Raw genomic sequence first — 57,671 nt, forward strand, 5'->3', positions numbered from 1 at the left:
TAAGCCATAACTTAAAATGTCAAAAATCTCAATCATACTTCGTTTAACCTTTTGATTAAATTTGCCAGTAGCATTAATCCCGCATTACCCACACTCAGAATGATAACAGCAACTACTCCAATTGACCAATCATCTCGCAAAACCGATACCACCAACATCATAATTGAGGTTTTAGTGGCAATACTAGCAAAGGCGAGTATTTTCTGCCAAACATTATCATCCTGCCAAGATTCATAAATGGGTATGAGCAAAGCTAAAATCATAGCAATCAAAATATAGTTCATTTGTTTTTCATCCGTTGCACTAAGTGTACTTCATACCAACCTTGTTCATGGTATTTCAAGACAATGCTTTTAGGGGTAAAAGTAATTACAAATATATCCAGAAATATCAATCCAGGGTTCTTCGAGGTTTAATTTTTTCGCAAACCACAACTTCATCATTATGGGGACGAAGCATAATTTCTATTGCTTCTATATAAGCTTGGGGAATGGCGACAATTATTTCCCACAATACTCGCAGCCAATCTTTTAATGCTCCTATGGATTTTTGCTACGAGGTAATAGCAAAGCAATACTAACACCAATAATAATATTTGCCACACTCAAATCAGCGGTAAGTAAAAACCATATTGTCAGTCGTAATATTATATTGAAAAATCCGATTGTGTCCATACTATCCAGAAATTAAAAAGTAATCAGTTATAACTATGTTTATATTTATGCTTCAACAAGTTTAGCAGTAATAGGTTTTATACTAAGTCATTTCAGGAAGAAAAGCCAAATTTATTAGGCTATAAGTGTTGGCAATACCCCCAAAGGCGGGAATTTTAAACTTGCAATCGATGTTTGTACATTTCTTCATAAAGTGGCATACACTTATTAATACATGGTACTAATATATCTGGAATATTAATTTCTTTAGATTCCTGAAAAAAACTACTAGAATTAATAACGTCTTCACGAAATTTTTCAAAAATAGTATTTTTTCCATGATACAATATTAGTTTATTCTGGTCTCCAAAAAGCATTTTTTCAGAAAAATTAATCCCTAATTGGGAGCATAAAGCTTTTAAATAACCACTAGGATATTTGACTAAGTCTCCTGAGTCAATTATAATAGACTTTTCTCCTGTTAAATTTTCAATTTCTTTGAATAGTCGATAATGTTCTTCCCAACCTACAAAAGATTCCGAATCTTCCCAGCTAAAACCAGCAGATTTTCTAGCTTTCCAATATGAAATAATTGTTTCTCGTGGGTCTCTAATTAGGAAGCAGTTTTTACTTTAGATATCCAACTTTTATCAAATCCTGGAAGCAGATGAAATGACATATGTTTTGGAATGAAAAAGTTTTTCCTTCTGGAAGATCGCCAATTAGTTTTTCAATAATATTTGAATAACTATTGTTATAATATTTGGATAAATAGTCTGATGGAAAATCAATAATATCATGGTAATTAATCTGATCAACAAAGGAAAGATGATGTAAAGGTTCATCATAGACCATACAATCATCAATCTGCTCAAATGCTCTTGTTATTGCACTTGAACGAGTTCTCGGACAAGCCCACATAGCAATATGTTTAGTTCTCATTATATACTGTTATCGTTCTCAAGCTGTTTATTACCGAAATATTGTGGGTATGCGCCTCCCCTTTTAAGGCAGGGCTAATTCATTGTCGCCAGAGAAAAATATTGAGGAGTACAAGTTTGGCCATATTGTCAAGTATTTCATAGTCTTTTCCCCTAAATTATCATACTTATACAGGAAAAATTTATGTCACAGACTCAGTCGCGATCGCTAATATCAGTCGCGATCGCCAATACCAGAACTATTGAAATCGAAAACTAGGGGGGAGTGAGGTTCTGTGTATGGGCCAATTTCAATTCTCAATGACTACAGTTCTAGATTTATAATCATCAGAAAAATCTGCTCCAAATCGTGAGCAATGGTACGAATCGCAGTAGTGAGGGAAGAATAACCATGAAGGCGACAGATAGCGATCGCCAACTGACGAATCACAGAAAAATTAGCAGCAGCTTGAGAGTGCCGAATTAGACTTGTGTCCTCTCGAAACACTACATCTTTAACCCAATGTAGTCGATTCTCAATTCCCCAATGTCCCTGAATTCCTACTGCAAATTCTGCTGCACTTAATTTCAGACTGCTAATGTAGTAAGCTGTTTGATAATAGTCAACACTTGCTCGTGTACCCTGACGCTCAACTCTAATCACAGACTTAATTCCTTCCCACTCAGAGCTAATTCCCAACAGATTATTAAACACAGACACTGTTCTACAAACCACACGATTTCTAGATCTATCTTCTGATATATCAACACTACTTGGTTGTGTTTGTTCAGTTGTTAGTTGTACTTGCTGGTACAGTTTTTTTTTGATTACCCTTGACTGCTATTGTGTAATGGTTACCTCTGTCAATGATTAACTTGACGGTTTTTTTTTGACAATGTAAAGCATCGCAACTAAAAACTACTCCTTCAAGGTTTAAACTAGCCAATATGGCTTGGACAACAGCAATTTCACTACTTTCTTCCCACGTGAAATTGTTCTATGGCTACAGGTACTCCTTGACAATTACTGAACACAGAAACAACATTGACAAAGTCTTGGTAAGAACCATAACAGTCACTGACAGTAGACCTAATACTCTTACCGTCCACTGCTAACCATTCGGCCTCTTGAATTGTTATTTGGTGTTGAGCCCATTGATTGAATACTTGAGCTAATTGAGCAAAATCAATTCTGGTCATAATTCGCCGAAATGTAGACTTCAGTTGGAAAACTCAAAGGCGATAGCTCTAGTTGTTGCTGTAATGCCAGATGATGACGACGAGCAAAATCTTCTAGGGCACAATAGGAGAAACAACCGCTCATTGTACCCATAATTACTAACAGTAATACTAACCATAATGGATAACGTCTCCCTCTAGCAGCTCGAAAATCTGGTAATTGGGCCAATATTTGTAATAAGTTCATTTCTATCTAAGCCCTAATATTGAGAATAGTTAGCTTAACTCAATACTTGACAACAATCATTGTACTCCTCAATATTTTTCTCTGGCGACAATGAATTAGCCCTGCCTTTTAAGGGGATAATAAATAAAAATTTTCCTGTTTGTCAATCCTATCCGTTTTCAAGGAGAGGTAATTCTAAATTCTAAATTCTTAATTCTAAATTCTTGAATTAGTTTAGTTGCCGATTCGATTGGATAGCCGATCTATAAAGGCTTTTACACTCCACATTTAATGATAAAGGAAGCATCATTACATCATCAAACCCATGATTTTCTGCCACTGACTTTGGATAAAAACGTTGGATATCAATGAATCCAGCATCAGTTAATATTGCTTTTAAAGATTCCTCGGTAAATACAGCATGATGTCTGAAAGGAATATTATTTGCATCGTCTCTAAATGGGTAATATGAGCCGTAAAGAGTAACGAATAATAACCGCTCATGGTCTTTCCAAAAGCTCAAATATTTCATCGGTTCTTTTTTAAATTCACTTAGAGCATAGTCAAAATCAGGAACGCCAACTATAAGACTTCCTCCAGGTTTTAAGGCAACGTGCCAAGTTCTCAGAATTGATAAAATTTCGCATGGAGGAAAATGTTCTAATAAATGTGAAGCACGAATAGCTTCAGGTATATCTTCACCAACGAACCAAAGATAACGGCTATCACCAATTAGATCGACACCTTTACCTGGAGTTATATCTAAATTAAACCAGCTTTCGCTTTTGGTTGAATTACTACCTAGATTTACTTTCATTAATCATGGTCCTTATTATGTATATGTACATACTTTATTGAAAGTCTAATTTAGTTGCCTTAACTAGCTTTGCATTAGTAAATGTTTCTTTTGTTTCCTTATATCTGTCTAGTTTAAAGCAAAATTGTAATTTACAATTTGAATTATTTTTGTCATTTTTTTGCCCAATAAACAGATAATAAGGTACTTTGACCCCTGGTAAAAAAGGAATAGTTGACATCCTTTCAATAAATTGAATACTTTCAAAACGGTAATGAAGATAAGGAGCGTGTTCAGCAGATAAAAAAACATTATCCCTGCCAAACCAAGCAGGCCAAAAATGACGAGATAACCAGGAGTGGGAAGACCAATTTTTTACAGGATATTTACGAGAAACATAAAAATCCACGACCCCAATAATTCCACCAGATTTTAGTAAACTGTAGGCTCTATCTATAGCTGCAAACCAATCTGGAATCATTGTTAATGAGTAGGAGAATGTTACAATATCAACAACCTGTTCTGGTGGGGTAAATTTAGTAACATCAGCTTCCACAGTCTCAACGTTAGACCATCCATTGGTAATAATTCGCTCCTGTGCTATTTCCAATAAAGAAGGGCATAGATCGACAATGTAGAACTTCTGAAATTTGCTTAATTTATCGCCTATTGACTCAAGATTAGCACCCGTACCACCTCCTAGATCGAGCCAGATATCTCCAGGATATTGAATCAGGGATTGATACAGTTCCTCTCTCCCTTGTAGCAGACGTTTGCGAAATTTGTCATAACCCTGAGCTTGACCCTGATAAAAGCTCTCTAGTCTTTCTTGATGATTACTACCCTGAATAGGTTTAACTAGATGGTATAATACATTTAAGTCTTGAGCAAGACCGCTAAAAAATGACACTTTTACCTCCTTAAGCTATGATTAGATCGGCAATATAAAAACTACCATAAGTACGAACCCGGTCTTTTTGATGGAGTTGCTTTGCTAAATCATTTTGGTATTGCAGCAGTTCACCTAAACTATACTCCTGACCTTGGATAGACACACAAATAGGATCGACATATTCTACTTCAAAACCACCACTCCGAAATAAAATGCGCGACTTTTTCTCAGAGCGATCGACAATAGCTTGCCATTCTCGTTTTAGTTCTGCATATTCATAATTACTAAGCCAGTCCATATGATCTAGTAAAACAAAATGTGAAATATGAATATTATGATTACGCTCTAAAAATTGAGCTACTGTATCTGTATGAATTGAGATGCGATCGACTAATCCAGCTTTGAGTAATTGAAAATTTTCTGGCTTCAAATATTCTGGGCAACAACTTGGTGTATATTTGCCTTCAATAAAAACCCGCCAGAAGTAATTATCCACGATCGGAATTTCGCTAAAAACTTGCCGACAACAATCTTCTACAAAGTCTGCCACTCCATTTTTCAGGTAGCGCTCCATTTGTTGTCGTTGTTGAGGAGGAACACCTAGCATCCACAGCGTCAAGTTACTATCCATAATCTGACGGATAAATTTTTTCCAAAACCTATTGTTAATCTGTTCATCATAATATATCTGACGTTGCTTCTCAATAGTTTGAGCTTTGAGCAGAGCATTAAATTCATCTCGAAGTTGGACAACACGATCAATATAAAAATTAATCAATTGAGCAAAGATTCCTGTTGTACCATGAAAGAAAAAAGAACGTTTACCTGCAAAAAATCTCGTTCCATTACTATCCCAATATTGTTGAGCAAAAGGGGATAGTTCAACACGAAGTTGTTGTTGATACACCTCTTTAAAGTTAGATAAATGACCTTCCCCAAAAAGTTTAAAAAAGCTAGAATAATCAAGTTTCCTAATTCCAGCTATTTTTAGTTCTAGTAGAGCATTTTGACGAGGGTTAACATCAACTGCATAAATATGCTCTGGTTCATCAAGTGCATATTCAAGAGCATTACATCCTGCTGAAGTCAAGACTAAAATCTTATCATCTTTGGTCAAATTCATTGCTACTCTATCTAGTCTTGGATCTTCCCAACAAGTTACATAAACTAGATTATTTCGATGTACAGAATGAAACCCTAAATCTAACCAATTGTTTATTTTTGGCATCAAATTCATGTTTTTATCTAACTCAACTCAATAACAATGATTGACATACTCCCGACGCTCCCCTACGGGAAAGCGCGGGATTCTTCAGTCAAAGAAGCCTTGACCGCAGTTTTTACAGAGGTGATGTCCTCCCCCTGTGTTGATAGTAATCCTATTTTTTGGATCAGAAGTGCTGAGTTATAATCTCTGTCTAACTCCTGTCCACACTTAGGACATGAATGCCTTTCATGTCGCGGAGCGAAACGCTCAGACCAGCTTTTGGGGACTTTATTCAAACATTCCCAACAATGCTGAGATGTGCCTTTTGGATCTACTTTGATAATTTTCTTACCTAGCTTCCAGGCAACATACTCTAAGACTTGAATAAATTGGCCAAATGCTGCATCTTGCAAAGACTTATTTAATCCTGATTTAGCTGATTGACCATTAGGTAAAAACTGACCATTTTCTCCTAGTTTAGCTTGACAACGCCGGACTAAAGAAGCTATCTGTAGGTCTTCGAGGAATATCACACTTGTGTCTGAAAACAGATGATAAGCAAGTTTAAATTGCCAATCCAACCGCTGTCTAGCTATTAGTTGATGAAGTCCAGCTATTTTATCCTTGAGTATTTTCCAAGCCTGAGAATACTTAGACTTTTTAGCCAGTCTCACTTGCAACTTGGATAAGCGATTTTCAGATTTCCTGAAAAACTTTGGAGTTTCTATAAACTCTCCATCGCTGGTAACAGCATAATACAGTAATCCTAAATCAATACCTTTTGAGTTCTCTAAAGTGGGTTGAATTTCTGCATGCCTCAAAGGTACAGTCCTATTTTCTATTGTGAAACTGATATAATACCCATCTGCAGCGCGTATTACGGTACCTGTCTTAACTTTGAATCCTTCTGGTATTGAGCGATTGTATACTAAAGGGACTAAACCTATCTTGGGTAAATTAACACAGTAACGACCGTTAGCATTCTTGAGGATATTGGCATTTGATAACTGAGGATAACTGAAAGAATTATAGTAATGTTTTCCCTTGAATTTAGGTCTACCACTGGTTTTACCATTCTTGTCAGGTTTGATAAAGTTATCCATTGTTGTCTGCACACGGTGGATAATATCTTGCAATACCTGAGAGTGTATAGATTTATATTCAGGGAACAATTTTTTAGTTTTCCCTAGGTCTGCTAACTGCACTGTTTCCCAAGCTACATAACCATTTATTATATTGGAATGCTTATCCCCTTTCTTTGTTATCGGATTACCGTTACCATCTTTCTTTCTACCATCTCGTGTTTGTGTTCTAAACTCAGGAATGTTTTGATAAATCCGCTCTACTGGTACTACTGAAACATTAAGTGGACAAGCATTAACTGGGGTGCGTGTTGCTTCAAACCAACTAAATCTTTCAGCTAAACGGTAATTATATTGTTTTCTGGCTAATTCTAACCAATTAGCAATAATCACCGCTTGACTTTTATGAGGTTTTAGCTTGTACTTATATTTCAGTAGCATTGTAGAGTCTGCCTGGATATCTCACATGGTTATAGTAATGGCTGTATATGTAGTTGTCAATAGTTAGCGTAAAATAACTACAGGAAAACCGCAAATTCTGGCCCGGCTTTCCCATACGACGCTCCCCTCCGGGAGAGCGCGGGACTTCCCGCCGGGAGAGTTAAATTTATTCATGGCAAAATTAATGTTGGTTCTTGAAAGCATTGAATACTCATCAAATCTCCAGGTGTCTGTGTGGCTGGGTTAAGTTTGAGGTCAATTATCCCAGCTACTTGTAAAGCTTTGGTAACAAGTTCAGAACAAAACAAACTTGCCGAAGTTTTAGATAACTTGATATTGGTTTGCGCATCAAAATATTTATTCTGTGCTAACCAAGCACCTACACTCTTACAAACAGCAAAAGGAGTATGACCATTCTCAAGATGCAACAACCATGATTGCATTTGAGCAATTCTATCATAAGACAACTTTTGTTGTAGTGGAAACCACCATACTTGTCCACAAGTTTTATAGTTATTGAGCCAATCACTCAACAAATGAACTTGAAATCCTTTTAAGGGTTTCTTTCCTTTGAAATCTGGTAATGTTGTATAAGTTGTGGATTCTGCAATGAGAACATCCTCACGCTGTTTATTTTGATATTCAGTCTCTAATACAATAGCAACATGACTATAGGGACTTCCGGTAAACCATCGAATAATTTTGGCATCTAGTCCATTACCTGAAAAAGCAATGACATCACCTGGACTTATGTGGGAAAATATTGCATTCATTTTGTTACTCATACTTACCTTAAGGGTTTGCGCTCAAAAGTCTTATGGGTGAGGGTAGGAGACAACCCACCCCTAATATCAAATCCGGTTGAATACTTATTATATGAGATGGGGAGATGGGGGATGGGGAGATGGGGGGATGGGGAGATGGGGGGATGGGGAGATGGGGGGATGGGGAGATGGGGGGATAGGGAGATTTAAGGCGAGAAAGTGTGGATAGAATTATAAACATATACTGTATAACCGGATTCTATATAACCCCTCCCAGGAGGGGAAGACAGGAGACAGGAGAGAGGAGAAACGGGGAATGAGCGAGGAGGTAGGAGTAAGAATTGTCCCAAGATTTTTCTGCCCAACTATGAGCCTAAAATACCCTCCATGCATGAGCATGAAGAGCTGAAACAGGCGCACTGCAATTCGACCCTAAAAAGGCCAATACCAATATCAGTCAATGCTTTATATCATGTCCGGATAATTAGTGATAAAAAAACTTTCTCCTTCTTCTCCAGTTCTTGTTCTTCCTTCTTTCTTCTTCCAACTTCAGTCTTCCCTCCTGACTTCCCCTCCCCTCCACCGGAGGGGTTAGGGGTGGGTTGGGAGGGGTTAGGGGTGGGTTGAGTTCTGAGTTCTGACTCCTCGGTCGTTATTTATAACTGTTCAACCGGACATGATATTATTCCCTATTCCCTAGCGCGTAGCGACATATTATATTGAAAAATCAGATTGTGTCCATACCATCCAGAAAAGTAAAATTAACACGAAGCTCATAAACCCAATCAGGTGGTCAAATTCTTCGACCACACGGGGGAATTTAATTGCCAACTTCTGAAAAATAAGTAGATATGCCACCCAACCAATAGCTATACTTACCAGTGGCTTGATTATATTATCTAGGGTGTAAGCTTCATAATAAAAAGCATTTGCCACAACTAATCCGCCGAGTAAGACCACTATTGCCCACCAAAAACCCAGTTTGACTTTGATTTTTTTTTCATTTTTCTGGTGAGGAAGAAAGATGAATTTAGCAAAAGAAATGGCTGTTCCCACTGCAGCAATGTTCATCCCAATAACCTGCCAGGGTAATAGATTTTTAGAGGTTAACACTTTTGCCCCAAAACCAGATAATAGTGGGAAACCAGAGATAGAAAAACTAGCAATAACTAAAGCTACCCAAATCTGACGATCGATGGGTTTATAATGTAATTCTTTAAAACTACGGCTTGGTAAAACCCCTGCAATTAAAAACAGAGCAGATTTAACTAAACCGTGGGTCAAAGCATAGAAACCAGCTACTACTGGTGCAGCAAGCACAAAACCTAACTGAGAAATGGTATGAAATGCCAGCATTCGTTTAGTATCTTTTTCAAATACAGCATAACCCACTCCTAGAAGTGCTGTACTCACACCAAAAAATCTCACGATCGGATCGATTTCCTCTAACAGTAGGGCACAACGCACTAAAGGAAAAACACCAGCTTTGACCACAACTCCTGACAACATTGCTGATACAGGACTCTGTGATTCGGAGTGAGTAAAAGGCAACCATAACCCTGAGACAAAGATACCTCCCTTGGACAATAATCCCAAAAATATGAGGGCGATCGCTTCAGGAGACGAGTTATGCAAACCCATAAAACTAAAGGAATGATTTGCCTTATATACGATTACTGCTCCCACCAGATAAAACAGCATTGCCGTATTACTGACAAACAGATAGCGCAACCCTACCCAAATCGATCTATCTGTACGCGGATAAGCTACCAGGAGAAACGCAGCAATACCAATCACCTCTAGTGCTACATACACGCTCATAAAATCTGCACAGATAAAAGTAGCATTAACACTACCATGCAGAATCACTATTTGCATATAGAAAAAAGCAGTTTTTTCGCTACTCCAACAGTAAAAAATAACTGCGAGGGTTACTATAGCATTAGTTATGATAAAAAAGGCACTCAGTTGGTCGATGATTAATGTTACACCGAAACTATCTAGTAACTGTATGTTCAAAGGAGACGGAGCTACAAATATCGCCAAGGCATAGTTAGTGGAAACTAATGCTATCCCCAGTGCGAGAAAGCGGTCTAGTTTGGGTAATAGATAGATAACGAAACCAGTAAAAAAGGGTAATGCCATCCAGAGGATAGTAATATTGGTCATATCTGCACCATCCAGAAAACTAGAATCAACATTAGACTCATTACCCCAATCAAATGATCGAATTTCTCTACCCCACGAGGGAATTTCAGAATGAATTTCCTAAAAATAAAAAGATATGCCAACCAGCCAATACTAATAGTTATTAGGGGTTTCAATATATTATTTAAGGTATAAGCTTGGTAATAAACAGCATTTGCTATAATTAATCCGCCGAGTAAAATTACCATTGCCCACCAAAACCCAGATGTTGCTTTTCCTTTTTCTTCGCTCTTTTGATGGGGGAGAAAGATAAATTTGGCAAATACAATTGTTGTTCCTACTGTCGCAACATTCATTGACACAACCTGCCAAGGTAATAAATTTTTGGAGGTCAATATCTTAGCCCCAAAACCAGACAATAAGGGAAAACCAGAAATTGAAAAACTAGCGATCGCTAAAGCTATCCAGATTGAGTTATTGAGCGGTCGGTCTTGCAATTCCTTAAAATTACGACTGGGCAAAATACCTGATATGAGAAAAAGTGCTGATTTCACCAATCCGTGAGTCAAGGCATAAAAGCCTCCTACCTCTGGCGCTGCCATGATAAAACCCAATTGAGAAATGGTGCTAAATGCTAGGGTACGCTTGGTATCTTTTTCCACAATGGCATAACCTACTCCTAACAAAGCTGTAGCCACACCAAAAATTCTCACAATTGGATCTATCTCCTCTAAAAATAGGGCACAACGCACTAAGGGAAACACTCCAGATTTGACCACCACTCCTGACAACATTGCTGATACTTGACTCTGTGATTCGGAGTGGGTTAGAGGTAACCAAAATCCTGATACAAAGATACCACCCTTGGACAATAATCCCAAAAATATCAGGGCGATCGCTTCGGGAGGCGAACCAAGCAAACCCATAAAACTAAAAGAATTATTTGCCTTATATACCAGTACTGCTCCTACCAGATAAAACAGCATGGCCGTATTACTGACAAATAGATAGCGCAACCCTACCCAAATCGATCTATCTGTACGCGGATAGGTAACGAGAAGAAAGGCAGCAATACTGATTACCTCCAGTGCTACATACAAACTAATAAAATCTGCACAGATAAAAGCAGAATTCACGCTACCATGCAGAATCACTACTTGCATATAGAAAAAAGCAGTTTTTTCGCTATTCCAAGTGTAAATAATAACTGCGGTGGTTACTATAGCGTTAGTGATGATAAAAAAGGCACTTAGTTGGTCGATGGTTAAAGTTACACCAAAATTATCTAGTAACTGTATATTTAACAGTGATTGGGTTGAAAATATCGCCAAGGCATAGTTAGCTGAAACTAATGCTACTCCCAGTGCGAGAAAGCGGTCTAGTTTGGGTAGTAAATAAATAACAAACCCAAGAAAAAATGGTAATGCCATCCAGGCGATCGTAATATTAGTCATTTTAGTTATCAGTTATCAGTTATCAGTTAGCCTCCTACCGGAGGAGCTACGCTATCAGTACCGACCGCTGTTTGCGCAGCATGACCTAGGAAAGCCAGAAACAAGAAAATACTGAAGTTTACTTTCTCTTGGTCGATTGTATATGGCCAGGTTTCCTCGCCATCCTACCCTACGGGAAGCTCCGAAGATAGAACTCCGTTCCGCTGTCGCGTTTCGCGTCAGCGTTGCGTTGCGCCAGCTTTGCGTTGCGCCAGCTTTGCGAAGCAAAAGCAAAAGCAAACGACTGCTCTCTTGGTCGATTGGATATGGCCAGGTTTCCTGCTCTTGACAGAGCCGCTCCGAATTGCGCCATCTCACCCTACGGGAAGCTGGGCTTTTTCCGTTTGTCATGCTGCGCTTGACCTGTCGGCGACAGCTGTTAACGTAGTTATGCGAAGCGCAAAACGACCGCTTTTCATCCCCTTAAAAGGGAGGCTTGAGACCTGATTTTTTGGTCATGATGGTGTATTATTTTCTTCGATTGCGCTAGTTTCCAAAGTGGGATTATCTTTTGCCAACTTCATCACACCTACCAACATCAAAGCTTGAATTGAAAATCCAATTACAATTGCTGTTAAGATAACGGCCTGGGGAACGGGGTCGGAATAAGCAACATCTTTAGTTTGGTCTGCAATTGGTGTAAACAAACCATCTACCGATGCTACTAGCACATAATAGGCAATAACTCCCGTACTCATAATATCCATTGAGATGATTTTCATCACCAGATTTTTCTTAAAGATGATGCCGAAAAATCCAAATAATATGGTTGAAAATATACAAGCTTCTAACATAGAAATTAGCTAATTAATTGTTATTTTTTGGTAGAAAATTAATGTTTAAATTACAAAAATCAAGGATTCAATCTCTATGATTAGGGTCATATAAGAATGAATTTTACAAATAATCAAAGACTTATGCCAGTTTAAATCAACTGACTAAATTAACTTATATTAGTATATTTTACAGTTGCATAAATGCATAAAATAGATGAGAAAATCTGAGATTAAAGTCGTCTCTTCTTTGGTCAATACATAAATTCATTTCTGTTTCCCTGGCTAACTACTCTTTTTTATTTTCAAGTTATCTACAATTTATAGCAGTTTGGACTTAATGAAGTACAGAGTTCTTAGATGTTCAGCCAATTGCTTAACTGATTAAGATTAAGCTGTACTATATTAGCTACCAATATGCCATACATTATTAAACATGAAATTGGGTCAAAAGAGAAGAGACGTTGAATATGAGTTCTGATAATTGGTTGGATTAAGTATTAATTATGGTTTGGGTGCTTAAAAAAATAACTATAATTTTTTTGTGCTTGGTTAAAAGTGGCCAAACTATAAAAGTTTGATCGATCTTTGCTACAAATATTTAGGTTACTGCTGAGGAGTCAGGAGACAGGAGGACCGAGTCGTATGGGAATAGGTTTGATACCATTTCTTATGTAGTAATTTATCTTTTTCGTCCCATAGATATTTCCTACAAATTATTTTAATATTGCTTATTATTTATAACATTCTTTTTCACCCTTGGTATTATACCATTTATCGAAAACTTTTCTACATTTTCGCATTGCAGGGTAGTGGGGGAGAATTCAATAATGGATAATTGATAATGGATAATTGATAATTACCTCTTCCTTTTAGGGAGAGGATTGAATAAAAGGAAAATATTTTCTCTTTTGGTCGATTGGATATGGCGAGGAAACCCGCTCTTGACAGAGCCGCTCCGAATTGCGCCATCCCACCCTACGGGAAGCTGCGCTACGACCGCTTGTTTCTCCACAGCGAGTGAGAGAATTTTTACCTTAATTATTCGGTAAACATAAGAATAATTAACATTAACTTAGTTAAAATCAGGAAAAAGTCATTCTGATTTTTTTAATTACTTAATAATTGAAGTGTTACCTAAGTATAGTATTACTTTTGAGAATTGGTATTAGTATTAATCAATTCAATAAATTATAAATTTTCCCAGCTAGCTTCTACAACTTGACACATTGAGAAAAAAGTTTCTTTTACTGGTTGGCCATAACTTTCCTATTCTGATTAGAATTAGTTCTGATATATAATACCAATTTGAAAGTACAGAACCGCGATCGCTCAATTTAGTCACCACTGCGGGATTAATATCAAAGCAAACCATCTTCTAAGTCCCAATAACTGTCATTCCTTCTGCAAAGCTACCAGAAATAAAGCTGGAGTCAAAATCTGAGTACCATGGTAGTATTTTAATGATAGCAAATCGTTATCAACTGACACCAAATAATCTGCTTTAGCCTCATAAGCTGCTGCTAAAAACTTATTATCATCCGAGTCAATTTCATCAAGGCGAGTAGCTTGATACGCACCCGGGATGTGGAGGGCGATCGCTGTAATATCCACAAGTAAATCTTCGATATCTGCCACAGCAACTCCCTGTCTTATCAACCTGCTGGTTAGTTCTTGAAGCAAAGGTGGAGCCATGACTAAACTAAAACGCCCCTCGCTCCACAATTTTAAAATTTGGCGCGGACTACTCTTGCTTGTTGGACGAAGGAGAGCGGTAATAAATACAGAAGTATCAATGACAACTTTAAGCATCAACACCCATGCTATTTGTAGAGGAATTTGAATTTTCAAGTTGAGGGGCAATGCGATCTACACTCGCTTCAAAACTTTCCCAAATTTCTGTCGCCGGAGTGGCATTGCTTCAGCACGAGCGATAGCCCGTTTAACGATCGCCTCTGCTTGAGCGACTTCTAAAGAGGTAAGGGGAGTCTTTTCCTCTAAGTCGAGAAACAGCAAATCATTGGGAGTGCATTGAAAAAAGGCGCAGATTCTTTTTGACATCCCATGGCATCAATTGTGACCAAACAACCAGAAATAGATAAAACTTTGAGAAGTTTGGGTATTGCAGTAATTTCGTTTGATTTATTATCTACTTTTACTTGACCTAAAACTAGGCGATTTCCTGTAGCCCAAGCACTGACCATGTGAATGGGTTTTTGAGATTTTTTCTGGTCATAAGAACCTCTCAGAGTTTTACCATCAATTGCTATTATTTCTCCTTGAGTTATTTGACTTACTGACTGAATCCATGACAAAAAACATTTTTGTAATTGTTCCGGGTCTAGACGTGCAAAAACTCGGGCAAATGTATCGTGAGATGGAATTCCATTAGGCAGTTTAAAAAACTTTTTAACCATTCATATTTAGACTCACCATAAGCTTCTATATCCACCCATGTATCCGCACCACAAATTACAGCACAAATAGTAATTGTAATAATATCAATTAATTGATGACGTTTAGTTCTATCTACCCTCGGGTCTTCTAGTTCACTAAAATAATCATAAATACTCTTTTTGGGCTGGAGTTTCATTGTTGAAAATTTCTATTATTACTAGGATAATTATTCTCAAGGAAACTCTAATATTCGGTTTTAATTAGTTTTTTTAAGTATTAATTATGAAATTTATTTGATAGTTTTGACGGTTGAAAGTTTGGGTATTTTTGGATGTTGATATGAGAAGCGATAGACTTCCAGTCCGCTTTCCTACGGAATGCTACGCAAACGCGTTGGCGGAGCCTAGCGGCAGCTATATCGCATAGTCTCCATTTGAAATTATCTTCTTGGTCATTTGTCAAAAAAATTAGATGCGTTGACCCTGCCACACCTCCCACACTCCCCACATTCCCCTCCTGGGAGGGGTTAGGGGTGGGTTCCCACACTGCCCACACCTCCCACACCTCCCACACCTCCCACACTCCCGACACTCTCCCTATATTTTTAAATAGATCCACTCAGGGGTTCTATATTTTGGCTCTGCGGAGATAAGAAAGGGGTTGGAGGCTAACATTGTTCACCAATAATGTTAGCCTAAACGCCCTACTAAAAATAGCTTTATTTCCTAACTCCTAAACTTACACTTTTGCCACAGAATAAGGACTTGTCAACTGCTCCAACTGGGCAACCAATAAACTGAGGAACAAACCAACATCAGTCACAACTCCCACTGACTCAACAGATCCGCGATCGCTCAATTTAGTCACCACCGCTGGATTAATATCAACGCAAACCATCTTCACTCCAGCAGGTGTCATATTCCCCACCCCAATAGAATGCAACATAGTTGACAACATCAAAACCATATCAGCACCTTTCAACAACTCTGTATACTCTTCCTGTGCCTTAATCAAATCCATCTGAGTATCAGGTAGAGGTCCGTCATCACGAATCGAACCTGCTAAACAGAAAGGTACATTATTTTGAATACATTCATACATCACACCCTTGGTCAAAGTACCATTCTCAACTGCTTGAGCAATGCTACCACAACGCCGAATAGTATTAACAGTTTTCAGATGATGTCGATGCCCACCATGAACAGCAACTCCCTGTTTCATATCCACACCAAGGGAAGTTCCCATCAGTGATTGTTCAATATCGTGAACTGCTATAGCATTACCACCCAACAACGCTTGCACATATCCTTGACGAATCAAATGTGCTAAATGTTCGCTACCACCAGTGTGAATCACAACTGGACCTGCTGTAACTACTATTTTGCCTCCACGATCGCGAACTTGCCGTAATTCCCAAGCGACTTGTTCGACAACCAATTCTACTCTACGTTCGCTAGAAACGCCAGCAGACATAAAGCTGAACTCTTCTTTATTTCGTTTTTCACGGGATTCTGTTTTGCGGATAGAACGAAGACCGATGACATCTACCACCACTTTTTCGCCAATTCTTACATCCCGTATCACTTTACATTTTGCTTGAATCTTACCGTCAGTTTCAGTAATGGCGATCGCTGCATCCATCCTTTGATTTTGTACTCGTATCCACTGACCTTTGACTCTAACTTCAGTAGGATAAATAGTAGATACATAAAAATCATCAGGAGCAACACCATCTTGTTCCACTGGATCCAACTTAGCATCTTGTAAATCTTCAGTTGGTACTACTGCACCAATGTCAATGAGTTGACTCATTATTTCTTCCATGACTTCATGGGAAGGTGCAGAAACTTTCACTTCGGCGAGGGAAGTGCTTTGACGTTGTTCTCCAAGATTAAAGTTGAGAACTTTGAAGCTACCCCCACCTTCAACTATTAAATCTAAAGCTTGGTTGATCAAGCCAGAGTCTAGTAGATGTCCTTCCATACGAATGGTACGACTTTCTACTTGAACAACGGCATGGCGATCTGGTATAATTGGCTCTGTAACTCTCAGAGTGAGGCATTTCGCTGCACCACCTGCTTTGAGAAATTCACCTAGAGGTGTTTCAATGACGCTGAAACCTACTTCGGTAAGGAGTGATTTCAAGCTTTCACTCACCTTGTTCATAATGATGGTTTGGTTGATGTTAACTGCATTACAGGCAAAGTTAACTGCATCTGCTTCTGCTACAGTTATTCGTTTTTCTGGTGGCACTCGCATTTCAATTAGGCGGTTGGAGTAAGAGTCGAATGCCGGAGGATAGTAAAGTAAGTAACCTCCTGTTAGAGGACAGAAGCAGGTATCGAGATGATAAAAGCGCTCGTCTGTAAGTCTCAGTGATAGCACTTCAATGTCGAGCCATTTTGCCAGAAGTGGGTGGGAGTCTAATTCTGAACGAAAGCCATATCCGGCCCAGAGGTAACGACCTTCTCTGTCTAGTAGTGCATCTCCTGCTCCTTCAAAGGGGAGGTCTTTGGGGAGTTCGTGAACGATAAAACCCTGGTTTAAGAACCATTCTTTGAAATGGGGTTCTTCTCCTTGACGTTCCTTGTGGTAAAAACGACTGAGAACAACAGTATTTCCCAGAATCAGACCTGCATTGGCAGTGAATACCATGTCAGGCCATCCTTTTTGAGGTGTTACTAGGTCTAAGACCGCGTTTTCTTTAATAATGTCGTGGAGTTTATACCATTGTTCGACGGAGCGATCGCGTGAGGATTTATGAATATTTCCTTCCATCCAAGGATTAATTACATAGTCTACATCATAGTGGTCGGGGGCACACATTAGAAAGCGAATTGAATCATTCATAATTATTACTTGGCAAATGCTATCTGTAAGTCTACTGAGTTTATTTGATAACCAGCCAAAAACCCACTCCTAAAATTATTCAGGAGCTTAATTTTAGCCTAAAAAGGTTAACATTTTATAGTATCACTTTCCTTTCATATACAATATTTTGTTTGAATAATTTTAAGGATTAAGATAAGAAATAGGCAAAAAACATTTGCTCATTCCATATAAAGCTGATATGATTTGCCAAAAAATAAATCAAATAAATCAAATACATCAATCCCAGAAGGCAAAATGGACAACTTTTTACCAGAGAACGACCCAATCCCCCTGGTAGAGCCAAATTCTATCTTCCCGGAAGTTGACTATTGGCCAGGGAGTACCCTAAATCCGGAAACTACAGACGCCCTGATACAAGCTGCTTGGGGCGAGGTTCGCGACGATTTGGCCGATTTTCTCTTGGCCCCGGATTTCGCTACGGATATGCAGACTGCTTTTGGCTCAGGGGTGAATCTGGATTTGTCGAGAGATTATATAGAAGATATTTTGACTGGGGAAAGGTTGCCTAAGATTCGAGTTTTGCCCGCAGGGGATATGAATACGGCGCTTGGTGGTTTTGATGGTTTGAGTGATACGGTTTATTTGGCTGATTCTTTATTTGCCCCCCTAACCCCATTTGCCCCCTAGCCCCCCAATTCTGGGGGGACAAGACTCTGAAGATATTGCGCCCCTAACGCCCCAATTCTGGGGGGAACAAGACTCGGAAGATATTGCGCCCCTAACGCCCGAATCCTGGGGGGAACAAGACTCTGAAGATATTGCCCCCCTAACCCCCCAATCCTGGGGGGAACAAGACTCTGAAGATATTGCCCCCCTAACCCCCCAATTCTGGGGGGAACAAGACTCTGAAAGTTCTCTACATTACGGAATTTTGGTGGATGTGATGTTGGAGGAGGTTGGGCATTTTTTGGATGGGTTGTTGCATGAGGAGGATACTCCTGGAGATGAGGGTGAGATATTTGAACGGTTGGTGAGTGGTGAGTTGTTGAGGGAGTCGGAGGTTTTTCGGCTTCGGGATGAGGATGATTTGGTGGAGATTTGGGATAGGAGTTTGTTGTTTCAGGTTGAGGCGAGTCAGGAGGTTGATTTTGAGCTAGCTGGTAGTCTTGTGGCAGGAAACGCACCTTGGTCTGTAGCAGTAGAAGATTTTAATGGAGATGGTGTTGCTGACTTGGCTGTGGCAAACGATGGTTCACACAATGTATCAGTTTTATCAGGGATCGGAAAAAGTTACGGTAGTTTTGGCGCAGCTACTAATTTTGCTGTAAGAGCCAGACCTAGGTCAGTAGTAGCAGAAGACTTTAATAGAGATGGTGTTGCTGACTTGGCAGTGGCAAACGCACTTTCAGATAATGTATCAGTTTTAACCGGAGTAGGTGACGGTAGTTTTAGTCCAGCTACTAATTTTGCTGTGGGAGACGGGCCTAGGTCAGTAATAGCAGAAGATGTTAATAGAGATGGCATTGTCGATTTGGTTGCGGCAAACGTAAATTCAGATAATGTATCAGTTTTAACCGGAGTAGGTGACGGTAGTTTTAGTCCAGCTACTAATTTTGCTGTGGTAGACCAACCTTACTCAGTAGCAGCAGAAGATTTTAATGGAGATAATATTGTTGATTTGGCTGTGGCGAACTGGCAAGCAAAAAACATATCAGTTTTAACCGGAGTAGGTGATGGTAGTTTTAGTCAACCTGCTAATTTTGCTGTGGCAAACGTACCTTGGTTCGTAGTAGCAGAAGACTTAAATAGAGATAACATTGTTGATTTGGTTGTGGTGGAGGATAGAGTATCAGTCCTATTAGGAAAAGGTAACGGTACTTTTAATGAAGCAACTAATTTTGGTGCGGGAATCGGACCTCGGTCAGTAGCAGTAGAAGACTTAAATGGAGACGATATTCCTGATTTGGCAGTAGCCAACCAATATTCAGGTAGTGTATCAGTGTTAACAGGAAAGGGTGATGGTACTTTTAATCAAGCGAGTAATTTTGATGTTGTGGGAACCTGGCCTGGGCCAGTAGCAGTAGGAGACTTTAATGCAGATGGTGTTCCCGATCTGGCTGTGGGCAGCACAACGTCAGACGACGTATCCATCCTCATCAACACAACTCTCGAAACTCCTCCCAATATCACCATCTCCCCTTGGAGCGTTGCCAGTCTAGAAGCAGGTCAAAGCTATACCATAACCTGGAGCGACAACATAACCGAAAACGTACAAATAGAATTGTACAAAGCAGGTACTCTCCACACAACCATTGACACTTCCACCGAAAGCGACGGTAACTACCTGTGGACAGTACCCGCAACCATAACCGGTGGCAACGACTATCAAATAAAAATAACCAGCATCAACGACACCAACATTTCTGACCTCAGTGACAGTAACTTTACCATTGAACCAGCAGACTTCATCACAGTAACATCTCCCAACGGGGGCAATATCTTAGAATCAGGCCAAAGCTATAACATAACCTGGAGCGACAACATAACCGAAAACGTAAAAATAGAATTGTACCAGGGCGGTACTCTCGACACCATCATTAACAGTTCCACCGAAAGCGACGGTAGTTACCAGTGGATAGTACCCACAACCATAACCAGTGGCAGTGACTATCAGATAAAAGTAACCAGCGTTAACGATACCAACCTTTCCGACTTCAGCGATATTAACTTTACCATTCAACCACAAGACATCATTGTTGAACCGCAAGATTTCATCACAGTCACCTCTCCCAACGGAAGAAATATATTTCAGTCAGGAGAAAGCTACAACATATCTTGGGATGACAATATTGCCGAAAACGTAAAAATAGATTTGTACAAAGCAGGTATTTTCAACAGAACTATCGCAAGTTCCACCGAAAGTGACGGGAATTACATTTGGACAGTACCCACATCTATAACCAGTGGTGGCAACTATCAGGTAAAAATCACCAGCATTAACAATACTACCGTTACTGACTTAAGTGATATTAACTTTACCATTGAAAATTTGCCTACCGAACCAGAAGAGTTACCCAAAATCTCCGTTGGAAATACCAGAATTACCGAAGGCAACAAAAACAAAACCGCAAAATTCCAAGTCACCCTAGACAACCCCAGTGATGAAATAGTCGAAGTCAACTACACCACAGCTAACCAAACCGCAAAAGTCAACCAAGACTACAGACGGAAAACAGGAACTCTCACTTTCCAACCGGGAGAAACCACTAAAACTATTGATGTAACTATTATTGGAGACACCAAAACCGAACCCAACGAAAAATTCAAACTGCAACTCAGTAAACCCCAAAACGCCGAACTTGATGATCAAGTCGGTGTCGCTACCATTATCAACGACGACAAACGTCAACCAAATATTTCTGTGAGCGATGCCAAAATAGTCGAAGGCAACCGAGGTCGCAAAAACCTCAAATTCCAAGTCACTCTAGATACCAAACCAGAAGAAACGGTTCGGGTTAACTATGCTACTAGCAACCAAACCGCTAAAGCAAACCAAGACTACAAAACTACCGAAGGGATTCTCACTTTTAGACCCGGTCAAACTAGCAAAACAATAACTATTCCTGTCTTGGGCGACGGAAAAATAGAAGGCGACGAAACTTTTCAACTGAACCTCAGTAAACCCAGAAACGGCAAAATAAAAGATAAACGAGGCATTGGTACTATCCGCGATAACGATTTCCCTACCGTTTCGATTAAAGATGCGGAAATAACTGAAGGGGATGATGGGCAAAAACAACTAAAATTCGATGTCACCCTCGATACTAAGGTTGACAAAAGGGTGGAGGTGAGTTACGCTACCGCCGACGGAGCTGCGAAAAAAGGTTCTGACTACGAAGAAACTCAAGGTAAACTTGTTTTCAAACCGAACCAGAAGAAAAAGACGGTAACGGTTCCTATTTTGGGCGACTTCTCTGAGGAAGACAGCGAGAATTTTACTGTCAGTCTCCGTCAACCTAAAAATGCTAAATTGGGAGATAAACGCGCCATTGGTACGATTAAGGATAACGACGACGGGAAAAATGACGGTAGTTTCCAGACAGCGATTAACTTAGGTATACTAACAAAAGAGGTTGTGAGTGACGAAATTGGTTTTACCGAGGGAGGCGATCGCGACACTAATGATTTCTACCGCTTCCGAGTCAATAAGGAAGGCAATTTTGCCTTATTCCTGGACGAGATGTTACTAAATGCTAACGTTGATTTATATGGCAGTAGTGAAGAATTGATTAATCAATCCAAAAACAAAGGCGCTGAACGGGAAAAAATTGTCACAGTATTAGAACCAGGTACTTACTATGTCCGAGTTTATCCTCAAGGTGGCGATCGTACTCCTTATCGTTTGAGTTTGAATTTGATTTAATGGTGTGAGTTACAGCGGTTTTCATTTCAGTAGACTGTAGGGACGAATGGCATTCGCCCTTATAGAACCCCTAAACGGATCTATTTAAAAATAGAGGAGGAGTAGGGGAGTAGGGGAGTAGGGGAGTAGGGGAGTAGGGAGCAAATTTCAACCTGCTTGGTGCGCTACCAAGTGCGACTAACCGTCGCGGGGTCCTATCCGCTGGCCTTCCCTATTCTAGTTTCTGAATTTCCACAACTTGCTCAGACTGAGGACTACAGTCAAAAGTACATACCGCGTGCAAAGATACGATCGGGGGTTCTATACAAAAACAACTTCTGACTTCTGACTTGTGACTTCTGACTTCGTTAAACCTCTTCTGCTGCACGCTGTATCAACTTTCGAGCCACACTTTGAGTACCTGTATGTTGAAAGTAATTTGTGGTTTTATCTAGAAATGCAGCTACAACATCTAAAGCGTCATCGGAAAAGTCGATAAAGCCACCAATTTTGTCAAAAATACTTTCTGGCGTTAAACCCACTGACCCGACCAAGTTATCCATCCACCCCTGAACCGCTCCGAAGGTCTCACTAATAAAGCCAAATTTGTCATCTCCAGGAATGGTGTCACTAATTGCTCCAAAAACTGCATTATCCGCAAAAGCACTTTCACCTTCTCCATCAAGGGTATCTTGTACTTTTTGTAGGAAGTCTGGACCTAGAGGTATCAAACCATCAAGACAAACTAAGGCAGCCATTCGCATTAGAGATGGACCACTATACTCCTCAGTCAGGTTTGTGACAAATTCTCCTGGATTAAGAATGGGCAGACCATTGAGTTTACTATAAGCTATCAATTCTGCTACAATTTTTAGGCACAGGTCAACAGATTGAGTTGTATCAGCTTTGGGAGTTAAGTTTCCTAAAAAGCTTAAAAAGGGGATTTTTTCACTGACTATTTCGGCCATAGCTGCTGCGGCAAGAGCGCCGTCTACATTATCAACGAGGTTGTAATACCATATAGCTCCCTGGTATCCATTATCCGCGTCATTGTATAGCTCGATCGCTTTATTGCGGATATCCATAATTCTGTCTGCATCTGTCTCACCTGTAATTACTTCAATAGTTTTATCAAAACCTACTACATTTTCCCACTCGCCAGGTACTACGAAATCTAGAGCATTGAGTGTTTTTACTGTTAGATTATCACTAGGTAGTTCATCTAGTAAATCAATGATTGAATCGCTCATTTTGACTCCTTTTGCTTTGTTATTTGTTTGCTTTGTCGTTATTTGTTCTTGATTCTATATTTGTATTGCGCTCGCAGTTTCGTTGAAAAAAACCGGAAATAGTATTACATTTTTTGATAATTTGACAATAATGGTGGGCGTTGCTGATTCTGGGTATGATGCAAGCCCCCCTAGCCCCCCAATGCGTGGGGGGAATAAAACTCTAAAAGTTCCCCTTTATTAATCCCCCTCCCGTCCCCCGAAGATCGGGGGAAGCCAGAGGATGCTTCGCTTTTGAACGATGGGAAGCCAGAGGATGCTGCGCTTTTTGTTGAATGGGGGATGCGCGGGGGCGAAGGCGAGAACCAAACAATCGCACATTCATACTTCAATTCATCAACGCCTAATGGTGCAGTTGAGAAATAAGACCGCGGTAACTCTTAGTCATCCGCGATCGCTCCTAGCAAAATTTATTTTATGAGGTTTAACAATGTTTCAAATAACGAGCATATACATAACCATAACAAGGATATGAAATTTTTGCCCAAGCACCATCGTAACCAATAACACGAACACGAGTACCTCGATGTAATCTGTTTATAATTTTACCCCAAGGATATGTCCTCACCCGCAAGTTGCGATGACGAGTTGCCACTCGACGACAACTACCGTAATGCTTACTACCATGACCATAACTATGAGCTAGTTGCTCTTCACCTTCAGTGGGGATTGTAGTGATAGACTGCTCTACACTTTTAGTATTCTGAGGCGATCCTACTGCTATCGAAGTAAGACTCATACTACCAATAGCAGCAATTGATAATAAAGTACTCACTGCTACAGATTTTGTCCAATTCATCATCTGTTTCATTCCTTGACCTTATTTGAAGAAATTCCGATGCCTTCTTATCCTCTCAGAAAAGAGACCCTCGGACAAGACATTGAACATTAATTTTGTTTAATCTAATCTAATTTTGTTATCTGTCTATAACAATCTTTTAAGATTATAGACAGCTTCAATCTTGATAGAAATATTGACATTAAACTTCTACTATGATATGCACATAAAAGAGTAATTAGTAATAACAATTCACTTTAAGGATGTCACAAATGGTTTCGCTCCTGATAAATGTCAAATAATTGCCTGAAAGTATTGTCTTGTATCTTGTCAAAGTTTTTGGCCGATCAAATATAACTTTTGACTTTTAACTTTTGACTTTTGACTTCCATGAAACGGTATAACGATCGCTCATCACTCTATTTTTAGTTTCTATAATCAAGAATTTTTATGTCATCTAATCAAAAGCTTTACGAAGGTAAAGCGAAAATTCTATACACTACTGACGACCCAGAAATATTACTTACTTCTTTTAAAGATGATGCCACAGCATTTAATGCTCAAAAAAGAGGCACAATAACTGGGAAAGGTAGAATTAATTGTACTATTTCTAGTCATATATTTAAACTACTGGAAGCTAATGGTATACCTACTCATTTTATTGACTGTCCTGCACCAGATAAAATGAGAGTCCGAAAGGTGAAAATTTTGCTTATTGAAGTTATTGTGAGAAATATTGCTGCGGGTAGTCTTTGCAAACAAACTGGATTAGCAGAAGGAACAGTGTTGAAGTTTCCCTTAGTAGAATATTGCTATAAAAATGATAGTCTTCAAGACCCACTTTTGACACGCGATCGCCTCTTAATTATGGAACTAGCTACCCCAGAACAATTAGAGCAAATACGGACTTTTGCCCTAAAAATTAATGATATTCTCAAAAATTTCTTTAACCAATGTCAAATTACTCTGGTGGACTTCAAGCTGGAATTTGGCCTAGATTGGCAAAATAATTTGATTCTTGCGGACGAAATAAGTCCAGATAGCTGCCGACTGTGGGACCAATCTCAAACTGATTCAAATTTGAGAGTAATGGACAAAGACCGCTTTCGTCGGGACCTAGGTAATGTAGAAACGGCATATCAACAAGTCTTAGAAAGGATTTTGTCTCAGACGGGTTGAGAACCCTGTCTATGGTGTACAATTTTACAGTTTGTATGGAAAATTTAACTGGTGTGTGGATTGTAGGGGATAGAATAATATGCGCTTGTCTCCGTTTTTAGTGGTAATTTTTGCTGCTTCAACAACTTTTGGAATCTCAAAATCTGCTAATGCTCAAATATCGGAAAGTAATACTGATATAGATAGTAATTTTATTTCTATATCTATTAATTCAAGAAAACAATTTAACAAATTTTCTTCTACTAAATCTTTTTTAGAGTTAGGGTCTTATTTTCCTTCAGAAAAATTATTTGGTAGTATTAATAATTTATCTGATATATCTTGGTCTAAAGAAGCAGTAAAACTAGATTTTTATCCTTTATTTAAGGTTGGAGAAATTACAAAATCTGTAATTTTTAGTAAAAGTATACATAGTAAATATAGTTCTATTTATAATCAGGAATTTGTAGAAATTTTCGCTTTAGACAATTTTGAAGATAAACATATTCCTCAAATAGCTCTAATAAGTAAAAAGGTAGAAATTAAATTAGAGCCAGTCACGAATAAACAGTTTGATTCTGAGAGTTCTACTTCAGAAATTGTGGAAACTCCGAGGGAAGACTCTGAGGATTTTCAGTTGGCAAAGGGTGGAGAAACAAAATTAGAGCCAGTTACGAATAAACAGTTTGATTCTGAGAGTTCTACTTCAGAAATTGTGGAAACTCCGAAGGAAAATTCTGAGGATTTTCAGTTGGCAAAGGGTGGAGAAACAAAATTAGATCCAGTTACGAATAAACAGTTTGATTCTGAGAGTTATACTTCAGAAATTGTGGAAACTCCGAGGGAAAATTCTCAAAAATTTGAGTTGGCAAAGGCTGTAGAAACAAAATTAGAGCCAACCATAAATAAACAGTTTAATTCTGAGATTTCTACTTCAGAAATTATCGAAACTCCGAGGGAAGAATCTGAGGATTTTATGTTGGCAAAGGGTGGAGAAACAAAATTAGATCCAGTTACGAATAAACAGTTTGATTCTGAGAGTTATACTTCAGAAATTGTGGAAACTGCGAGGGAAAATTCTGAGGATTTTCAGTTGGCAAAGGGTGTCGGAACAAAATTAGAGCCAACCATAAATAAACAGTTTACTCCTGAAATTTCTACTTCAGAAATTGTGGAAAATTCGAGGGAAAATTCTGAGGATTTCCAGTTGGCAAAGGGTGGAGAAAGTAAATTAGAGCGAACCATAAATAAACAGTTTACTCCTGAGATTTCTACTTCAGAAATTGTGGAAAATTCGAGGGAAAATTCTGAGGATTTCCAGTTGGCAAAGGGTGGAGAAAGTAAATTAGAGCCAACCACAAATAAACAGTTTGATTCTGAGATTTCTACTTCAGAAATTGTGGAAACTGCGAGGGAAAATTCAGAGAATTTCCAGTTGGCAAAAAGTGTCGGAACTAAATTAGAACCAACCATAAATAAACAGTTTGATTCTGAAATTTCTACTTCAGAAATTGTTGAAATTTCCAGGGAAGACTCTGAGGATTTTCAGTTGGCAAAGGGTGGAGAAACAAAATTAGAGCCAACCATAAATAAACAGTTTAATTCTGAAATTTCTACTTCAGAAATTGTGGAAACTCCGAGAGAAAATTCTGAGGATTTCCAGTTGGCAAAAAGTGTCGGAACTAAATTAGAACCAACCATAAATAAACAGTTTGCTCCTGAGATTTCTACTTCAGAAATTGTCGAAAATCAAAGAGAAAATCCTCAAAATTTCGAGTTAGCAAAGGGTGGAGAAACAAAATTAGAGCCAACCATAAATAAACAGTTTGATTCTGAAATTTCTACTTCAGAAATTGTGGAAACTTCGAGGGAAGACTCTGAGGATTTTCAGTTGGCAAAGGGTGGAGAAACTAAATTAGAACCAACCATCAATAAACAGTTTGATTCTGAGATTTCTACTTCAGAAATTGTCGAAAATCAAAGGGAAAATCCTCAAAATTTCCAGTTAGCCAAGGGTGGAGAAACTAAATTAGAACCAACCATAAATAAACAGTTTGATTCTGAGATTCCTACTTCAGAAATTGTCGAAAATCAAAGGGAAAATTCTCAGGATTTTGAATTGGCAAAGGGTGGAGAAACTAAATTAGAACCAACCATAAATAAACAGTTTGATTCTGAGATTCCTACTTCAGAAATTGTCGAAAATCAAAGGGAAAATTCTCAGGATTTTGAATTGGCAAAGGGTGGAGAAACTAAATCAGAACCAACCATCAATAAACAATTTGCTCCTGAGATTTCTACTTCAGGAATTGTTGAAAATCAAAGGGAAAATCCTCAAAAAATAGAGTTAGCAAAGGGTGTAGAAACTAAATTAGAACCAACCATCAATAAACAATTTGCTCCTGAAATTTCTACTTCAGAAATTGTGGAAAATCAGAGTGAAAATTCTGAGGATTTCCAATTGGCAAAGGGTGTAGAAACCAAATTAGAACCAACCATAAATAAACAGTTTAATTCTGAGATTTCTACTTCAGAAATTGTTGAAAATCAAAGGGAAAATCCTCAAAATTTCCAGTTAGCAAAGGGTGTAGAAACTAAATTAGAACCAACCATAAATAAACAATTTGATTCTGAAATTTCTCAAAAATAAATTTATCTAATAGTGAAATTACTCAAAATAAACAGAAATTAACATCAACATCATCAACATTAGACCCATCAGATAAATTGGCCCAAATGCCATCCCCAGAAGAAGAAGTCCCCGAAGAACCAGATAGCGATACCCCACCCTCCGCAATAGAATCAGAAGAATTTACTCTTTCTCAATCACAACAAACAGAACCCTCTACAGGAGAAGCAGAACCCTTAGTGCTAGTCGCTGAAGTTGTAGTTAGTGGAGTAGACGGAGAACTAGAAGACCAAGTTTACCAAGTCATTACTACTCAAGCTGGACGTACCACAACTCGCTCTCAACTACAGAGAGACATTAACGCCATATTTGCCACTGGTTTCTTCCGAAACGTGAAAGCATTACCTGAAGATACCCCCCTTGGTGTACGAGTAACTTTTGAAGTTGAACCCAACCCTGTATTGACCTCTGTAACCATAGAAGGTTCTCAAGTATTGCCTGAAAGTGAAGTAGACAGAATATTCAGCGAGCAATATGGTGAAACTCTGAACCTGAAAATTTTTGAAGGAGGTGTCGAACAAGTCAACCAATGGTATCAAGATAACGGTTACGTTCTCGGACAAGTTATTGGCGCTCCCCAAGTTAGTGACGATGGTGCAGTTACTCTGGAAGTTGCAGAAGGAGAAGTTAAAGATATTCAAGTGCGCTTTGTGAGTGCAGAAGGAGAAACAACAGATGAAGAAGGTAATTTAATTGAGGGTCGTACTCGTGAATATATTATCACCAGAGAAATTCAGCTTCAACCAGGCGATATCTTTCAACGAGAAACAGCAGAAAAAGATATTAGGAGAGTGTTTGGTTTAGGAATTTTTGAAGATGTTACGTTGGGTTTGGAACCAGCACCAGACGATCCTAACAAGGCAAATGTGATTGTGAATATTGTAGAAAAAAGCACAGGTTCTCTAGCATTTGGCGGTGGGGTTAGTTCTGCAAGTGGATTATTTGGTACAGTCAGTTATCAACAACAAAACATTGGTGGTAATAATCAGAAATTAGGTGGCGAGTTTCAAGTAGGTGAACGATTATTACTCGCCGATGTTAGCTTTACAGACCCCTGGGTAGGTGGAGATGACCACCGCCTTTCTTACACAGTTAATGCGTTCAGACGGCGAGCAATATCGGTAATTTTTGATTCTGACGATGAAAACGATCAGCGCGATGTCGATCTGCCGAATGGTGATAACCCACGAGTTATTCGTACAGGAGGTGGAGTTAGTTTCACTCGTCCGTTTATTCCTAATCCATTTGTTGAACCGGAGTGGACAGCTTCTTTGGGAATAAAATATGAACGAGTAGAAATTCAGGATAGTGATGGTGATACTGAACCCAGAGATGAATTAGGTAATAAATTGACTATTGATGATTCTGGGGAAGACGATCTACTTACTCTTCAATTTGGTATTATCAACGATCGACGCAATAATCGCCGACAACCTACTTCTGGTAGTTTATTAAGATTTGGTACAGAACAGTCTATTCCTATAGGTTCAGCAGAGATCGCATTGAATCGTTTACGAGCTAATTACAGTTTCTATATTCCAGTAGACTTTACTAGCTTCATTGATGGACCTGAAGCTTTGGCCTTTAACATACAAGGCGGTCATATAATTGGAGATTTACCTCCTTATGAAGCTTTTCCTCTAGGTGGTACTAATACAGTTCGTGGATATGATGAAGGTTCTGTAGGAGCAGGTCGTACATTTTTGTTGGGAACAGTTGAGTATCGCTTTCCTGTATTTAGATTTCTTGGAGGCGCTTTATTTATTGATGCTGCAACAGTATTTGATAGTCAAAGTTCTGTTGTTGGTAATCCTGGAGGTGTGCGGGAGAAACCAGGAGATGGTATAGGTTATGGTGCTGGTATTCGGGTACAATCTCCTCTCGGTCCAATTAGAATTGATTACGCTATTAATGATGAAGGAGATACTCGTTTCCACTTCGGTATTGGTGAGCGTTTCTAAGCTCCCTAATACCATTTCTCAAAAGCTTTTCTATATTTTGTTGAGCAGGGGAGTAGGGGAGTGGGGGAGTAGGGGAGAAGCAAACATAAGAGTAATTAACATTACCCCCGCGCATCCCCCACCCATTGGGTGACTAGAGCAAGCAAATTGACTCTTGTTCCCCCCAAAGTTGGGGGGTTAGGGGGGCAAATTTCAGTATCAAAAAACTTTTAAGATGGGTAGACCACAGTAGGGACGTTCCATGGAACCATCCCTACAAGGTTTGATGTGTGAAGATGTGGTTCATCAATTTAAAAAGCGTTGTCAGTCAAAATCTCTGTATTCTAATGTTAATGAAAACCGCTATAAAAACCATCTTTCATGACTAAAATTTTCTCTGCTACATTTTTAGCAACAGGCATTACGGATAACCTATTTCCTTTCTTAGTAACTAACAATTCATCTGGGCTAAATTCTTGTTTCAAAATAGCCAAAGATATTAACTTAGGAAACTCTTCTACAAATTCCACAGAAACAGTTTGCCACCGAGGCGTATTAGGGGTAGATTTTGGGTCATAATATTGGCTTTTTTGGTCAAATTGAGTAGGGTCAGCAATACCACTTTCTAATATTTTTACTAATCCAATAATACCAGGAGGTACAGTATTAGAATGATAGAAAAATGCTAAATCTCCCTTGGTCATTTGTCGCAAAAAATTCCGAGCTTGATAATTTCTAACTCCATCCCAGATACAAGTTTTTTCATGTTTCATATCTGAAATGCTGTAAGTTTTTGGTTCAGATTTCATTAGCCAATATTTCATAATTAGGGAGTAGGGAGTAGGGAGTAGGTTTTAAAGGCATAAGATATTTTAGATTAATGCCTATAATCCTCTACATTCATTGCTGAATAATTATTATTACTTAATAACTGAAATTCATCCGAAGTATAGCATTATTTTTTCAAAATATCAAATCACACACCATATGTAGGGGCGAATGGCATTCGCCCTCCTTGTATGTAGAGTCTCTGCGTAAGTCCTGTATACTAAAAAGTAGACTTTTTCAATTTGTTTAAAATCTAGTCAAAAAAGAGCGATCGCTAACCTTACCTACAATATAAAATATACTTTTTCCGACAAAACATGAACAAAACCCAAACCCAACTAACTACAGACACCTGGATAACAGCAACTTGGGAAGAATACATCCAAATTTTTGAAGACCCAAGTTATGAAAAAGCAAAAGTTTACTACCACAAAGGAAAACTCAGAATAGAAATGTCACCATTAGGAAATGACCACGCTAAAGACCATGCAGTTATTATGGGTGCAATTGTTTTATTTGCTACGACTAAAAATATTCCCCTGAGTAGTAGAGATAACTGTACCTATCGCAAAACTGGATGTCGAGCAGCTCAACCTGATGCTTCCTATTACATTGGGGAAAATGCTGATGTCATTCCTTGGGGAACTTCTTTTATTGAACTGGATATTTATCCACCACCAACTCTAGTTATCGAAGTTGCTAATACTTCCCTCTCTGATGATAAAGGGGAAAAGCGTTTGCTTTATGAAGCACTTAATGTTGCTGAATATTGGATAGTTGATGTGCAGAAAGTAGAAATTATTGCCTTTGCTGTTGCTAACAATGGTAGTAGAAAAATTGATCGGTCTCAAGTTTTGCCTGGTTTAGACATTTCTTTATTAAATGAGGCACTTCAGCGCACTCGTCGAACAAATGAAACTCAAGTTTATGCTTGGTTATTACAGCAGTTTCAGGTATAGATAGAGAGCAGTGGAGTAGGAATATTGCATGCAAGGTCCCTACAAAGTTATAATTATCAAGACTTAGGCAATATACCTTTTCTCACAAAAAATGAACCAAACCCAAACCAAACTACCAACAGACACCTGGATAACAGCAACTTGGTCAGAATACATCCAAACCATTGAAGACCCAAGTTATGAAAAAGCTAAAAGTTACTATCACAATGGAAAATTTAGAATAGAAATGTCACCATTAGGAAATCAACATGGTAGAGACCATGCAATTATTATGGGTGCAATTGTTTTATTTGCTGCCACTAAAAATATTGCCCTGAATGGTATAGATAACTGTACCTACCGCAAAACAGGATTTCGAGCAGCTCAACCTGATGCTTCCTATTACATTGGGGAAAATGCTGATGTCGTTCCTTGGGAAACTTCTATTATTAACCTGGATATTTATCCTCCACCAACTCTAGTTATCGAAGTTGCAAATACTTCCCTAGCTGATGACATAGGGAAAAAACGTTTGCTTTATGAAGCACTTAATGTTGCTGAATATTGGATAGTTGATGTGCAAAATGTAGAAATTATTGCCTTTGCTATTGCTAACGGTGGCAGTAGAAAAATTGATCAGTCTCAAGTTTTGCCAGGTTTAGCCATTTCTTTATTAGAGGAAGCACTTCAGCGTACTCGTAAAACAAATCAAACTCAAGTTTATACTTGGTTATTACAGCAGTTTCAATCTTAGAAGGGAGTAGGGGAGTAGAGGAGTAGGGGAGTAGGGGGAGTAGGGGAGTAGGGGAGTAGGGGAGTAGGGGAGTAGGGGAGTAGAGATGTTGCATGCAACGTCTCTACAAAGTTACAGCGAATTCCACTTTGGTGAGGTACACTCACGCGAGCAAGATGCTCGCACTGAGAACATTTAATTATTAATATCTGTATAGCGCTGTGCGCAGGCAACAGGCAACAGGCAACAGGAGGAATAAAAAACCGATAGTATAAGACCTTTAGCTATTGGACAGTTCTTGTAATTTGTAAATATACCAGCGCTCATTGCTATATCAATTTGATATTAGATTTAATCAGCAAACCCTAATTATTAATTATTAATTATTAATTATTAATTATTAATTATTAAATAATATCTTTCCGTTTTTGAAACCAAATAGTAAAACCTAAATAAACCAGTGAATGTAAACATAAAGCTCCCCAACTTATCCCTAGGTTTTCCCAGTTAAGGTTGTAAACATCTGAACCAGAAAATGGTAAAGGAACGGTACTTCCATCTGGTAATTTAGTTGCTTCTGGCACCATATTATTCACATTTACAAGTGCGCCATAAGCAGCTACAGACCAACGACTTAACATTAGCCAAGAAAATTTACTGGCTATACCTGTCATTTCAAATAAAACACCAGAAAAAATAATTTGAGGTAGCAATATTAAGGGTAAAGCACTATTAGCTTGAGAACCATTTTTCACAATTGATGAAATCATTAATCCTAAACTCATACAACTTATTAATGTTAAAAAAGTCGTAATACTAACTCCTATTGGCCATGAGATTAAATCTGGCTGTGGATTTTCAAATCCCAATATGACTACTAATACTACTAATAGAGTTTGCAGAATTGCTAATAATCCTAAAACTATTAATTTTGAACTGAGATAAGCAAATAATCCTAAATTAACTAATCTTTCCCGAATATAAATAGCTGATTCTTTGACTATTTCTTGCAGGGAACTAGACAGACCAACCCACAAACAAGCACAGGTAAATACAAATAATACTCGCAAAGCTAAAGGAGCTAAGGTAGGTTCTGGGTCACCAATTAATGGATTTTTATCTCTAACTGCAAATAAAATTAAACTAATACCAATAGGAGCAGTAAATAAAGCTAATCCTAAGTTAATGGGGTCGCGAATAATTAATTGAAAATATCGTTGAATTAAAATCAAAAGTTGTTTCCCAAAAGAAGCAGGTTGTTTTTTGGGAGGTAAATTAGTAGGAGGTTTTAAATTGTCGATACTGAGATGATTGGCAATATAACGTCGATAATATTCTGATTGACGAAAGTTATTTACCCATTCATTTATATTTTCATCAGTAGTTTCTAGTTCGTTATAAATATCAGCAAAATCACCAGTATTGACAGAGAAAAAAGTCATAGCTTCTCTGGAAGAACCAAAGTAACATAAACGCCCTCCTCTACCTAAAAAAACTACTCGATCGCAAATCCTAATATTAGCTGTAGCATGAGTAACTAAAATAATTGTTCGTCCTTGATTTGCCAACTTTCTTAATAGTTGCATCATTTTTTTATCTAAACCTGGGTCTAGTCCAGATGTAGGTTCATCTAAGAAAAATAATTTGGGATCTGCTAATAATTCCACACCAATACTTACCCTTTTTCTCTGGCCTCCACTTAACCGACTAACTAATACATTTTTCCTCTCTATCATCTCTATTTGTTCTAGAGTTTTTTCCACTACTTCTTGAATATCAATATCCGGTGGTAATCGTAATTTTGCCGCATAATTTAACACCTCCAATACAGTTAATTCTCGATGAATAATATCATCTTGAGGAACATAACCAATTTGAGTCCGATAGATATTGAAATTATTCCTTAAATCTTCACCATTAATATAAACTTTGCCTTTAGTTGTAGGGTCTATTCCTAATAATGTTCGCATCAAAGTTGATTTACCAGTGCCACTACCTCCCACCAACGCTACAAACTGCCCAGGTTCGATCGCAAAGGAGATATCATTCAGCAAAACTCGTGTTTTTCCTCGTTGGTCTCTGACTATTCTATATAAGCGATCGGCATCAATACGAATTTGATTTCCAGGGTCAAAAACTTCTAAGCGATCGCTACGTCGAATTAGAGTAAAAGGTCCTATTTTGACCACTGCTCCTTCAGTCAAAACAATAGACTGTTTAACTCGCACCCCATTGACAAATACACCATTGGTACTATAGTCCTGTAAAACGTAATTACCCTGAGCATTAGGTTCAATGGTAGCATGACGACGAGAAACAATGGGAGCATCTAATTCCAGAGTGGCGTCAGGGTCGCGACCAAGTAAAACCGACCGCTGTTTTAAAGATATTGAACGTGTTTTTGGTAAAGATGCTATGGTTATGGGATTATTAGGATCGAAATATTTCAGCAAAATTTGGTTTTGTGGGTCGAGACCAATTTTGATTTCCATACCATTCTCTAGAATATGACCTTCAGATGGAGTGATACGAGTACGGTCTAGAAATAATCCATTGGTACTTGCTCGATGACCGTCACCATCATAAATATGGTAGCGGTCGTCAATTTTCCGGATAGTGGCGTGGTAACTAGATATGACTAACCAAGCTGAAGGTACTACAAGATCCGCATGGAGGCGATCGCGTCCTAATATATGATGGTTTTGTTTAAGTTCAAGAGTAATAATTTGGCCTTGATTATTCAATTCTATATAGGGATTATTACTTAAAAGGGTGGTTTGCCCTGTTTTATTCGTCATAATAATATTAGATTATAGATTCTATATTTATGTTTACAGCGGTAGGACTTACGCATAAACGCTATTGGTAGGGTGTGTTAGCGCTATAGTAACGCACAGACTCACCATATATAGTGCCTTTGCGTAAATCCTGAGCGAATTATCTTGGTGAGGTACACCCACGCGGGTAAGATGCCTGCACTGGGAATATCTTATTATTAATATCTGTACTTCTTATGCTTGGAATCTGCTATATCTTGAATCATAGTAGAAAATTAACTGGACTTACGCAGAACCACTATATTTGGTAGGGGAAAATGCAATTTACCCCCTACAGATAGCGTATTATTTCAGAATTTGCATAACCTGATTAATTTTGAATGAGGAGCAATAGTTGATCAAAAACTACTATATATATTGATGTACAGGATACAAATTTAAAATTAAAAACTAAAATCTGATAATAAATATTGTCAAAAATTAATTTTTCATTCTACTTGACAAACTAAAAATGAAAAGTTAGCATATTTAGTGTAATGAACCTTGATAAATAAATAGTAATAGGTTTTTGGTCATTTCTTGGTTGTAAAGGGTGGCTGATAGGTGGTTTTTCATCTTTGCATGGAACCCCATCGACGCACCTCGAAGAATCGCTGAAACACTGATTCTCTCGTTGAACTGCGTCGATGCCATACCAGGAGAGGGTTTGAGGGTCGTCATTTTGGCAAAATTAGCCTTGTTGATGATAAAATCAAAGGAGTGCGTCGATTTGGGTATCTGGAACCCTTGCTATATCTGGCTTCTGGATCGGAACTCTCTGGAAACCCTAATCCCTATTTAGGGATTGAAACTTTCTACTGGAAATTCAACCTCATCCTCATGAGGGATTTACTCTGGAAACCCTAATCCCTATTTAGGGATTGAAACGCTTCGCTGGAGAAGACTCCAGTAGTTGAAACCGCTCTGGAAACCCTAATCCCTATTTAGGGATTGAAACAAAAAGTACTTTGCTCTACATTAGTTGCCTCTTCAAAATTACTCTGGAAACCCTAATCCCTATTTAGGGATTGAAACTCTATGCCATTTACTGGAAGACCAGCAGACATAACACTCTGGAAACCCTAATCCCTATTTAGGGATTGAAACTCATAGTCACTTTGCTTTGTAAAGGTTGTTGAGAAGTCCTCTGGAAACCCTAATCCCTATTTAGGGATTGAAACAGCTGAACCAAGCTCATGTTGGCAGTCCGCGTGCACGTTCCTCTGGAAACCCTAATCCCTATTTAGGGATTGAAACTTCTCGCATGGTTTTCCATTATCTGTAGGTGCATAGGTAGCCTCTGGAAACCCTAATCCCTATTTAGGGATTGAAACCTTCAGCTACTCCAGTAGTTACTACGAAAGCGGTCGCTCTGGAAACCCTAATCCCTATTTAGGGATTGAAACTTCTTAACCTTTTCCACAGCTTTTTTGGCTGACTCTTCCTCTGGAAACCCTAATCCCTATTTAGGGATTGAAACTCAAAGCTGTATGAAGAAAAGTCGATTGTTTGTTCTCTGGAAACCCTAATCCCTATTTAGGGATTGAAACTCTTGATTATTATCAGAAGGAAGGGCTTTTAGCAAATTTTCTCTGGAAACCCTAATCCCTATTTAGGGATTGAAACAACCTGACACCTTACCTCCGTAGACGGTATCACTACCCTCTGGAAACCCTAATCCCTATTTAGGGATTGAAACACTAATGGTGCTAACTGGTTTTCATATATTTTATTTTCCTCTGGAAACCCTAATCCCTATTTAGGGATTGAAACATTATCAGCGCCACCGTTAACCACATCATCACCAAAACCTCTGGAAACCCTAATCCCTATTTAGGGATTGAAACTCGTCGCCATCTAGCGAGATGGTTGCACCATCGTCATCAGCTCTGGAAACCCTAATCCCTATTTAGGGATTGAAACAGTTAGTAGTTCAACTTTCATATTGAGAGATTGAACATATACCTCTGGAAACCCTAATCCCTATTTAGGGATTGAAACTCATCGTCTTTTGGGTCAAGGCAAAACTTGTCGTCTCTGGAAACCCTAATCCCTATTTAGGGATTGAAACATCAAAGGAGAGCCATCACACATATTAATTATTTGAGAGACTCTGGAAACCCTAATCCCTATTTAGGGATTGAAACACCGTTAAGACTACGGGAAATATCCAAAGAATCTCTGGAAACCCTAATCCCTATTTAGGGATTGAAACACTGCGCGAACTATGTTTTTTGCAACTTTTTCTCCTCTGGAAACCCTAATCCCTATTTAGGGATTGAAACCTTTGGAGGGCAAATGCCATTTGCCCCTACGATGAATCTATAGAACCGCTAAGTGTATCTTTAAATTTTCTCTTTTTTGTCAGGCAGGCGATCGCCAATCATCCAAAAGTATTTTCACGCCTCAAAATTAGACAAGAAGGGAAAACTATAGATTTAACTTATCGCGTCAGTAATTAAAATTGTTTATTTTAATCAAACAAGCTCCGATTTTCCCCAAATTATTACAAAATATTTCACGCACTTGCGTTATTTCAGGCATTTGGTATCATAGTCTGTACATAAGGTATTGTGCCAATGTTGTGTTTAAAAGTAAAATATTCTTTCTTAAATAAAGCTACAAGCAAGTATTTACGTTAATATCATCCAGAATATTTACACTTTTGGCAAAGGTGAATAATCTCAAAACGAGAAATTTTAGACAAGTAGAAATGCTTAAGTAATTATGGCTATTGACAGATAACAAATTAATAGAGTAATAAGTGGCGGCATTGGTGAATAGTCCTAAGTTCATAATTTTTCGGTTTCCAGCAACCCTTATAGTTGTTAGGCTGAGTGAAAACGGCTTTCTGTCAGCCAAAGTATTTCAAGAAAAGTCCGGTTAGGGGTCGGATATAATAGACATCTGTAGGACTTACGCAAATAAACCCGGTTTCTAGGATAAATCGTTGTTTTGAGGAACAGATGTCTACGAGAAACCGGGTTTCTGGGTTCATAAGGCTTTAGTCCTGATCTGTTGATCGTCAAAAATCAAATCAATTATCGGGTATAAATCATCAATTATTTCCCCCTACTCCCTTCCCTACTCCCTACTCCCTACTCCCTATTCCCTCTTTGATACTGATAACTGAAATGCGCGATATGATAACTGATAACTGATAACTGATAACTGATAACTGAATAAGATGAAACTAACGCCAAAAAAACTATCTATAACTACTCTCTGTATTTCCTTATATCTAACTGGATGTCAATCTCCCGCTCCGGAAATAACATCTCCCAGTCCTGAAATAACTTCTTCTCCACAAGTACCACAAGTATCAATTGAAATTCCCGAAAAACCTTTAACATTACCTCCAGATAATCCCGAAACAACAGCCTCTAATGAAGTAAAAACATATCTAAATAGACTAGCTACTCTAGGATTTTCTCAACAAAATCAAGGAATTTGGATACAATCAAATGATACTTTATTAGCAAATCATCAAGGTACAATTCCTTTACCAGCAGCTTCAATTACTAAAGTCGCAACTTCTTTAGTAGCCTTAAAAACTTTCAATCCCGACCATCAATTTATTACTTTAATTGGCACAACAGGCACAATTGAAAATGGCGTATTAAATGGAGATTTAGTCATTCAAGGAGGAGAAGACCCATTTTTTGTTTGGGAAGAAGCGATCGCTATTGGCAATTTATTAAATCAAATCGGGATTCAAAGAGTTACTGGCAATCTAATTATTACTGGCAAATTTTACATGAATTTTGAATCCAATCCTCAGACTGCTGGTAATTTATTGAAACAAGGATTAAACAGTCAAATTTGGTCTTCAGAAGTTTTAAATCAATATCAGACTTTGCCTCCAGGAACAGCAAAACCTCAAGTAATAATTGATGGAATTGTAGAAGTTTCTCCTACTCCTCCTGAAAATATAAAACTATTAGTGAGACATTATTCTTTTCCCATGGCCGAACTGGTGAAAAAGATGAATCAATATAGTAATAATTTAATGGCAGATATGTTAGCTGAAGCTGTGGGAGGCTATCAAGTAGTTGCAGAAAAAGCTGCTCAATTTGTTGGAGTACCAAAAGAGGAAATTCAATTAATTAATGGTTCTGGTTTAGGAGAAGAAAATCGCATTTCTCCCCGCGCTGCTACTGGGATGTTTCTAGCAATAGAGAAATATCTTCAGCAATATAATATGAATGTGGCAGATGTGTTTGTTATTGTGGGTAAAGATAAAGGTATTTTAGAGGAACGTAAACAACTGCCAAATTTAGCAGTAATTAAGTCTGGAACTCTAGATTCTGTTAGTGCTTTAGCAGGTGCTTTACCAACAAAAGAAAAGGGAATTGTTTGGTTTACAATTCTGAATAAAGGAGCTAGTGTAACAGAGTTACGCAACCAGCAAGAAATTTTCCTTAAAGACGTTTTAAATAACTGGGGTTCTGTTGATTTATCCCCAACAAAATTAACAACTAATCCTGAGAGGAAAGGTAAAACTTCTCGGAGTGAAATTATATAAATAAGGAAGAAGAAATAAGGAATATCGATACCATAAAAGTTTTGGTCTGATATGTTTGCGCAGCATTCCGTAGGAAACCGTATTAGGTTTAATATAACTTCTTATATCATGTCCGGTTGAATAGTTATAATTACAGCAGATTCCAAGTATATGAAGTACAGTTATTAACAATGAAATGTTCCCAGTGCGGGCATCTTGCCCGCGTATGGATGTACTTCACCAAAATTGAATCTATCACTGATTATCCAGACATGATCGGGACTTACGCACGGGCACTAAATCCAGTGAGGGCGTTAGCGGAGCTTGGCGTTAGCCAATGCCATTCGCCCCTACATATTGCGTTTTAAAGGTGAATTTGCGTAAGTCCTGATGGTATTATACCAATTTGATAAATGTTTGCTACAAATAATTTTCTAGGTGTTAGGTGGTAGGTAGTAGGTGTTAGGTTTTAGGTGCTAGGTGCTAGGTTTTAGGTGGATTATTAGTTATTTACTAGCCAGTTTATTTGTAACATTCTTTTTCAATTTGGTATTACTTTTAACTTCTCTTACTTTTGAATTTAGATACTTTTAACTTCTCTTACTTTTGACTTTTGACTTTTGAATTTTGAATTTAGATACTTTTGACTTTTGAATTATCTGAATTATCTTGGATCTACGGGTCGTGCAACTAAAATACCAATGGCACTTTCCACATTCCAAATGTATCTTTCTAAATCATAAGCAACAGTTACTTGTCCCGCAGGAGAAGCATGAATAATACCAATATTACCATCATAATTACGATAAACTAAGCCAGTATGAGTCACATCTAAACCATTAATTTCTGTTGCTACGGCGACAATATCTCCAGATTTTAACTGAGAATAAACGCTGCTAATTTTATAGTAAGGAATATAGTTTATTTTCAGCTTACTAATACTATCTTCCATATTCACAATACATTGATAATTAGCATCATTACTAGCAATTTGTGGATACTCCCATCTATTTTTACTCATGAAAAATAACGGCTTCTTAACTCTCTCTCCACCTAAGTCAACACCAATATCTCTAATATTATCCCGCCTCTGATTATCAGCAATCCATTCAGAAAAATAATGCAAACGACTACAATATCCATTCATTTTACCATTCCAATAACGCTGATTTCTAATATTATTAACAAAGGTCAAATAAGAATAATCTTCTACTGCTATCCCCCTAGCCATTGCCAACACAGTTTCTACAAATAAAACACAATCAAATCCATCTAAACTAATAACTAAAGACTCTTGATTCGACTGGTCTAATAATCCAGCCTTGTAAGGAGTACCAATAAAATAATCAGCGATCGCCTGCATAATTTCTGCCATCGGACGTTGAGAAAGATTTTGTTTTCTAGCATATTCCATCACTGGTTTAAACTGAGGATCTTCGGGAACATTATTCGCTGATGATTTATTAATTTCTTTGTCACCAACACTTTTATTTAAGTGAACATCAATGACTGGTCTTGTCGGAGGTTGAGAAGGACCAACAGGTGCTTCTTTTAAAATATTTTGCATTGATAAAGTAGATGATTTGAGTGAATTTCCCTCATCAATATCTAGAGATTTGAAAGTAGTATCATCAAATTGAATTAGACGAAAATTAGATAGTTTTTCAGAAGCAGATAATTGTGAATTAATATTCTTTTTATTGTCAAAATTTATTGGGCTATTTTCCCGATAATTAGTAATATATTTAGTCTGTAGATCGACAGCTTTTTGAGCAGCATTAATCTTACTTACAATAGATAGAAACCCTGTATAGCTGCCAGTAATAGCTACTGTTAAAATAATTAACTTTAATGATTTTCTCATTTTTTGATAAAGATTATTAGCTATTCAACAATTGATAATGAACAATGAATAATGGATAATTACCTCTCCTTGAAAGAAGAGGATTGAGAGGTTGTCTGATAAGTCCCATTTGCTACATCTAAGCCCCCGCGCATCCCCCAATTTTGGGGGACTATAGCAAGCAAATTGACTCTTGTTCCCCCCAAAGTTGGCTTGCTCGGGGGGCAAAATTCAGTATCAAAAACTTTTCAGATATCCTCTGAACTTAAGGAAAATATTTTCTTTTTATTTTCTTCATAAATGAAGAGGTCTTAGACCAAATTCAGCAATTATCAATTATCAATTATCCATTATCCATTGATAAGTATGTTATCCTGAATTAAAACAAATGGGCAATAATTCCTGATGTGAAACCAACGCTTTTGAACAATCGCTATCAAGTTATACAAGCACTCAGTAGTGGTGGGTTCGGAGAAACCTTTTTAGCCCAAGATACCCAAATGCCATCTGGTCGCTACTGTGTAATTAAGCAACTTAAAGTAGTTACAAATAATCCCAAAATTTACCAACAGGTATTGCAACGTTTCCAACTAGAGGCGGCCATTTTAGAAAAACTAGGGGAAACTAATAGCCAAATACCCAAGTTGTATGCTTATTTTAGTGATACAGCAGGTCAATTTTACCTAGTACAAGAATGGATAGAGGGAGAAACTCTAGCGAAAAAAGTACAAAATACAGGGCCAATTACAGATGGTGATGTTCAGAAAATTCTGATTAGTTTACTATCGGTTATTAACTATATACATAGCAGAAATATTATTCATCGGGATATTAAACCGGAAAATATTATTTTGCGCCAACAAGATGACTTGCCAGTTTTAATAGATTTTGGGGCAGTAAAAGATTCTATTAGTACAGCAATTAATTCTCAAAATACGACTCCTATTTCTATTATGATTGGTACTCCTGGATATATGGCTTTTGAGCAAGCAGCAGGAAGACCAGTTTATGCTAGCGATCTATATAGTTTAGGGTTAACAGCTATTTTTCTACTAACAGGAAGAGTTCCCCAAGATTTAGAAATGAATTTACAAACAGGGAAGATTATTTGGCAAAAATATACCAGTAATTTAACCCCTAAATTAGCAGGAATTTTAGACCGAGCAATTCAACCTAATATTAGCGATCGCTTTGCTACATCTACAGAAATGTTAAATGCTTTAGAGTCTGATTCAACTCAGGTTTTTAATAATGAAAAAACTCAGCCATCTTCATCTTTAGTAGTCATCAATAATCCTGACACAACTACAACTTTAAATTCACCTTTAAACCAAAGTCTAGACCACCCTTCAACTCAATTATCTATTAATCGCAAAACTTGGCAAAAAGCTGTGATTATTAGTGGTGTTATTGGCAGTTGTTTTTTGAGTAGTATTTTGCTCAAAAATATCTTAAGTAAATCTCCCTCAACGCAGTTAGAAAGACAAAAATTTCCCACACCACCCACCACCGAGTTAGTAACATCAATTTCTCAACAACAAGCTGAAGAATTAATCCAGAATTGGTTAAAAGCAAAAAAAGAAATATTTGCTCCTCCATACAATCAAAAACTTGCTGCTGAATTGACAACAGGAAAGGTCTATGATAATATAGTAGCCTCTGATGGAGCGATCGCCTGGTTAAAAGAAAACAACGCTTACTATCAGTATAAAGAGCAAAAAATAGATAGTATTGAATATTTTTCTACTCAAGGAAATCAAGCAACTATTCAAGTTAAAGTTACCGAAGAATATCAACTATTTAAAAATGATAAATTAGACACTACAAGGTCAGGTTCTGCTCAACTAACAGTTATTTATAACTTGACATTTATAGATGGCAAATGGAAAATAGCTACTTCTCAGATTATTTAGGGTTTGCTGAAAAAGTCTTATGGGTAAGGGTAGGAGACAGGAAACAGGAGAAATGAGAATGAGCGAGGAGGTAGGAGCCAAGTTTTGTCCCTCAATTTTTCTGCAATTATTCTGCCTTTTCTGCTAACTTTTTGAGGGTTTTAGACTAAAACCAGCGCACTTTTTGGGAATTAAAGAAGGCTCAAACCTTTACTTGTCAATGCTTTGAGATTAGAACGGTAAGCCCTATTTAGGGTTTGCTGAAAAAGTCTGATGGTGATGATAGGCAACAGGTAACAGCTCCGAAAGGCAACAGTCTAGACTATCTGCTACGGCCAAATTTTCTGATAGTCAATAAAACATAAGTCAAAAGTCAAAAGTCAAAATTCAAAAGTAAGAAATAAGAAGTAAGAAATAAGAAATAAGAAATTCGCATAACTATCGTTAACGCCCCTACTGTGGTATACCAAGATGAAAACCGCTGTAATCCAAGAATTAGGGTAACTTCAGTTATCAGTCAAATAATTTTTAAGTGAGGTATTAGGGGAGACCCCTACTAAAAGTTTCCAACTAATCCGCTAGAAGTCAAAAGTCAAAAGTAAGAAGTCAAAAGTAATAAATTATAAAGTTAGAAGTAATATAGAACTCCTTTGAGAAATCAGAAGTCAAAAGTTAGAAGTTAGAAATTATATAAAATCAATTTGAGAAGTCAGAAGTTAGAAATTATATAGAATCTAGTTATATGGTATATTTTTATAGTTCTATAATTACCGAAAAATTCAGGTATAAAACCTCTCCATTCATGGAGAAAAAAGCGGTCGTTTTGCTGGCGCATAACTACGTTAACGCTACGCGATATGTTTGCGGAGCATGACAAACGGAAAAAGCGCAGCTTCCCGAAGGGTGGGATGGCGAGTTCCCCTAGCCATATCCAATCGACCAAGAGAAGAAAAAAAATCCTTTTATCCAATCCTCTTAATTTATAAGAAGAGGTAATTCTAAATTCTAAATTCTAAATTCTAAATTCTTGAATTCAAACTCCCTACTCCCTTTAACTGTCTCAGTCCACTACTTATATTTCTCAGAAAATGCACGCAGAAAAGTTACCACCTCAAACATTTCATCGAGTCCGTCCACCATATCGGGTAGCCAAGAAACGTCCAGTTAAAGTACGTCGGCGAGTTAAAACAAAAAGTACAAAACTAATATTATCCCAGTTAAAATATAAAAATATCCTCATATTAGTAGCCATATTAATGACCGCGAGCTGGGTTATTACCCTACCTTTCAGAGGTCGCACAACTTCACCGACAGCTCAACCTTCTCCTCAAACCTCAATATCACCTACTCTCGTACCACCCTATGTACGCCCAGTTCCTCAACAAACTCCCGAAGACTTAGGATTTGCCTACAATGTTCGTAGACAACCCCCTTTACGTTATAGTCCTCAGCTACAGGAAATAGTTGATGAATTGGTGAAAATTTCTGAAGAAAAAGGGCTACCAACAGAACCCTTATCTATTAGTTTAATCGATGTTAGTAACCAAGATATTCATACATTTGCTGGATATCAAAGCCAAGAAGTCAGATATCCTGCTAGTGTATCTAAATTATTTTGGATGGCTGCATTTTATGGAGCAGTAAAAAAAGGTTTAGTGGAAAATGAATCTAAGTTTCATGAAGACTTGAGAGCAATGATGCAGAAGTCTCATAACGATTCTGCCAGTAAAATTTTAGATGCAATTACTGATACTAGATCGGGGAAAACATTAGAAGGAAAAAATTAGAAAATTGGTTAGAAAAAAGAAAGTCAGTCAACGAATTTTTCCATAAAGCAGGTTATAAAAATTTAATAGTTAGTACAAAAAATTATCCTCGATATTCTCCTAGTCAAGAAGGTCCTGTAGGTCGCGATCGCCAACTCAGGAAGAAAAATGGTAAGTTTCTCAGAAATTTGATTTCCACCGATCATGCAGCGAGACTAACCTATGAAATATATACCAGGCAGGCAGTTTCACGGCAGTATAGTACAAGAATGGCTTATTTGTTAACCAGAGATTTAACACCCGAAGCATGGCAAAATGACCCCTACAATGGAATCAAAGGTTTTCTCGGCGAATCTTTACCTAGCAATATTTATTTCGGTTCTAAAGTTGGTTTCACTAGCAAGCATCGTATGGATGTAGCATTTGTGAGAACTTTAGATGATAAAGCTATTTATATTCTGGCGGTCTTTGCAGAAGATCGTGCTTACGCCACAGATGAAAAAATATTCCCCAAACTGTCTCGTCATGTTTACGATCGCATGATGGCATTGAATAGCTCTCGAAAAGATGGAGTAGGGGGTAGGGAGTAGGGGGAAAGAATTGATGAATAAAAGTGGAATGATTGATTTTATTTTTTACAGCAGATTTCGGGCAAATGATGTACAGGGTGAATGGTGAAAATATTGCAATGCGGGCATCTGGCCCGCTTCGGGGTGTGCCTCATAACAGCGGAAAGTGCTGTATTATTGAATGTGTCTAATGTAAGTAAGCTAATTTGTCTAATTGGATACAGATGCAATTACGTCATTTAAGTTATTAGACATCTCCAGAAAAGAGGCAGTAGGCAGTAGGCAGTAGGGACGTTGCATGCAACGTCCCTACAGAGAAATAATTGATGATTTCTGTGTGAGAATTGATTTTATTTTTGATTTTTGGAGATGTCTATTAGTTAGCCTCCTATGGTCAGAGCTATGCTAACAGTACCGACTGCTGAGGTGCTTATTTAATGGGCGTTGCTGAATTGAAGTATGAATATGCGATTGTTTGGTTCTCGCCTTCGCCCCCGCGCATCCCCCATTCAACAAAAAGCGAAGCAACATCTGGCTTCCCATCGTTCAAAAGCGCAGCATCCTCTGGCTTTCCCCGTTCAACAAAAAGCGAAGCAACATCTGGCTTCCCCCTTTCCAAGGGGGACGGGAGGGGGATTCTAAGGGGGACGGGAGGGGGATTCCAAGAGGGACGGGAGGGGGATAAAACGGGGGACTTTTAGAGTTTTATTCCCCCCAATGCGTGGGGGGTTAGGGGAGCTTGCATCATACCCAGAATCAGCAACGCCATTTAATGTTTACTACAAATAATTGATATGGAGATAGCATATATGGCTAAATTTATCTGAAATATATATATAATCTTATGTTACAAATGATAATAAAATCAAATAGGAAAACTTCTGATTATTATCACATTACTTACTTTTTTCAAGTAGTAAAACTTGTAAAAACTGACTTGAATAAAAAACTCACTATTGATTTTTAATTATTTAGTTTTACTTATAATACCTTGCCAAAAGTAAGTGTGTTAAACTATAAAACTAGAAGGTAACTTCCCCAAAAGCACAAAAAATCCACGAATCGGTAAAAGTGAGAATCGGGGAGTTAATTTCTAGAAGAATTTAAAAAAATTAAGAGGTATTATGAGCCAAAAGGTTATACACCAGATGGAAAAATTTCAGCGTCAGGTGAATTCCCTCGTAGAATCTAATATAATCAAGCCAACAGATAGTATCTGGAAAATAGCCCTACTTTTTGGGGATAAGTGGCCTTATTGGAAAAAGCAACTTCAAGACTTTGATTTTTCTATGCAAGATCCAATAGGTGAAATTTTGGTTGTAGAGGTGTGGGAAGAAGATTAGTCTCATTTCCTAATCAAATAAGACTGATTAGGATGAATAATTCTTGAGTTTAAGCAAGAAAAATTGGTAGAATGTAGTCGATTAGCCAATATCTAGGCAATAAGGCTGAAAGTTTAGAATAATTAGGCGATCGCTCTACAAAATCAAACAAAAATCAAACAAAACTTTTTGCTTTCTAAGGCTGTAATCAGAAAACTAAATTGATACTAAAGCAATTTTAAAACCTAAAGAATGACAGTCCGAAAGTTCCCGGAAGATTTATCCCCTGCTTGAATAACTTATGCGGGTTTCAACCCGTGGTAAAAATCTACTATACTAGAAGTAAGTAAGTAAGAACAAGGTCTGTAGTCATGACCTCTGGCTAGTTGGCGTGAGATTCACTGCACAGAGGAGACGGGGAATTAATTTCCTACGACGGCTCAAAGCAAGCAGGCAGTTCATTAATTGATAATGGATAATGGACAATTGATAATTACCTCTGGTTAAAACCTTTACGGAATTGAATATCAGGAAATATTATTTCTTTTTTCCTCTTAAAAGGGGAGGCTTTAAACCAGAATTATTTAATTATTAATTATTCGGTAAAACAGCTAGAAGATTGCTCCCACATTTTGAGTAAAACCACTCGTGAAAGCTAAACAAAAAAAAGTAAGCTCACAGCTAGATTTCGATCTATGCCTAGGAGTGTAGAAGTTTGTTGACAGGCTTGAACCAAATATGGATTTATCCAGCTTTGCAGTGGGTTAACCACAGAATTCAGGGTGTTTTAACCCCTGGAGATGTCAATGATAACAAAATAACTGAATACAGGTTGATTAAGATTTATTAGAAACAAAATCTGCTAGTTGTTAAACTCAGAATGATTCATCTCAAGTTAAGTTCATTCCCGTAAACATAATTGCTCACTTTTGAGCGCAAACTATGTGGTTAGAGTGCAGGTTTAGTTCGTCAACAAAGCCTAGCAAACTCTGTAAATTCTTTGAGCTTAACCCTGAGAAGGTTGATTGAGTAAACATCTAAATACATTTGTTTTTTTCAGAATAGCAAAATAGCCAACATCAGAAAAGATGCATTGCATAAACTTACTACCTATCTAGCTAAAAACCAAAGTCAGATAGTAATTGAAGACCTTAATGTATCAGGTATGATGTCAAATCACAAACTAGCTAAGGCTGTTGCTGACATGGAATTTTATGAGTTTCGTAGAAAGCTAGAGTAAAAATGTCAATTGTACAGCTCTAAGTTAACCATTGTTGATAGATGGTTTCCTAGTTCTAAAACTTGCTCTAGGTGTGGAACTGAATCGCGAATCTCTGTTATTATCAGAGCGCGCAATCAAATTGCGAACACTGCTATTTTAGTTGCGATTGCTCCGCAACGCTAGTGCAAACGAGACTTGTTTGCGTAGCATAACCTAGGAAATGCAGCATTAAATTTAGCTATGGCGGGCAGTTTGCTCCGCAACGCTAGCGCGAACCGTCCGTGTCACCCAGAGGAGCTGGATAACGCCGACGTTGCCAGTGGAATAGGGAATGGAACAGAGAATCATAGATTTATATAGATTATCATAGGTTTCTAAGAACGGCAATTATAAATACTTAAATGAGCGTCAGGAATTACTTCTAACTTCTGACTTGCGCGTAGCGCTATATCTCTACCAATAACTCAAAACCCTTGTACATACTGAGATATTTCAAGACCGATGATATGCATTAAAGGCAATCTTTTAAAGCATCTGCAAGCTCCAGAGCAGTTTGATAGCGATCGCCAGGTAATGGTTGAGTAACTTTTTCAATCACCTCTCTTAGTTGTGGTGTAATAGTGGGAACGCTTTCAATATAAAACCGATAACCATCACCACGATTATCATAGAAGTGCATCGGACTTTGAGCAGTCAACAAAAAGATCGAGGTTGCACCCACCGCATATAGATCGGATTGAGTCAAAGGTTGCCCGCGGTCTTGTTCGGGAGCGCTGTAACCTTCTGCGCCGATCCGCGTACCCAAAGGCGTTCCAATCTCTTTGACTGCCCCAAAATCTAGAACTATTATCTGATTATCGCGACGACGCACTAGAAGATTAGCAGGTTTAATATCCCGGTGAATCAGTGGAGGATCTTGTGAGTGAATATATTCTAGAACCTCGCAAGTCTGAATCATCCACTCAATTGCCTGTTTTGGCAACACCGGTCCTTGTATAGAAATACGTTTTTCCAAATCCTGACCATGAATCATTTCCATAGCCAAATATTTCTTGTCTTCTTCCACAAAAAAGTCAAAAAACTTAGGAATTCCTGAATGATTTAATGATTTCAAAGCTCTAGCTTCTCGTTCAAATAATTCTTGAGCTTTGCGTATCTGAGCCATATCAGCATTCATTTCTTTTAAGACCACCAAAGCAGCAGCAGGTGAAGCACCTACTTGTAAACTATTGCGCTTCCGATCCCAAGCCAAATAAGTAGTACCCATGCCACCTTGACCCAATATCCGTAATACTTGATACTGACGAATACTGCGTTCAACTTTAACTGGTTTACCACAATAAATGCAAAATAAGTTTCCTGGTGGGTTATCACCAGCTCGGGAGCAACATTGTTGAGGAGCATTAGCAGCAGATGGAACCTGAATCTGAAACTTTAAAATCGGGCCGCCTCTGGCCAACTGAATCAGGAAACCATCAGAAATAATTCCCTGAGACATCAAAACTCCATTCACAAAGGTTCCATTTGTACCATGACTAACTAATCGCCAAATATTTCCAGATTGGGACTTTGGTATTTTGTGTAACTCCAGATGATATCGTGAGACTAAACTATCAGATAAAACAACCTGATTATCAACAGAGCGACCAATCTTAATTATTGATTCATTCTGAAAGTCCCAATTTTTTAAAGGAGTATTTTTTTGAGGATCTAAGAGGGTTAACCTAATCACAATCTCTGTTTGAACTTCAAATTTTTTGTATAGCGCTATGCGCTAGGGAATAGGGGATAAAGCAAAAGTTAAAAGTTAAAAGTTAAAAGTTACAGCAGTTATTGAGTTGATGAGGTACAAAGTTTTATTGCTCTAGGGAACAGGGAACAGGGAACAGGGAACAGGGAACAGGGAACAGGAAAGGAATAAATAGTCCAGGACTTACGCAAATTTACTTTTAAAGCACCATCTGTAGGGGCGCAATTCGGAGCTTTGCGTTAGCAAATGGCATTCGCCCTCACTATATTTAGTGTCCCGGCGTAAGTCCTGTAGTCTTATAACTGTACCCCACTATCCTTAAAAGTGCTGTAAAAGTAATCCCTGAAGCTCGTTTGAGCATTTATCAAAATAATATGGGTCGCGCAACCCCGCCTTTTAAGGCGTAATATTTTTGGAGCGGGGCTTAAATCCCCGACTTCCCCTCCCCTCCTGGGAGGGGTTAGGGGTGGGTTGGGAGGGGTTAGGGGTGGGTTAACTTCTGACTTCTGACTTCTGACTTCTGACTTCGTTAAAAATGTCGGCGTCTTTTGTTTCGACTGCTATACCAACTCACTTCAAAAATTTCACAAATAGTTGGTCATTTCAGTTGTCAGTACCTCTGCAATAAAGAGGCTTGACATAAGGAATATTATCTTTTTTTATGCCATTGCATAATTGCGAGATGATTTTATCAGAGAGGATCAACTATAATCCCCGTGTCTCCGTGTCTCCGTGTCTCCGTGTCTCCGTGTCTCCGTGTCCCCGTGTCTCCGTGTCCCCGTGTCGGCCTCAATCATCTCAGTATTCAGCAACGCCTTTTTGTGGCTTCACTAAAGCACGGATAACAATTGCTGTAATGTTATCGTGACCATTATGCTGATTTGCCAAATTAATTAACTGGTTTACACCAAATTCTAAATTAGCTTGTTTGTCTAAAAGAGGTTCCAGGAGATTTTTCCAATTATTTTCCAGAAAATCATTATCTGTTAAACCATCAGATGCTATGATTATTAGACTATCCTCATCAAGCTCGAAAAATTGTACATCTGGTCTGACAAAATTTTCATCTCGCGGTCCTAAAGCTTGAGTTAATTGATAAGCATCTGGGCGACCATAAGCTATTTCTGGTTCAACCCCACGATTAATTTCTCTCTGTCCTACTTCATGGTCTAGAGTGATCTGCTCTAACCCTCCCTGACGAGAGAGACGATACAAACGACTATCACCCACATGAGCTACAGCTACTTTTGTATCGTAAACCATTGCCATTACTAAAGTAGTACCCATCCGACTACTACCAGAACGGACTTCTTGTTGATTAATCTCGTAGATTACCTGATTTGCCTGTATAATTGCCTCACGAATTGTTTCCTCGGAGGGCAAACCTACTGACCAACTACTTTCAACTTTAAAGTATTGTTTAATAGTATCTACTGCTACTTGACTAGCTATCTCTCCGCTAGCGTGTCCTCCCATACCATCGCAGAGCACATAAAGTCCTTTAGCTTGAATAATTTTTTCGGTGGGTGTTTCTTGGTTTTCTATCTGAGTTTGAATTCCAAAAGAATCTTCATTATGGTCTCTTTGACTGCCTACATCACTTTTTCCGGAACTTTCCAAATTTACCAACTGTATTGGTAAAAGTTCAGTGTCTTGAGTTTCTATATTTTCTACTATCTGTGGGAAAGTATCATCAGTTTGCAAAACTGTAGGTGCTGATATAGGAGGTGGTTGGGGTTGTAAGTTATCTTCAGTAGTCATGAGATACGATCGCAATTGTTCAATAGTTTGTATTTTATCATCCCGCCAATCTTGCATTAAAGCTGTTACCCAACCAAACTCGGTCCGTTGAGACTGCTCAAATAACGATTGCCAGAATTTCATTAAATCTTGGAGATTTTGAGTTTCACCAGGTTTTGAGTACAGATGTTGTAACTTGATATAATTATTTTCTGTTTGACTTACCCGGATATTTTCTGATTCCATTATACTTTGGCAACAATGCCATGGTGCTAGAGCTACCCAAAGTTCGGTCATTTGCTGCAACCAGGATAAAATTTGGAATTGGGAAAGGTGTTCGCTTCCCCAAAGGTCTACTAATAATGGCAAACTACTGTAGTCTGCTACAAGTAATATTTCTTCGTTTTGCGACCGCCAACTATCCTGAACAGTGGGAAAGTGTTGAGGTAGTTGGGAATATAATGCTACATAAGGTTCAGCAATGGTGGGAAAAATCAATGCTTCTATCTCCGTTGTTTCTCTCTGTTGGTTTGAGGTAGGGAATTGACTTTCTTGATTTTCGTAACCCGATAATTCATTCTCTTGAGAAGTAGAAGTGGGCGGTCTAAAATTACCGGAGTTACTTCGCAACCAAGCTTTGAGGGGTGTTTGTTCTAGTGGGTTACAGTCTAGTACTTGCACTACTACCATTTCACTTTGGTTTTTTGGTGGTATAGTTTCCAATAGTTGGTAGCGCTGTTGGGAATCTAAATATTTTTCTGATGCAGTGGAGGAATTTTCTAGATCGTCATTTGGATTTGAGGATAATTTATTCTCTGTGTTTGCTGCTTCAGACATTGGACTGAGAATGTCTGCGGTAATTGATTCAGAATTATCTAACTCTTCTAATTTTTGGCATGAATCTTCAGCTTCAGTTATTGTTTCTGGTAAAGTATCTTCTGATTCTACTTCGGCAGCAGGTTGTAGATCGACTTCTATTTTTGGCTCCAAAAGTTCGGAGGATTCTAAAATCTCTTCGGCTTCTTCTATAAGAACATCTGCTGCTGAATCCGCCGAATCTTTGGCCAGGGGACTTGCTCCAGTTATTACTTCTTCTTGCCCCATTTCCTTGAGATTAATTTCAGGTGAGTCGGGGAGGAGAGCTTCTGCTTGAGTAATTATAATTGCCTTCCAGACTTGAGCTATATTAGCACCACAGTTGTGACATTGTTGAACGCTCAAGTACACTTGTGTTCCACATTGATGACAATTTTTGTAGGTTAGGGATGTACCACATTTTTCACAGAATTTATTCTGGTTCGGGTTTTCAAACTCACATTCGGGACAGATGAGCATAATAGAGAATAATTAATAATGAATAATTAATAATGAATAATTAATAATGAATAATTAATAATGAATAATTACCTTTCCTTGAAAAAAGAGGATTGACTAAGAATGAAAATTTTTCTTTATTATCCCCTTAAAAGGGCTATTCATTACCCACATCTTTCTTAACATAAAACTTGACAAAATAGACGAGTTATGTGCGTCTCTTGGAGAGGCTTTTTTTTCAGAAAAGTGTATTGAAAAATACATTTTTTGATAACAGTAGACAAAATTATTACCTCCCACACCCCCCACACTCCCCACAAGGGTTTCAAGAGTTATGGGTAAAGCATAGTTAAAAGGGGAGGGTTTAAACTACAATTTTTCGGTAACTTGATTTACTATTTATCTCAACGTTGGTTGAAGACCCGCGCTCTCCCGTAGGGGAGCTAGGGCATGTTTGCGCAGCATTCCGCAGGAAAAACCAATCAATCTTGCGGTTCTTACAATAGTATGCTATGCTCAACAAAATAAGGCTGCTGGACTAGCAGTGTCAGTCTGTGGAGCGACCGTAAGACCGAAAAGAGGTTCGGCCTCGGAGGCAGGTGCTATGTTAGCGCAGCTCCTCTGTCAAGAGGAAGCAGAAAGCCCCTATCAGTGATGTTAGGGAATCCCGCGCTGTCACGCAAGTGCAGCTTCGGGAGGATGTCAATAACATAGTCTAGTTATATAGATTATGCTAAAACCTGACAAACAGAGTAGGAGACTGACACAGCTAAAACTGTGCATATAAATTTTTGTTTCTAGGTGTGTTGATCTCCCTATTTCCCATCTCCCCACATTCCCCTCCCTGGAGGGGTTAGGGGTGGGTATCCCTATTTCCCCATCTAATGTATGTCAGTCAACAGAGCCTTACAAATCAATGCTTTTGACTTTTGACTTTTGACTTTTGACTTACCCTGACTTTTGACTTCCGCGTAGCGGCACTAGAAGGGAATAGAGATAGTGGTATCTTCTAAGATTGTCTGAGCTGCGATCGCTTCTATTGTTTTTAATGGTACTTCACAGAAGTATTTTTGCCGAAATTGTTCTTCTGATATTGCTGCTAGGAATTTTCCGATTATTTGGGATTGAGTTTCTGATTTTTGGTTTTTGATTTGATTTTGAGTTATGTAAAATGCTTGGTCTTTATACTTGACATTAAAACATAAATATTGTAATGTTTGCAAACCTAATTTGAGAGTAGTATCACCAATACCTAATTTTTTTAGGAGTTGATAACGGGTGACAGGTTTAGCTGTACGACTGAGATATTTTGCAATACCCAAAAGTTGTTGCCAGATATCTGTGGGAGGGACAATAGGAGGTTGTGAGTAGGCGATCGCTAATTTCTTTTGTTGATTCATTGCTCGCCGAAACCAGATTCGTAAATCGTTCCAGCTAGTGGGACATTCTTTGAGAAGAATAAAATCTTTTTGGCTATTTATTCTTATTTCTTCTAGATTACCGATTCTCTGACTATTACGCCAGTCCCAAATCCAATCTACAAGATTTGATGTTTTTAACTGGGTATTTTGGAGTGATGGTTGTACGGTAATAAGTCTGACTTCATAACGTTTTTTATAAGCATTGAAGTCTAGCTCTACCACTGCATCACATCTTTCTTCGGGAATTTCATCTTTATAATGACCCCACCAAACACCAGGGAACCCTTTCTCCCCAGACTCATCCCAAATTTCAAAATCTGTTTTGATATATTGAACTTTTTTTCCGTTTAAATCTTTTTGATTTCTATGCCAAACATCACTAAACCAACAATTTTGGACTAAAAGTTTAGGAACAGGGTTGCCCATTCCACAGGGTTCTAAAAGTTTAAGTTCTTGAAATAAATCTCTACCCAACTCAGAGACGGTAACAATTAAATCTACATCTATTGTTGAAGTCTGGTTAAGAGTCGCTCCTAATGTTTGTCCTAATAATTGATTAATAGCATCTGTAAATATGGGGATATTTTCTACTGGTAGGCTTAGACCAGCAGCAAAAGGATGGCCTCCAAACCGATGCAACAAATGTTCTTGATGTTTAACTAACTGGTATAGGTCTATTTGGCCAACTGAACGAGCGGAACCACGAGCTAATAATGGTTCCTCAGAGCTTTTGACCGCCTCAGTTTCCTCTGTCAACAAGATAGTGGGACGGTTGTATTCTTGAGCTATTTGACCTGCTACTAATCCTAACACACCTACAGGCCATTGAGGGTCTGTGAGAACTATGACGTTAGTGGTAGAAAGGTCTAGTTTGGTCAATTTTTGGGTAACGTCTCGAACTACTTCTTTTTGTAGGGATTTGCGCCTAGAGTTGGCCAGTTCGGTTTCTATGGCTAGTTGTTGACAATGTTGGGGGTCACGACTGGTGAGTAATTCTACACAAAAGCTGGCATCTCCGATGATTCTACTGACAGCGTTAATTCGAGGTCCAATACCAAAGGAAATATCTGTGGGGCGATCGCCTGTTTTTTTACATAATTCTAATAGTTTGGCGACTCCTGGTCTGGTGGTTTTTTGGAGTTGTGTACTTAATTTTTCAATTCCTATTTGTGCTAAATACCGACTTTCTTCTGTTAGTTGAACTAGGTCGGCAATTAAACCAATAGCTACTAAGTCTAATAATTCTGTTAAGGGTAGTTTAGGTATTTCTGGATGAGTTAAATAAAGTGCTTCTATTAATTTATAAGCTACTCCAACTCCGGAGAGATTATATAGGGGATGAGAGGGGGATAAATAACGAGGATTAATAATAGCTAATAAGGGCGGACGTTGAGGGGGAAGAGTGTGGTGGTCGGTGACGATTATATCTATTCCCTGGTTATTTGCATATTCTATTTCGGCAAGATTTGTACTACCTGTATCGCAGGTTATTATTAAACTATAATTTTCTTTTGCTAACTGTTCAATTCCAGGAAAGTTTAAACCATGAGATTCTGTAAACCTGTTAGGAATGTAATAAGTTAATTGATTATTTTTCTGAAAAAATTCTCCTAATCCGTCCCAAAGTACAGATGTTGAGGTAATGCCATCAGCGTCAAAGTCTCCCCAGATAGCAATTTTTTCTTGATTGTTTTTAGCATCAATAATTCTTTCTACAGCTTTGTTGATTTCGATGCCAAATTCAAAGGGGTTAGTTGGTGGATATTGTTTTGGGTCTAAAAAACCTGCTAATTTTTGAGTCTCTTTAATTCCACGCTGCCATAATAATTGTGGCAGATATTTTACAGATAATTTTGGCGCATAATTTTTGACAAGTTCAACAAATGAATTAGGCGGATTATCGGAGGCATAAATTTGCCAATAATTTCTGCTTTCAGGCATATTTAATAAATTTAATTTATCGTCACTATCCTGCCGTTGTGTGTCAGGTCTTAGGTATTAGGTGTTAGGTATTAGGTATTAGGTCTTAGGATTAGGTTGTAGGTGTTAGGTGTTAGGTTGTAGGTGTTAGGTTTTATATAGAATCCGGTTATAAAGTATATGTTTATAATTCTATCCACACTTCAATATTCAATATTAAATCAGACCATCTCCCCATATCCCCACCTCTGCCAACTATATAATAACTATTCAACCGGATTTGATATTAGGTTTTAGGTAATAGGTGATAGGTGATAGGTGATAGGTGTTAGGTGTTAGGTTGTAGGTGTTAGGTTTTATATAGAATCCGGTTATAAAGTATATGTTTATAATTCTATCCACACTTCAATATTCAATATTAAATTAGACCACCTCCCCATCTCCCCACCTATGCCAACTATATAATAACTATTCAACCGGATTTGATATTAGGTTTTAGGTAATAGGTGTTAGGTTGTAGGTGTTAGGTATTAGGTGTTAGGTGTTAGGTTTTATATAGAATCCGGTTATAAAGTATATGTTTATAATTCTATCCACACTTCAATATTCAATATTAAATTAGACCACCTCCCCATCTCCCCACCTATGCCAACTATATAATAACTATTCAACCGGATTTGATATTAGGTTTTAGGTAATAGGTGTTAGGTTGTAGGTGTTAGGTGTTAGGTTGTAGGTGTTAGGTTTTATATAGAATCCGGTTATAAAGTATATGTTTATAATTCTATCCACACTTCAATATTCAATATTAAATTAGACCACCTCCCCATCTCCCCACCTATGCCAACTATATAATAACTATTCAACCGGATTTGATATTAGGTTTTAGGTAATAGGTGTTAGGTTGTAGGTGTTAGGTGTTAGGTTGTAGGTGTTAGGTTTTATATAGAATCCGGTTATAAAGTATATGTTTATAATTCTATCCACACTTCAATATTCAATATTAAATTAGACCACCTCCCCATCTCCCCACC

39 protein-coding genes, 2 pseudogenes and 1 CRISPR repeat array are annotated in these 57,671 nt (G+C 38.1%); of the genes and pseudogenes, 15 read left to right on the plus strand and 26 right to left on the minus strand.

Translation table 11 applies throughout. From position 1 onward, the window contains the following. Nucleotides 1-32: 32 nt before the first annotated feature. The 11 genes and pseudogenes from SAGCYANO_RS40840 to SAGCYANO_RS40895 form a co-directional block, all read right to left on the minus strand. Nucleotides 33-284: a hypothetical protein gene (locus SAGCYANO_RS40840; protein ID WP_202225245.1), complete on the minus strand. Its 252-nt coding sequence runs from the start codon at nucleotides 282-284 to the stop codon at nucleotides 33-35. After that, nucleotides 281-674 (minus strand): annotated as a pseudogene (locus SAGCYANO_RS40845) (cation:proton antiporter). The gene SAGCYANO_RS40840 and the pseudogene SAGCYANO_RS40845 overlap by 4 nt, the downstream one beginning before the upstream one ends. Nucleotides 675-1,280: 606 nt before the next feature. Continuing rightward, nucleotides 1,281-1,574, minus strand: a complete 294-nt coding sequence (locus SAGCYANO_RS40850; RefSeq protein WP_202225246.1) for a hypothetical protein — start codon at nucleotides 1,572-1,574, stop codon at nucleotides 1,281-1,283. 324 nt (nucleotides 1,575-1,898) lie between these two features. Beyond that, the gene (locus SAGCYANO_RS40855) at nucleotides 1,899-2,402 is read right to left on the minus strand and encodes an ISAs1 family transposase (protein ID WP_202219362.1); all 504 of its coding nucleotides are present in this window, start codon (nucleotides 2,400-2,402) and stop codon (nucleotides 1,899-1,901) included. Between the two features lie 143 nt (nucleotides 2,403-2,545). Then, nucleotides 2,546-2,773, minus strand: a complete 228-nt coding sequence (locus tag SAGCYANO_RS40865) for a hypothetical protein (RefSeq protein ID WP_202219317.1) — start codon at nucleotides 2,771-2,773, stop codon at nucleotides 2,546-2,548. After that, complete coding sequence (locus tag SAGCYANO_RS40870; RefSeq protein WP_202219316.1) at nucleotides 2,760-2,999, minus strand: transposase family protein; 240 nt, start codon at nucleotides 2,997-2,999, stop codon at nucleotides 2,760-2,762. The genes SAGCYANO_RS40865 and SAGCYANO_RS40870 overlap by 14 nt, the downstream gene beginning before the upstream one ends. A gap of 208 nt (nucleotides 3,000-3,207) precedes the next feature. Next, nucleotides 3,208-3,795, minus strand: coding sequence for a methyltransferase domain-containing protein (locus SAGCYANO_RS40875; protein WP_202225247.1), 588 nt, complete (start codon nucleotides 3,793-3,795; stop codon nucleotides 3,208-3,210). A 34-nt stretch (nucleotides 3,796-3,829) separates the two neighbouring features. Then, a complete protein-coding gene (locus tag SAGCYANO_RS40880) occupies nucleotides 3,830-4,684 on the minus strand; it encodes a class I SAM-dependent methyltransferase (RefSeq protein ID WP_202225248.1) in 855 nt (284 codons plus the stop codon). 10 nt (nucleotides 4,685-4,694) lie between these two features. Beyond that, the gene (locus SAGCYANO_RS40885) at nucleotides 4,695-5,894 is read right to left on the minus strand and encodes a DUF3419 family protein (protein ID WP_202225249.1); all 1,200 of its coding nucleotides are present in this window, start codon (nucleotides 5,892-5,894) and stop codon (nucleotides 4,695-4,697) included. Between the two features lie 62 nt (nucleotides 5,895-5,956). Continuing rightward, nucleotides 5,957-7,396, minus strand: coding sequence for an RNA-guided endonuclease TnpB family protein (locus SAGCYANO_RS40890; RefSeq protein WP_202225250.1), 1,440 nt, complete (start codon nucleotides 7,394-7,396; stop codon nucleotides 5,957-5,959). 170 nt (nucleotides 7,397-7,566) lie between these two features. Continuing rightward, a complete protein-coding gene (locus tag SAGCYANO_RS40895; RefSeq protein ID WP_202225251.1) occupies nucleotides 7,567-8,169 on the minus strand; it encodes a hypothetical protein in 603 nt (200 codons plus the stop codon). Between the two features lie 88 nt (nucleotides 8,170-8,257). On the opposite strand from SAGCYANO_RS40895, the gene SAGCYANO_RS48675 reads away from it, so the two are divergent. Then, entirely contained in the window at nucleotides 8,258-8,389 is a 132-nt protein-coding gene (locus SAGCYANO_RS48675) for a hypothetical protein (RefSeq protein ID WP_255502893.1), read from the plus strand. A 485-nt stretch (nucleotides 8,390-8,874) separates the two neighbouring features. On the opposite strand, the gene SAGCYANO_RS40900 is transcribed toward SAGCYANO_RS48675, so the two are convergent. The 7 genes and pseudogenes from SAGCYANO_RS40900 to SAGCYANO_RS40930 all read right to left on the minus strand — a co-directional run bounded on the left by SAGCYANO_RS40900 (nucleotide 8,875) and on the right by SAGCYANO_RS40930 (nucleotide 17,821). Next, nucleotides 8,875-10,329, minus strand: a complete 1,455-nt coding sequence (locus SAGCYANO_RS40900; RefSeq protein WP_202225252.1) for a cation:proton antiporter — start codon at nucleotides 10,327-10,329, stop codon at nucleotides 8,875-8,877. Then, complete coding sequence (locus SAGCYANO_RS40905) at nucleotides 10,326-11,762, minus strand: cation:proton antiporter (protein WP_202225253.1); 1,437 nt, start codon at nucleotides 11,760-11,762, stop codon at nucleotides 10,326-10,328. The genes SAGCYANO_RS40900 and SAGCYANO_RS40905 overlap by 4 nt, the downstream gene beginning before the upstream one ends. A 494-nt stretch (nucleotides 11,763-12,256) precedes the next feature. After that, nucleotides 12,257-12,595 carry a cation:proton antiporter subunit C gene (locus tag SAGCYANO_RS40910; RefSeq protein WP_202225254.1) on the minus strand — a complete coding sequence of 113 codons (339 nt, stop codon included), beginning with the start codon at nucleotides 12,593-12,595 and terminating at the stop codon, nucleotides 12,257-12,259. A 1,374-nt stretch (nucleotides 12,596-13,969) separates the two neighbouring features. Continuing rightward, on the minus strand, nucleotides 13,970-14,425 hold the full coding sequence (locus tag SAGCYANO_RS40915) for a putative toxin-antitoxin system toxin component, PIN family (protein ID WP_237397181.1): 456 nt from the start codon (nucleotides 14,423-14,425) through the stop codon (nucleotides 13,970-13,972). 18 nt (nucleotides 14,426-14,443) lie between these two features. Further along, complete coding sequence (locus SAGCYANO_RS40920; RefSeq protein ID WP_202225255.1) at nucleotides 14,444-14,590, minus strand: hypothetical protein; 147 nt, start codon at nucleotides 14,588-14,590, stop codon at nucleotides 14,444-14,446. Nucleotides 14,591-14,622: 32 nt separating this feature from the next. Continuing rightward, a pseudogene (locus SAGCYANO_RS40925) lies at nucleotides 14,623-15,167 on the minus strand (ISAs1 family transposase); the annotation flags it as partial. A 542-nt stretch (nucleotides 15,168-15,709) separates the two neighbouring features. Next, nucleotides 15,710-17,821 (minus strand): TIGR00300 family protein, encoded by a 2,112-nt coding sequence (locus SAGCYANO_RS40930; protein ID WP_202225256.1) that lies wholly within the window; start codon nucleotides 17,819-17,821, stop codon nucleotides 15,710-15,712. Between the two features lie 225 nt (nucleotides 17,822-18,046). Between SAGCYANO_RS40930 and SAGCYANO_RS40935 the strand changes: the two genes are divergently transcribed. After that, the gene (locus SAGCYANO_RS40935; RefSeq protein WP_202225257.1) at nucleotides 18,047-18,490 is read left to right on the plus strand and encodes a hypothetical protein; all 444 of its coding nucleotides are present in this window, start codon (nucleotides 18,047-18,049) and stop codon (nucleotides 18,488-18,490) included. Then, nucleotides 18,480-22,226, plus strand: coding sequence for a Calx-beta domain-containing protein (locus tag SAGCYANO_RS46860; RefSeq protein ID WP_237397182.1), 3,747 nt, complete (start codon nucleotides 18,480-18,482; stop codon nucleotides 22,224-22,226). Before SAGCYANO_RS40935 ends, SAGCYANO_RS46860 begins: the two co-directional genes overlap by 11 nt. Nucleotides 22,227-22,573: 347 nt before the next feature. On the opposite strand, the gene SAGCYANO_RS40955 is transcribed toward SAGCYANO_RS46860, so the two are convergent. Together SAGCYANO_RS40955 and SAGCYANO_RS40960 are read right to left on the minus strand one after the other, a co-directional pair. Then, entirely contained in the window at nucleotides 22,574-23,455 is an 882-nt protein-coding gene (locus tag SAGCYANO_RS40955) for a hypothetical protein (protein ID WP_202225258.1), read from the minus strand. Nucleotides 23,456-23,918: 463 nt separating this feature from the next. Continuing rightward, nucleotides 23,919-24,296, minus strand: a complete 378-nt coding sequence (locus tag SAGCYANO_RS40960) for an SH3 domain-containing protein (protein ID WP_202225259.1) — start codon at nucleotides 24,294-24,296, stop codon at nucleotides 23,919-23,921. A gap of 426 nt (nucleotides 24,297-24,722) precedes the next feature. Between SAGCYANO_RS40960 and purC the strand changes: the two genes are divergently transcribed. The 3 genes from purC (at nucleotide 24,723) to SAGCYANO_RS40975 (ending at nucleotide 30,080) form a co-directional block, all read left to right on the plus strand. Then, entirely contained in the window at nucleotides 24,723-25,451 is a 729-nt protein-coding gene (purC, locus tag SAGCYANO_RS40965) for a phosphoribosylaminoimidazolesuccinocarboxamide synthase (RefSeq protein ID WP_202225260.1), read from the plus strand. 79 nt (nucleotides 25,452-25,530) lie between these two features. Next, complete coding sequence (locus SAGCYANO_RS40970; RefSeq protein ID WP_202225261.1) at nucleotides 25,531-28,080, plus strand: hypothetical protein; 2,550 nt, start codon at nucleotides 25,531-25,533, stop codon at nucleotides 28,078-28,080. Nucleotides 28,081-28,166: 86 nt separating this feature from the next. Beyond that, nucleotides 28,167-30,080: a BamA/TamA family outer membrane protein gene (locus tag SAGCYANO_RS40975; protein ID WP_202225262.1), complete on the plus strand. Its 1,914-nt coding sequence runs from the start codon at nucleotides 28,167-28,169 to the stop codon at nucleotides 30,078-30,080. Between the two features lie 329 nt (nucleotides 30,081-30,409). On the opposite strand, the gene SAGCYANO_RS40980 is transcribed toward SAGCYANO_RS40975, so the two are convergent. Then, a complete protein-coding gene (locus SAGCYANO_RS40980; protein WP_202225263.1) occupies nucleotides 30,410-30,883 on the minus strand; it encodes an EVE domain-containing protein in 474 nt (157 codons plus the stop codon). A 321-nt stretch (nucleotides 30,884-31,204) separates the two neighbouring features. Here SAGCYANO_RS40980 and SAGCYANO_RS40985 point away from each other — a divergent pair, with 321 nt between their 5' ends. Next, nucleotides 31,205-31,846 carry a Uma2 family endonuclease gene (locus tag SAGCYANO_RS40985; RefSeq protein ID WP_202225264.1) on the plus strand — a complete coding sequence of 214 codons (642 nt, stop codon included), beginning with the start codon at nucleotides 31,205-31,207 and terminating at the stop codon, nucleotides 31,844-31,846. A 91-nt stretch (nucleotides 31,847-31,937) separates the two neighbouring features. Then, nucleotides 31,938-32,579 (plus strand): Uma2 family endonuclease, encoded by a 642-nt coding sequence (locus SAGCYANO_RS40990; protein WP_202225265.1) that lies wholly within the window; start codon nucleotides 31,938-31,940, stop codon nucleotides 32,577-32,579. 386 nt (nucleotides 32,580-32,965) lie between these two features. On the opposite strand, the gene SAGCYANO_RS40995 is transcribed toward SAGCYANO_RS40990, so the two are convergent. Further along, nucleotides 32,966-35,356: an ATP-binding cassette domain-containing protein gene (locus SAGCYANO_RS40995; protein WP_202225266.1), complete on the minus strand. Its 2,391-nt coding sequence runs from the start codon at nucleotides 35,354-35,356 to the stop codon at nucleotides 32,966-32,968. Nucleotides 35,357-36,150: 794 nt separating this feature from the next. Beyond that, nucleotides 36,151-37,659: a CRISPR direct-repeat array (repeat unit 36 nt; unit sequence CTCTGGAAACCCTAATCCCTATTTAGGGATTGAAAC). Between the two features lie 902 nt (nucleotides 37,660-38,561). Here SAGCYANO_RS40995 and SAGCYANO_RS41000 point away from each other — a divergent pair. Beyond that, complete coding sequence (locus SAGCYANO_RS41000; protein ID WP_202225267.1) at nucleotides 38,562-39,899, plus strand: D-alanyl-D-alanine carboxypeptidase; 1,338 nt, start codon at nucleotides 38,562-38,564, stop codon at nucleotides 39,897-39,899. Between the two features lie 643 nt (nucleotides 39,900-40,542). On the opposite strand, the gene SAGCYANO_RS41005 is transcribed toward SAGCYANO_RS41000, so the two are convergent. Then, nucleotides 40,543-41,742 (minus strand): N-acetylmuramoyl-L-alanine amidase-like domain-containing protein, encoded by a 1,200-nt coding sequence (locus SAGCYANO_RS41005; RefSeq protein ID WP_237397183.1) that lies wholly within the window; start codon nucleotides 41,740-41,742, stop codon nucleotides 40,543-40,545. Nucleotides 41,743-42,143: 401 nt separating this feature from the next. Between SAGCYANO_RS41005 and SAGCYANO_RS41010 the strand changes: the two genes are divergently transcribed. The 5 genes from SAGCYANO_RS41010 to SAGCYANO_RS46875 all read left to right on the plus strand — a co-directional run bounded on the left by SAGCYANO_RS41010 (nucleotide 42,144) and on the right by SAGCYANO_RS46875 (nucleotide 48,510). Beyond that, nucleotides 42,144-43,634 (plus strand): IMS domain-containing protein, encoded by a 1,491-nt coding sequence (locus tag SAGCYANO_RS41010; RefSeq protein WP_237397184.1) that lies wholly within the window; start codon nucleotides 42,144-42,146, stop codon nucleotides 43,632-43,634. A gap of 1,067 nt (nucleotides 43,635-44,701) precedes the next feature. Beyond that, entirely contained in the window at nucleotides 44,702-45,400 is a 699-nt protein-coding gene (locus tag SAGCYANO_RS46865) for a hypothetical protein (RefSeq protein WP_237397185.1), read from the plus strand. A gap of 65 nt (nucleotides 45,401-45,465) precedes the next feature. Beyond that, nucleotides 45,466-45,969, plus strand: coding sequence for a serine hydrolase (locus tag SAGCYANO_RS46870; RefSeq protein ID WP_237397189.1), 504 nt, complete (start codon nucleotides 45,466-45,468; stop codon nucleotides 45,967-45,969). A gap of 1,103 nt (nucleotides 45,970-47,072) precedes the next feature. Next, entirely contained in the window at nucleotides 47,073-47,291 is a 219-nt protein-coding gene (locus SAGCYANO_RS41020; protein ID WP_124144506.1) for a DUF4327 family protein, read from the plus strand. Nucleotides 47,292-48,363: 1,072 nt separating this feature from the next. Then, complete coding sequence (locus SAGCYANO_RS46875) at nucleotides 48,364-48,510, plus strand: transposase (RefSeq protein WP_237397186.1); 147 nt, start codon at nucleotides 48,364-48,366, stop codon at nucleotides 48,508-48,510. Nucleotides 48,511-49,003: 493 nt separating this feature from the next. On the opposite strand, the gene SAGCYANO_RS41030 is transcribed toward SAGCYANO_RS46875, so the two are convergent. Beyond that, nucleotides 49,004-50,224, minus strand: coding sequence for an FHA domain-containing serine/threonine-protein kinase (locus tag SAGCYANO_RS41030; protein ID WP_202225269.1), 1,221 nt, complete (start codon nucleotides 50,222-50,224; stop codon nucleotides 49,004-49,006). 816 nt (nucleotides 50,225-51,040) lie between these two features. Next, nucleotides 51,041-53,317: a serine/threonine phosphatase gene (locus tag SAGCYANO_RS41035; protein ID WP_202225270.1), complete on the minus strand. Its 2,277-nt coding sequence runs from the start codon at nucleotides 53,315-53,317 to the stop codon at nucleotides 51,041-51,043. A gap of 433 nt (nucleotides 53,318-53,750) precedes the next feature. Here SAGCYANO_RS41035 and SAGCYANO_RS41040 point away from each other — a divergent pair, with 433 nt between their 5' ends. Further along, on the plus strand, nucleotides 53,751-53,951 hold the full coding sequence (locus SAGCYANO_RS41040; protein WP_202225271.1) for a hypothetical protein: 201 nt from the start codon (nucleotides 53,751-53,753) through the stop codon (nucleotides 53,949-53,951). Nucleotides 53,952-54,276: 325 nt separating this feature from the next. Here the strand turns inward: SAGCYANO_RS41040 and recJ are convergent, their stop codons facing one another. Then, a complete protein-coding gene (gene recJ / locus SAGCYANO_RS41045) occupies nucleotides 54,277-56,658 on the minus strand; it encodes a single-stranded-DNA-specific exonuclease RecJ (RefSeq protein WP_202225272.1) in 2,382 nt (793 codons plus the stop codon). Nucleotides 56,659-57,671: the final 1,013 nt, after the last annotated feature.

Origin of the sequence: Okeania sp. KiyG1, from assembly GCF_014132355.1 — a bacterium.
Classification (GTDB): domain Bacteria; phylum Cyanobacteriota; class Cyanobacteriia; order Cyanobacteriales; family Microcoleaceae; genus Okeania.

Coding starts and splice junctions, on each gene's coding strand:
- SAGCYANO_RS40960 (WP_202225259.1), bottom strand. CDS start 24,296: ATGATGAATTGGACAAAATCTGTAGCAGTGAGTACTTTATTATCAATT.
- SAGCYANO_RS40955 (WP_202225258.1), bottom strand. CDS start 23,455: ATGAGCGATTCAATCATTGATTTACTAGATGAACTACCTAGTGATAAT.
- SAGCYANO_RS40865 (WP_202219317.1), bottom strand. CDS start 2,773: ATGACCAGAATTGATTTTGCTCAATTAGCTCAAGTATTCAATCAATGG.
- SAGCYANO_RS40970 (WP_202225261.1), top strand. CDS start 25,531: ATGCGCTTGTCTCCGTTTTTAGTGGTAATTTTTGCTGCTTCAACAACT.
- SAGCYANO_RS40930 (WP_202225256.1), bottom strand. CDS start 17,821: ATGAATGATTCAATTCGCTTTCTAATGTGTGCCCCCGACCACTATGAT.
- SAGCYANO_RS40875 (WP_202225247.1), bottom strand. CDS start 3,795: ATGAAAGTAAATCTAGGTAGTAATTCAACCAAAAGCGAAAGCTGGTTT.
- SAGCYANO_RS40890 (WP_202225250.1), bottom strand. CDS start 7,396: ATGCTACTGAAATATAAGTACAAGCTAAAACCTCATAAAAGTCAAGCG.
- SAGCYANO_RS40870 (WP_202219316.1), bottom strand. CDS start 2,999: ATGAACTTATTACAAATATTGGCCCAATTACCAGATTTTCGAGCTGCT.
- SAGCYANO_RS41005 (WP_237397183.1), bottom strand. CDS start 41,742: ATGAGAAAATCATTAAAGTTAATTATTTTAACAGTAGCTATTACTGGC.
- SAGCYANO_RS40895 (WP_202225251.1), bottom strand. CDS start 8,169: ATGAATGCAATATTTTCCCACATAAGTCCAGGTGATGTCATTGCTTTT.
- SAGCYANO_RS40885 (WP_202225249.1), bottom strand. CDS start 5,894: ATGCCAAAAATAAACAATTGGTTAGATTTAGGGTTTCATTCTGTACAT.
- SAGCYANO_RS41000 (WP_202225267.1), top strand. CDS start 38,562: ATGAAACTAACGCCAAAAAAACTATCTATAACTACTCTCTGTATTTCC.
- SAGCYANO_RS40910 (WP_202225254.1), bottom strand. CDS start 12,595: ATGTTAGAAGCTTGTATATTTTCAACCATATTATTTGGATTTTTCGGC.
- SAGCYANO_RS41035 (WP_202225270.1), bottom strand. CDS start 53,317: ATGCTCATCTGTCCCGAATGTGAGTTTGAAAACCCGAACCAGAATAAA.
- SAGCYANO_RS40900 (WP_202225252.1), bottom strand. CDS start 10,329: ATGACCAATATTACTATCCTCTGGATGGCATTACCCTTTTTTACTGGT.
- SAGCYANO_RS40985 (WP_202225264.1), top strand. CDS start 31,205: ATGAACAAAACCCAAACCCAACTAACTACAGACACCTGGATAACAGCA.
- SAGCYANO_RS40975 (WP_202225262.1), top strand. CDS start 28,167: ATGCCATCCCCAGAAGAAGAAGTCCCCGAAGAACCAGATAGCGATACC.
- SAGCYANO_RS40840 (WP_202225245.1), bottom strand. CDS start 284: ATGAACTATATTTTGATTGCTATGATTTTAGCTTTGCTCATACCCATT.
- SAGCYANO_RS40990 (WP_202225265.1), top strand. CDS start 31,938: ATGAACCAAACCCAAACCAAACTACCAACAGACACCTGGATAACAGCA.
- SAGCYANO_RS40980 (WP_202225263.1), bottom strand. CDS start 30,883: ATGAAATATTGGCTAATGAAATCTGAACCAAAAACTTACAGCATTTCA.
- SAGCYANO_RS40995 (WP_202225266.1), bottom strand. CDS start 35,356: ATGACGAATAAAACAGGGCAAACCACCCTTTTAAGTAATAATCCCTAT.
- SAGCYANO_RS40905 (WP_202225253.1), bottom strand. CDS start 11,762: ATGACTAATATTACGATCGCCTGGATGGCATTACCATTTTTTCTTGGG.
- SAGCYANO_RS40850 (WP_202225246.1), bottom strand. CDS start 1,574: ATGTGGGCTTGTCCGAGAACTCGTTCAAGTGCAATAACAAGAGCATTT.
- recJ (WP_202225272.1), bottom strand. CDS start 56,658: ATGCCTGAAAGCAGAAATTATTGGCAAATTTATGCCTCCGATAATCCG.
- SAGCYANO_RS46865 (WP_237397185.1), top strand. CDS start 44,702: ATGCACGCAGAAAAGTTACCACCTCAAACATTTCATCGAGTCCGTCCA.
- purC (WP_202225260.1), top strand. CDS start 24,723: ATGTCATCTAATCAAAAGCTTTACGAAGGTAAAGCGAAAATTCTATAC.
- SAGCYANO_RS41020 (WP_124144506.1), top strand. CDS start 47,073: ATGAGCCAAAAGGTTATACACCAGATGGAAAAATTTCAGCGTCAGGTG.